The organism is Luteolibacter pohnpeiensis (assembly GCF_016595435.1).
Lineage (GTDB): Bacteria > Verrucomicrobiota > Verrucomicrobiia > Verrucomicrobiales > Akkermansiaceae > Luteolibacter > Luteolibacter pohnpeiensis.
This window is the reverse complement of record NZ_JAENIJ010000009.1, coordinates 115,343-157,077: the sequence shown is the minus strand read 5'-3', so window position 1 is coordinate 157,077 and position 41,735 is coordinate 115,343. Positions and strand designations below refer to the sequence as shown.

The 41,735-nt window shown below is 53.4% G+C and carries 34 protein-coding genes and 1 pseudogene (1 of these 35 cut by a window edge); 18 read left to right on the top strand and 17 right to left on the bottom strand.

Going from position 1 to position 41,735, the window contains the following annotated elements:
* Window positions 1-280, top strand: a pseudogene (locus JIN85_RS07975) (DDE-type integrase/transposase/recombinase); the annotation flags it as partial.
* Window positions 281-579: 299 nt separating this feature from the next.
* On the opposite strand, the gene JIN85_RS07970 reads toward JIN85_RS07975, so the two are convergent.
* From JIN85_RS07970 to JIN85_RS07940, 7 genes are all read right to left on the bottom strand, one after another.
* A complete protein-coding gene (locus JIN85_RS07970) occupies window positions 580-1,512 on the bottom strand; it encodes an alpha/beta fold hydrolase (RefSeq protein ID WP_200269404.1) in 933 nt (310 codons plus the stop codon).
* Window positions 1,513-1,587: 75 nt separating this feature from the next.
* A complete protein-coding gene (locus JIN85_RS07965) occupies window positions 1,588-3,087 on the bottom strand; it encodes a peroxidase family protein (protein ID WP_200269402.1) in 1,500 nt (499 codons plus the stop codon).
* A 168-nt stretch (window positions 3,088-3,255) separates the two neighbouring features.
* Window positions 3,256-4,029, bottom strand: coding sequence for a helix-turn-helix transcriptional regulator (locus tag JIN85_RS07960; protein ID WP_200269400.1), 774 nt, complete (start codon window positions 4,027-4,029; stop codon window positions 3,256-3,258).
* An 8-nt stretch (window positions 4,030-4,037) separates the two neighbouring features.
* On the bottom strand, window positions 4,038-4,610 hold the full coding sequence (locus tag JIN85_RS22290) for a helix-turn-helix transcriptional regulator (protein ID WP_425494628.1): 573 nt from the start codon (window positions 4,608-4,610) through the stop codon (window positions 4,038-4,040).
* Window positions 4,611-4,850: 240 nt separating this feature from the next.
* Entirely contained in the window at window positions 4,851-6,173 is a 1,323-nt protein-coding gene (locus JIN85_RS07950) for a type II secretion system F family protein (protein ID WP_200269396.1), read from the bottom strand.
* 36 nt (window positions 6,174-6,209) lie between these two features.
* On the bottom strand, window positions 6,210-7,925 hold the full coding sequence (locus JIN85_RS07945; RefSeq protein WP_200269394.1) for a GspE/PulE family protein: 1,716 nt from the start codon (window positions 7,923-7,925) through the stop codon (window positions 6,210-6,212).
* A 115-nt stretch (window positions 7,926-8,040) separates the two neighbouring features.
* A complete protein-coding gene (locus JIN85_RS07940; RefSeq protein WP_200269392.1) occupies window positions 8,041-9,882 on the bottom strand; it encodes a glycoside hydrolase family 32 protein in 1,842 nt (613 codons plus the stop codon).
* A gap of 217 nt (window positions 9,883-10,099) precedes the next feature.
* Here JIN85_RS07940 and JIN85_RS07935 point away from each other — a divergent pair, with 217 nt between their 5' ends.
* A complete protein-coding gene (locus JIN85_RS07935; RefSeq protein ID WP_200269390.1) occupies window positions 10,100-10,900 on the top strand; it encodes an ATP-binding cassette domain-containing protein in 801 nt (266 codons plus the stop codon).
* A 61-nt stretch (window positions 10,901-10,961) separates the two neighbouring features.
* On the opposite strand, the gene JIN85_RS07930 is transcribed toward JIN85_RS07935, so the two are convergent.
* The 6 genes from JIN85_RS07930 to JIN85_RS07905 all read right to left on the bottom strand — a co-directional run bounded on the left by JIN85_RS07930 (window position 10,962) and on the right by JIN85_RS07905 (window position 21,400).
* The gene (locus JIN85_RS07930) at window positions 10,962-11,663 is read right to left on the bottom strand and encodes a PEP-CTERM sorting domain-containing protein (RefSeq protein ID WP_200269388.1); all 702 of its coding nucleotides are present in this window, start codon (window positions 11,661-11,663) and stop codon (window positions 10,962-10,964) included.
* A 338-nt stretch (window positions 11,664-12,001) separates the two neighbouring features.
* Window positions 12,002-13,363: an alkaline phosphatase family protein gene (locus JIN85_RS07925; RefSeq protein WP_200269386.1), complete on the bottom strand. Its 1,362-nt coding sequence runs from the start codon at window positions 13,361-13,363 to the stop codon at window positions 12,002-12,004.
* A 128-nt stretch (window positions 13,364-13,491) separates the two neighbouring features.
* On the bottom strand, window positions 13,492-17,649 hold the full coding sequence (locus JIN85_RS07920; RefSeq protein WP_200269384.1) for a PQQ-binding-like beta-propeller repeat protein: 4,158 nt from the start codon (window positions 17,647-17,649) through the stop codon (window positions 13,492-13,494).
* A 388-nt stretch (window positions 17,650-18,037) separates the two neighbouring features.
* Window positions 18,038-19,558 carry a PDZ domain-containing protein gene (locus tag JIN85_RS07915; RefSeq protein WP_200269381.1) on the bottom strand — a complete coding sequence of 507 codons (1,521 nt, stop codon included), beginning with the start codon at window positions 19,556-19,558 and terminating at the stop codon, window positions 18,038-18,040.
* 101 nt (window positions 19,559-19,659) lie between these two features.
* Window positions 19,660-20,217 (bottom strand): plasmid pRiA4b ORF-3 family protein, encoded by a 558-nt coding sequence (locus JIN85_RS07910; protein WP_200269379.1) that lies wholly within the window; start codon window positions 20,215-20,217, stop codon window positions 19,660-19,662.
* A gap of 46 nt (window positions 20,218-20,263) precedes the next feature.
* Window positions 20,264-21,400: a glycosyltransferase family 4 protein gene (locus JIN85_RS07905; protein WP_200269377.1), complete on the bottom strand. Its 1,137-nt coding sequence runs from the start codon at window positions 21,398-21,400 to the stop codon at window positions 20,264-20,266.
* A gap of 108 nt (window positions 21,401-21,508) precedes the next feature.
* On the opposite strand from JIN85_RS07905, the gene JIN85_RS07900 reads away from it, so the two are divergent.
* From JIN85_RS07900 to JIN85_RS07880, 5 genes are read left to right on the top strand one after another with little or no spacing between them, the layout of a single operon-like run.
* A complete protein-coding gene (locus tag JIN85_RS07900; RefSeq protein ID WP_200269375.1) occupies window positions 21,509-22,078 on the top strand; it encodes a DUF1003 domain-containing protein in 570 nt (189 codons plus the stop codon).
* Window positions 22,079-22,096: 18 nt separating this feature from the next.
* The gene (locus JIN85_RS07895) at window positions 22,097-23,698 is read left to right on the top strand and encodes a xylulokinase (RefSeq protein ID WP_200269373.1); all 1,602 of its coding nucleotides are present in this window, start codon (window positions 22,097-22,099) and stop codon (window positions 23,696-23,698) included.
* Window positions 23,698-24,366 (top strand): lysophospholipid acyltransferase family protein, encoded by a 669-nt coding sequence (locus JIN85_RS07890; protein WP_200269371.1) that lies wholly within the window; start codon window positions 23,698-23,700, stop codon window positions 24,364-24,366. The genes JIN85_RS07895 and JIN85_RS07890 overlap by 1 nt, the downstream gene beginning before the upstream one ends.
* Window positions 24,367-24,396: 30 nt before the next feature.
* Window positions 24,397-25,284, top strand: a complete 888-nt coding sequence (gene folD, locus JIN85_RS07885) for a bifunctional methylenetetrahydrofolate dehydrogenase/methenyltetrahydrofolate cyclohydrolase FolD (protein ID WP_200269369.1) — start codon at window positions 24,397-24,399, stop codon at window positions 25,282-25,284.
* Between the two features lie 24 nt (window positions 25,285-25,308).
* Window positions 25,309-26,604, top strand: coding sequence for a hypothetical protein (locus JIN85_RS07880; RefSeq protein WP_200269368.1), 1,296 nt, complete (start codon window positions 25,309-25,311; stop codon window positions 26,602-26,604).
* Window positions 26,605-26,648: 44 nt separating this feature from the next.
* Here the strand turns inward: JIN85_RS07880 and JIN85_RS07875 are convergent, their stop codons facing one another.
* Complete coding sequence (locus JIN85_RS07875; protein WP_200269366.1) at window positions 26,649-27,527, bottom strand: CvfB family protein; 879 nt, start codon at window positions 27,525-27,527, stop codon at window positions 26,649-26,651.
* 67 nt (window positions 27,528-27,594) lie between these two features.
* On the opposite strand from JIN85_RS07875, the gene JIN85_RS07870 reads away from it, so the two are divergent.
* The 3 genes from JIN85_RS07870 to JIN85_RS07860 all read left to right on the top strand — a co-directional run bounded on the left by JIN85_RS07870 (window position 27,595) and on the right by JIN85_RS07860 (window position 30,565).
* Window positions 27,595-28,446, top strand: a complete 852-nt coding sequence (locus tag JIN85_RS07870) for an SMP-30/gluconolactonase/LRE family protein (protein ID WP_200269364.1) — start codon at window positions 27,595-27,597, stop codon at window positions 28,444-28,446.
* 86 nt (window positions 28,447-28,532) lie between these two features.
* Window positions 28,533-29,813, top strand: a complete 1,281-nt coding sequence (locus tag JIN85_RS07865) for a hypothetical protein (RefSeq protein ID WP_200269363.1) — start codon at window positions 28,533-28,535, stop codon at window positions 29,811-29,813.
* Window positions 29,814-29,905: 92 nt separating this feature from the next.
* On the top strand, window positions 29,906-30,565 hold the full coding sequence (locus tag JIN85_RS07860; RefSeq protein WP_200269361.1) for a hypothetical protein: 660 nt from the start codon (window positions 29,906-29,908) through the stop codon (window positions 30,563-30,565).
* A 22-nt stretch (window positions 30,566-30,587) separates the two neighbouring features.
* Here the strand turns inward: JIN85_RS07860 and priA are convergent, their stop codons facing one another.
* Complete coding sequence (gene priA / locus JIN85_RS07855) at window positions 30,588-32,807, bottom strand: replication restart helicase PriA (RefSeq protein ID WP_325108699.1); 2,220 nt, start codon at window positions 32,805-32,807, stop codon at window positions 30,588-30,590.
* 138 nt (window positions 32,808-32,945) lie between these two features.
* Here priA and JIN85_RS07850 point away from each other — a divergent pair, with 138 nt between their 5' ends.
* Window positions 32,946-33,377, top strand: coding sequence for an acyl-CoA thioesterase (locus JIN85_RS07850; RefSeq protein ID WP_200269359.1), 432 nt, complete (start codon window positions 32,946-32,948; stop codon window positions 33,375-33,377).
* Window positions 33,378-33,389: 12 nt separating this feature from the next.
* Here the strand turns inward: JIN85_RS07850 and mnmG are convergent, their stop codons facing one another.
* Together mnmG and JIN85_RS07840 are read right to left on the bottom strand one after the other, a co-directional pair.
* Entirely contained in the window at window positions 33,390-35,267 is a 1,878-nt protein-coding gene (gene mnmG / locus JIN85_RS07845) for a tRNA uridine-5-carboxymethylaminomethyl(34) synthesis enzyme MnmG (protein WP_200269357.1), read from the bottom strand.
* 74 nt (window positions 35,268-35,341) lie between these two features.
* On the bottom strand, window positions 35,342-35,734 hold the full coding sequence (locus tag JIN85_RS07840) for a cytidine deaminase (protein ID WP_200269355.1): 393 nt from the start codon (window positions 35,732-35,734) through the stop codon (window positions 35,342-35,344).
* A 101-nt stretch (window positions 35,735-35,835) separates the two neighbouring features.
* On the opposite strand from JIN85_RS07840, the gene JIN85_RS07835 reads away from it, so the two are divergent.
* From JIN85_RS07835 to JIN85_RS07805, 7 genes are all read left to right on the top strand, one after another.
* The gene (locus JIN85_RS07835) at window positions 35,836-36,405 is read left to right on the top strand and encodes a DUF6580 family putative transport protein (RefSeq protein WP_200269354.1); all 570 of its coding nucleotides are present in this window, start codon (window positions 35,836-35,838) and stop codon (window positions 36,403-36,405) included.
* A 54-nt stretch (window positions 36,406-36,459) separates the two neighbouring features.
* Window positions 36,460-37,536, top strand: coding sequence for a pyruvate dehydrogenase (acetyl-transferring) E1 component subunit alpha (gene pdhA, locus JIN85_RS07830; protein WP_200269352.1), 1,077 nt, complete (start codon window positions 36,460-36,462; stop codon window positions 37,534-37,536).
* 56 nt (window positions 37,537-37,592) lie between these two features.
* Window positions 37,593-38,579, top strand: a complete 987-nt coding sequence (locus JIN85_RS07825; RefSeq protein WP_200269350.1) for an alpha-ketoacid dehydrogenase subunit beta — start codon at window positions 37,593-37,595, stop codon at window positions 38,577-38,579.
* 42 nt (window positions 38,580-38,621) lie between these two features.
* Window positions 38,622-38,978: a hypothetical protein gene (locus tag JIN85_RS07820; RefSeq protein ID WP_200269349.1), complete on the top strand. Its 357-nt coding sequence runs from the start codon at window positions 38,622-38,624 to the stop codon at window positions 38,976-38,978.
* Window positions 38,979-39,168: 190 nt separating this feature from the next.
* Window positions 39,169-39,555 (top strand): hypothetical protein, encoded by a 387-nt coding sequence (locus tag JIN85_RS07815; RefSeq protein ID WP_200269347.1) that lies wholly within the window; start codon window positions 39,169-39,171, stop codon window positions 39,553-39,555.
* 158 nt (window positions 39,556-39,713) lie between these two features.
* Entirely contained in the window at window positions 39,714-41,006 is a 1,293-nt protein-coding gene (locus JIN85_RS07810; protein WP_200269345.1) for a dihydrolipoamide acetyltransferase family protein, read from the top strand.
* A gap of 409 nt (window positions 41,007-41,415) precedes the next feature.
* Window positions 41,416-41,735 carry the 5' portion of an SDR family NAD(P)-dependent oxidoreductase gene (locus JIN85_RS07805; protein ID WP_200269343.1) on the top strand. The gene runs 406 nt beyond the window's last position, so the window shows 320 of its 726 coding nt (coding positions 1-320); the start codon lies at window positions 41,416-41,418; its stop codon lies off the right edge, out of view.

The following is a 41,735-nucleotide window of genomic DNA, read 5'->3' as shown; positions in this document are numbered from 1 at the left end:
CGCATCAAGCGGCTGTTAGACGAGATCTACCTGATCGATCCGTGCCTCGGCAGTCGCCGCCTGGTGACGGTGCTGGAGCGCGATCACGGCGTGAAAGTCAACCGCAAGCGTCTCGACCGGCCCGACCAGGTCTGGTGCGCCGACATCACCTACGTGCCCATGCCACGCGGCCACGCCTACCTGTGCGCCGTGATGGACTGGCACTCGCGCAAAGTTACTCGGCTGGGCGGTCTCCAACACCATGGGCACCGGCCTTTGCCTGGAGGCTTTGGAAATGGCTTAGGGTTCCACCGGCACGGTTCCTGATATCTTTGGTGCGACAAGCTTGTTTTGATTTAAGATAATTATTATTTAGAGCATCGCAACTCATAATTAGTTGTTGGATTTATGATTTTTAGTCGCGTTATGGCAATTTGATTTATTTTCACATAATTAATTTCATGGCTTACTTAATAAGTGTAGGATGCCCTTAAATAATTGTAGCAATATCTCAAAATTCGTCTGCCCATGGCTTCGAAATCAATATCAATTGATAGTTCATTACTGTTTGAGAATCTGGTGCCTTATCATGAATTTTCATTACCCTTCAACCAAACCTAGAACGGGGCTGCGTGTACGCGTTGGTATCACCTCTCGGTCTATATCCCCAGCCAGGGTGTACGCCAAATCTCGATAGAAAATGGTGTCGTCAAAATACCAACCGTGTGAGACCGAGTCCAAAATCGGTTTGGTTACGGGATGTGTTTTGAGGAAACGTGCACCGCAATCCACACCGACTGCTTTTACAGGTGCATCCAGTGGGAGACCAACACGTCCTGTTCGGGGAGCCACACCAACTCGTTTCACATTTGAAAGCTTAAGTACACTGTCATAGGGGTTGTAGTAATTTGTTAGTCTAACACAATGACGGTAAAGGGAATTGGAGTTGGATGATGCATCCGACATATCCTTGGCTGCTACGTCAGCCGCAACGAAGCATATTTGACTGACGCTCCAGTTCACTTTAGCGATCTTATTTCTATCATCTGCATCATCGAATGCCTCTCGAATGATGAAACCGCCAGTTGAATGGGCAAGAAGATGAAGGTTTACCTTGCATCCAGTTTTGACCAAAGCCGCAAACATTGAGATGCAGTCGTCCACTAGCTGAAGTGCTACTCGCCGGGCATCACTTCGGTCCTCAAGGTAATTTGCAGCTGTACCCTTGGCTGGCCAATCAAAACTCAAAACTGCCCCACTATATCCTGCATTACCTAGGTTAGTTCGAATCGTCCTGTGCCGAGCGATCAATTCAGACTGTTTCACATTATAACCATGAATAAACACAACGACATCGTCGCATTTTTGAGCTTTTGGTTTGCCGATCACCTCCTCAATGAATTGAGTTCGTGTGATCTGATGCAATAGGCTGGGGTTTTTATTTGCTGGAACTTTTAAAAATCTAGTTGGACCCGGTTCGATTGAGAAGAGGCCATTACGAATACCCCGTGTGCTGATAATATAGCTATCCATTGTATTCCTATCTAATGATATCTTTACTTCAAGATTTCGGCAATTGGACTATATCCGATTGCCACTTCTCATCCATCAGTCCGCATTCTCGACAAATCGGACAATGTCGGCCAATTCGAATGGGTAGTAATTTTGATCCCCTTCGAGAGCAGCACGATCGAAAGGCGATCCTTCAGAATGACTGTGCATTGGACATGATCTTTGTTGAGAAATCCATGGATCCGGCTGCCAATCTGGAACCTTTAAAAAGCTGGTTTCACAATGAAGTAGCATGCCTCCGAACACTTCCATCAACAAAGCCGATCCTGTCGGGCCGTATTTTTGTCCCTGATGGACGATTTCTGATTCTCGAAGAAGGTAATAAAACAATGGTGTATGATTGATCAGAGATAGATCATTCTTGGCTCGTAGCGATTTCAATTTTTTCCAGCCATTCACTTGATCAAGTCTAAGATCAATGTTTGGCTCAATCGGATAACCCGCTTGGTTCAATGCCCCTGCAACCGCCTGTCCGCTCGGCAATCCCATCACGCTTCCGCGTAGAAGATTACGAAAGGCTAGTGACCGGTCATTCGGATTCTGGCTATTGACGACGGGTAAGGGTAAATTGTGGAGTTCATCCGTGAGCAATTCATCTATAGCCTTGGTCATCACCGGAACCGTACTATCGCTCACCGGCAAGAGCAGACTCCAGTCAACCACCAGCTCCTCTGGCAGTGCACTGAAACCTAGCGTCCCAAATCTCTCATCAAATAATTCAACTCTTCGATTATTTGAGTTAATCGAATAGTGAGAGCGAACGAGCGTGTGGCCTACCCGGTATGCGGCTACAGAAAACTCCACCGGCATGGTAAGTGGCTTGCCATCTGCCTTACTGAATAAGATCGGATAGGGCTCATTTGCAGCATGGTGAATCCGAGCCAGAGCCCATTTATATATTTTAGGATCACACAGTCTTTTCAGAAAATCGTATAGAATAATCCATTGATAATGATAGCGTGTTTCTTCTTGCGCTTGATCAAAGGAGTGAACTCTCCGATCCAGTATTTTATTATGGAACTTCTGCATCAGCAGCTGCATTTGTGACACAAAAATATTTTCATCGTTCCGTGGATCTCCGATCAAGGCGGTGCCAGAGGGAGATCGAGCAAGATCATGCCCGTTTGGATGAATTGCCAATCTGCCTGGAGAGGATCCATCGTAAAGATGGGGACTTCCATCAGGCCCAAAACCATAGACGCAGTCTAGATCAAGCGATGGCGATCTCAGGTTCGGCAATTTCGCTACTTCCACGTTTCCAATGGGTCCCCCGTGGAGAGCCGTGGTGGTATCGAGTGTGATGTCATGATCTACGAATTGTGCAAAGAAAGTATATCCTGACGGAATCGAACTATCTTTCGATGCATCGTTATAATCATGCATCAGCCCGCCCGGGCCTCCGATGATCGCGGCTTCCTCTTCACTAATTTCCAATCCCGGTAGATTCGGGAACAATTTACTAAAATTGGAAACTGCGATATGTTTGCAGCCTATTGCCTTAGTAACACCGTGATGCTTGATGGGACAGCCATTCATGATTTGATGGGATTTGTTTTGGTCGATAAGGATTTCCGAAGCATTTGCAGCTTCGTGATTTATTCGATCCATTACATCCCATCAGATAACGATTAATTCAGGCTACCCCCTAAATTGTGGGGTATTGATTTTTTAGCAAGCTACTTCCGTATCATCAGCCACTTCTATTCACAAGCGTCCGCCACCATGAAACTTGCCGATCAGCTCCGCCTGCGAATGCACTTGGAAATGTTCAAATACGGATTTTACGTAATCATTTGTCGTGTGCGGCGATATTCCCAAATGCTTTGCAATATCTTTCCGCTTATAGCCTTTGATGAGAAAATCCGTGATCATCCGCTTTCTCGTACACAGACCTGTAATCGCTTTGCAAGATGCCGACCAATTGTTGGCATGAAGCCACGGAAAGCCTCCCAGTGCTACATGTGCGATGAGATTTTCCCGTTCGTTGAAAAGTGATGCCGAAAATCGACGATAGATGCCCATGATACTGATAAACCCACCCGGAGTGGGATACATGGAAAGGATCACACCGCGAATATCCGCTTTTTCCCAATAGGGGCCGGCACCATTGGTAAACGCACGGCCATCCGGATCAATTTGTTGCCGGAGTCGTGTTATATGACAGTTGCGGCGCTTCATCTCGGCAACGAGTGGGGTATGAACATCCGTCATATCTGGATGTTGATACGCCCGCGTGAACATTGCTGAAGTCACTTCGGTGAAGCCGCCATGAATCAAACTGAGATGAACGGAGGGTTCTCCCGGTGACACATCCTTAGCAAGGCCCCATGCCCAGCTATCCGCGTCGATGAGTCGACACAGCCCCTTCATCAACGTACTTTTTGCTAGGGATTGATCATTCACGTGGATGGAAACCTCGGCCAAAAGACGGACTATCTTCCGAACATCATGTTCCAAAAGCTTGTGATCCGAAATCATGATGAGTTTTATCTTATTGTTGGATATTTTTTCATGAGTTCGATCTGTGACGAAACGTCCAGGCGGCGATAAATTTCCTTGGTATAATCCGCGATTGTGTATGCCGAAAGCCCCAGAAATTCCGCGATGTTCTTGCGGCAATACCCAGCTCGCAAGTATTCTAAAGTTCGCGCCAATGCGGGTGGCAGAGGTGGGATTTCTTGACGAGCATCCTTTCTGTATTGGTCTCCATAGATCCATGAAACTTCCTCAAATATGATACGCGTTAACCGAGTTTCCCGTTCACTAAAGCCTGGCTGTGAAGCTGAGCGGATTAGCAGAATTCTCGATAAAGACCCGCACGACAGCTGACGTCGACCGTTGATTGAGATAAGCCACGGGCAACTTAAATCAGTAATTGGTTGGCTTTTTAGACGTGCGATGAGCCCATCCCAATCCTCAATCGCTACTCGCAGCCCCCAATGTATCTGCGCTGGTGGAGTAGCCCGGTTCGGCCCGATACCGCGGACCCAGGCATCCGCGTTGACCAACTTGCACAAGGAATCCAGTAAGAGTCTCGCGGGTTCCTTTTGCCCGTGCATTCCAACATGGGACAACAATCCTAGCAGTTCCTCGGCATCTTGCCTGGAAATCGTTTGAGGAGAATCTTCAAACTTAGTCGGATGCGTATTCAAATCCGCGATTCTTTAAAAACGCGGATTCTAACATACAAGAAAATCTTATCAGTCGCTTAAAATATCTAAGCGCACCCCTTAGTAACTTTTGCCGTTCACCCGGTGTTTTGCTGCAAACAGCTACCCCGAGAAAGCGAGAGCGGCAATTTACCCGAGTTTCGAGATGGTATTGAAGATCGCGGTGATCATCAGATAGGCCATAGTCCCGATGAGGCCGGCCATGAGGATGAGCACGCTTGGCATGATCAAGGCCATAATGCGTTGAAGATCCTTGTCCAATTCCTTGTCGAATCGTTCAGCTGATCGGCGCAGCGATTGGTCGATTTTACCGGTTTGCTCACCGACGGAAATCATATCGATCAACAAGGGCGGGAAGGCACCGGAGCGGATCATGGCTTTGGAGAGCGCACGTCCGTCTCCAACCTGATCAATCACGCGGTTTAACTCTGCCCGTAAGGACCGATTCTGGGTCGCATCACGAGATAGCTCAAGGGCTCGTAATAGTGGCAATCCATTGCCGACCAAGTTCGCCATTGTTTCTAGGAACTGGACGTAGAAGCGGCTGGTGATGACTGCTCCAATCAAGGGGAGGCGGAGTTTCATCCGATCCCAAGTCGGCTTGTTTGCCTCGTTATCTTTCCAGGCTTTGAAAAAGATCGTGGCGGCGACGATCACCAGGATCATTACGATCCACCATTTCGCAAGGAAACCCGAGATCCCAATCAAAATGGCAGCAGCAAGCGGAATTTTGCCTCCCGGTGTGCTCTGGATCAACGATGTGAGCTGTGGGATCAGCGTGGTGACGAATACAATGGACACGCCGATACCGGCCAGGACGAGGAAGGCGGGATAGATCAGAGCAAGGATCAGGCGTGCCTGTAGCTCAGCAAGCGTTTTCAGGTAATGGGCCTGGCGCTTCAAGATCGTATCCAGTGCCCCGGAAGCCTCACCAGCGGCTGCCAGCGAGCAATAAAGCGGGCCGAAGCTGGGGCTCACTTTTTTCAGTGCTGTGGAAAAGTTGATACCATCCCGGACAATTTGGCGGATTTTGAATGAAACCACCTTGAGGTTTCCCAGCTCTTGACGGCTTTCCATGGACTTCAGAGCCGGCTCCAGCTGCAAGCCAGCGCTAAGCATGTCTGAAAGCTCTTCGGTGAACAGCACGACTTCGCTGCGCTTCAACTTGACCGGTCCATCCGGGATGCTCTCGTCTTCTTCCACCTTGGCTTTCGCATTCGGCTTTGGTTTGGATGAAGCTGCCGTCTCGGAATTTTTCCCATTCGACTGAGGCTTGCTTTTGCCCTTCCGGGCCACGGTTGCGGCTGCGGAACTGGCCGATTCGCGTAAGCTGACTGGTTGAAGGCCACGTTTATCGAGCGTGCGCAGGGCTTCCGGCCGATCGGCGGCATCAATTTCACCGGTGGTGACGGAACCGTTGGTGGCGAGGGCTTTGTAGGCAAAGACTGGCATGGGAGAGCGTGGCTCAGCGTGAAATGTTCAATGGGATCAGTCTCCGAGGTCGGAGGAGGTGACGGATACCACTTCTTCGATCGTGGTCTCACCTTTCATCACCTTGTGCCAGCCGTAACCGCGCATCGGAATGTAACCGTCTTTGATGGCTTGGGCGCGGATCTGATTGGCAGGTGCGCCGTGGGCGACCAATTCCTGCATCGGCTGGGTAATGAGCACCACTTCGTAAATCGCGAGTCGTCCCGCGAATCCCGTCAAACGGCAGCGATCACATCCGCCGGGCTTGTTCGAGTAAGCCTGACCGGTGACATCCAAGGGAATGCCGAGCTCCAGGTAGTCTTCGTGGGTAACCTCGCGCGGAACCTTGCAATGCGGGCACAGTCGGCGAACCAGGCGCTGGGCGAGGAAGGCCCGAACTGCCGCAGAAACCAAGAACGGTTCCACACCCATATCAACCAAACGGCTGATCCCGCCGATCGCGTCGTTGGTGTGAAGCGTCGAGAACACCAAGTGACCGGTGAGCGACGCACGGATGGCGATTTCCGCCGTTTCAAGGTCCCGGATTTCCCCGATCATCACGATGTTCGGGTCCGCACGGAGAATGGAACGCAGAGCGGTGGCGAAAGTCAGACCGATCTCCGATTTCACGGCGATCTGCATGACGCCGGTGAGTTTGTTTTCCACCGGGTCTTCCACGGTCACAATCCGGCGGTCCGGGCTGTTAACCTCGCTGAGGAATGAGTAAAGGGAGGTGGATTTACCGGAACCGGTAGGACCGGTAATCAGGATGATGCCGTTCGGCAGGTGCAGGATTGATTCAATCTTCTTCCGCACGAAGGATTCCATGCCGAGCTTCTCAAGATTGAACTTCTCTTGGTTCAAGAGACGGAGAGAAACGCTTTCGCCTTCCACCGTGGGAACCGTGGCGACCCGGACGTCGATCGTTGCCCCTTCGAATTGAAGGTTGATCCGGCCGTCCTGAGGAACCCGGCGTTCGGCAATGTCCAGGCGGGACATGATTTTGAGACGGGCAATCACCGAGCTTTGCAGCGCCTTGATGTTTTCAGGCACCGCAATTTCCAGCAATCGACCGTCGATCCGGTAACGAATCCGCAAATTATTCGCAAGTGGCTCAACGTGAATATCCGTCGCGCGTTGATCGAGCGCTTCACGGATGATTTGGTTCACGAATTTCACCACGGATGCCTCTTCATCGTCGTCGTTGTCGATGACGTTGGCCTCGTCCTCACCTTCACCGAGGTGATCGAAATCCAAGTCCCGGCCTTCCAAAATCTGTTCGAACGTATCCGCACCCACCCCGTAGAGGCGGCGGAGCGACTCGTGAATCCGCTTGCGGGATGCCATGCACCACTCGATCGGCAGTTCGATTTCCTGCGCCACTGCTTGGCGGGCTACGAGGTTGAACGGGTCAAAGGTCGCGAGTTTCAGCTTCTGGAAATCCCCTTCGCCCTCGATTGCGACTGGTAAAAGGCGGTGTTTCAGGGCAATCCGGGGACCGCAAGCCTCACGCAACGGGAGAGTCGCTTCTTCGGCAGGAATCACCGCAAGCCATTCCATACCAAGGTCTCCTGCAAGCTCACGCAAATAGGATTCTTCATCAACCACGCCGGAATCCAGCACGTCATCAATGGGCGAGCGTTGTCGCTGTGCAGCGTCCTTAAGGACTTCGGACAATGCGGTCAGGTCGTCGCATCCGGTGCGACGTGCGGGTTCAATCAGAAGCTGGGTCATGAGAAAGCAACGCTCTTGTGCTGTAAAAACACCGCAGAGGCAATCTTGTCTCAGGAATTTCCAAAAATACTGCTCTACGGGTAAATTGGTGGGTAAAATCGATGAAGACCTCCAACTATTCTCCCAAATCTTTAGGGGTTTCGCTGCTCGGCCAGGTGGATTTCAGCGGGTAGACTTCGAGGGATCGAATTTGAACCGATCCGCCTTCTGCGCGGATGGAAATCACGGGTTCGTGAGGGAGAACGAAGCGCGTGCAGGAAATTTGCCCATCATTGACGAATGCTTCCATCGAACCGCGGTCGAGCAGGATTTCGATGTTTTGAACCGGCTCAATCGTTTTGGAGGAAACATTGGCGGATTGAATCCCGTCGTGGGACAGCACCACCGGCACTCCACGCAATTGGAAGGTCAGTGTGGCCCCTTCGGGAATTTCAACTTTGGCTTTGATCTGGAAAAATTCTCCATCGCTGGCAAATTGGAGATCCTGGCCAGCTTTTAGCGCTTTGGATCGAATGACATTTCCTGTTTCACGGATCGACTCGATTTCCGCGATCGGTTTCCGGAAAATCCGCAATCCATCAACGGTCGATCTTAGGGACAGTTCACACGGAAAGCTGATCTGCTGGCTGAATGGCATGTCCGGGAAATCACTACCACGCATCCAAGCAACCTGGATCCGCCGGCCATCACCGGTGTCGTTGTTGTGCCAGGATTGGGTTGCGTAGAATTCAGCTGGATTGATATCGCCAAAATAGCGCGGCGTTTCTTCTTTGAACTTCGTGCCATCGAAATCGCCGATGGAATACTTGCCGTTGCCCTGGATCAGCACCCATTTTTTCTTCGCCGGATTGCCATCAACGGGCAGCTCGAAGAAATCCGGACATTCAAAGCTGTCAGGGATCGGATTGCCCTCGTTTTTCCAATCCAGCAGGTTGGGTGAAGTGAAAATATGATACTGACCGCTGCCATACATCATCATGACCCAGTGTTTCCCCGGGGCATACCAAAAGACTTTTGGATCGCGTTCCGGAAAATCCAGCACCGGGTTCCCTGCATAAAGCTGCCAGTTGCGACCGTGATCAAGGCTGTAGCAAATGCGATGGGTGTGGTTGTCGAACCGACTCCAAAACGCCACCATCGGCGGGTTTTTTGGGTCCGGCGAAAGTTTGGAGGTATTTTCGTAGTCAATCACGCAAGTCCCTGACTGGACTCCACTATCGAGGCTTTCCTCCCAAAACGCGGGTGGCAGCTCGGTCCAATGAACCAGGTCTTTGCTCACGGCATGCAGCCAGCATTTGGCCCATCGTTGGCCGAATAGATGGTATTCGCCGTCGTAAAAAATCAGTCCGTTCAAGTCATTGATCCAGCCTTCCTGGCGTCTGCCGGGATTAAGCCGATCCATCGTCCACTGGCGGGCGGTGAAATGAAAACCCGGCCGAAGTGCCTCTTGATACACAGGCGTGGTCACGACCGGTAGCTGATCTGGTTGATCCGTGAGTTTGATTTCCGCGACGTTCAGGTGGCCCCAACTTTCACTTGCTTGATCGACGATCTCGATCCGCGCTTCCTTTCCCCGCCATTTCCGAACGTCCCAACTCTCCGGGTGCAATGCATCGCTATTTCGTCCGGTTGCACTTCGGACGATTTCCCCATCAACCCAGAGGTTCATGCAGTTATGGCGCTCGTAGTCACCTCCGCCGATCCGGAACGAGAGGTAGGATCGATCAATCTGAAACACCGGCGAGGTCAGCGTCCCCGTCGGCGCGTCGCCCTTGATTTCACTACTGGCCAGGCTACCGGACGGGCAATGGGTGATTTCCAGTTTTTGCAGCAAATCACCCGAGGCCGGCCCGGAATCAAACGCTTCTCCGGTGGCTTTCCAGTCGCCAAAATCCTTGCCAGTAAAATCCCCAATGACTCGGTCCTCAGCACCGGCATGCGCCCCGAAAATCATCATTCCAAAGAATGCAAAACACTGAAATTGAGCTATTCGTAACTTCATAAGCAAGTAGGGAGGCCGATGGCAGACACACCGATACCGGATGTGCCTCGACGACCTTTCAGGACAGTTTGGTGTATTGGAGCTTCTGATTTCAAACTAAGCTGCCGCTGATCTTCCCAGAATGGGGTAAAATTTCCGTGCGATCCGGCAGGCCACGTGCATCCTTCGGGGCGTGTCCTATCTGGAACTTCAAGACCTCCATACCCATTTCTCGCAACGTGGCGGGACGATTTTTTCGCCGCAGCATCACACCATCCGTGCGGTGAATGGGGTGACCTTATCGATCGAAAAAGGTGAGATTCTCGGCCTCGTCGGCGAGTCTGGCTGCGGCAAGTCCACCCTTTCCCGGACCATCATGCAGCTGATCCCGGCGACTTCTGGCGCCGTCGTCTTGGATGGGGAAAATCTCTCAGCACTTCCCAAGTCACTGATTCGCAAGCGTCGGCTCGATTTCCAGATGATCTTCCAAGATCCTTATGCGTCGCTCAATCCGCGGATGACGGTATTTTCGACGCTGTCGGAAGCCATTTGCCAACGCCACCCGAATGTGAAAGGCAACGCTTTGGTGGAGCGGGTGAAAACGTTGATGGCCACGGTAGGACTCGATCCGAAGGTCATGCAGAAATACCCGCACGAATTCTCCGGTGGGCAGCGCCAGCGCATCGCCATCGCACGCGCTTTGGCGCCGGAGCCGAAGCTGATCATCGCGGATGAGCCGGTTTCCGCCTTGGACGTTTCGATCCAATCCCAAATCCTGAACCTGATCAAAAAACTGCAGAAGGATCTGGGGCTGACCATGATTTTCATTTCTCACGATCTGGGTGTGGTGCACTACATCGCGGATCGCATCGCCGTCATGTTTGGTGGCCAGATCGTCGAATCCGGCAGTGCTGACCGCGTGTTTCACGAGCCTGAGGCAGAGTATACGAAGAAGCTCCTAGCTTCGATTCCACAGCTCAAGACCACCGCCTGAAATCAAAAAAAGCCACCCACAGCGTATGCGCCGGGGTGGCTGATGGTTGAGAAAATACGAATTACTTGCGGCGGCGGACAAGCAGACCAAGTCCGGCAAGGCTCACCAACGCCAAGCTGCTTGGCTCAGGCACGGCAACTTGGTTGAAGCTGAGATTATCAATGGCGACACGGCCATCAGCTGGTCCGGTAGCATCCGTGCGGTTAAATGTGAGCGTGTAGGTTTCGCCTGATTCCCCGACGAATCCCGGTGAAATGGTAGTCACCGCTGCCGCAGTGCCGCCCGCGTTGTCCAGGTTGACTGTTTGCTGCCAGACCTCATTGAGCGAGGAATCCGTCAACGTGAGGTTCCAAGTCGAATTGCCCGCAGTTTCAGCGGTTTGACCGAAGTCGAAGGAATTCAGCACCAAGGCATAGCCGACTTCAGAGGTGAAACTGATGGTGTGGTTGCCCGTGTCCAACTGACCGACTTTGATCCCACCTTCATTATCCCAATCACCACCACCCACGGTGTGATTTTCAATGTCGGTGAAATGTGAGGAGGTATGGATGTCCCAGTTAGCATCCCAGCTAAGGGTAATGTTGGGAGTCGTGCCATTAGCCACGGTAAAACCATTGCCATCAGCAGAGGCATTGGAGCCAAGGCTGGCAGGGACGGTGGTGTTGCTGCCACCTAGCTGACCGAAACCGATCACTGTTGCGTTAGATGTCGCAATCGTTGCCAATAAACCGGCAATAGCGATAAATGAGGAATTAGATTTCATTAGATTTGGGCTTTCCATATGGAGAAGACAACGCTCTCAGAAAGGCGAAAAATCGTTACATTTTCGACTCCAAGTCATTGTCCATGTGCATTTAAACGCGGATTGGGTGTCCACGAGTCTTAATGGGTTAATCACCCTAGCGCTTAGCATTTCTGCACCTCACGCCACAATAACTAAATATGGATTTATTGGATTTTTGTGACAATTATTTTCCAAACCATGTTTAGTTAAACGAAAGTTTTCTAACATCATCGCATAACTATTGCCAAATAGCGATAAGTTAGTGCATTGATTCTACGCCTATGACCTCTCATCGGAAGGGATACCGCTTCAACGCTCTATTCTCCTCCAAGAACCGCGCTGAGAATGGCTTGATGGACGTCTTCCGCCGTTTTCACCGCCGTGGCGGAGCCTAATAATACGGGTTGTTCGTCCACGGCAACTTGGTCCCGACCATGCGAGCCTTTGACCAAATCTGCATCCAACGGAATCACATCTAGCAGCCCGCGCAGCCCCAGTTTCTTTTTCAGCAGGAATTTGGCGATTTTCAGCTTCGGCAATTTGATCGCGGGATCGAGGAAGAGCTCACACGGATCATAGCCAGGCTTGCGGTGAATATCGATCGTCCGCGCATAATCCGGTGCCACGGCATCATCTTCCCAAAAGTAATATGTGAACCAGGCATTCTCTTTGGAGATGGCAATCAGATCGCCTGCCCGATCCATTCCCGGACCCGGCTTCCAGGAATCAGATGGATCGCGGACTTCGTCGACCCCCGGTGTGCTGAGAAGAAGCTGGCGAACTTCCTCTTTGATGGATGGATCGTTGAGGTAAATATGGGCAACCTGATGATCCGCGACGGCAAATGCGCGGCACGTTCCGCAGTCCAGCGTTTCAAGGCCGAGTTCGTCTTTCACCTGAATCCAGCCCTTTTTACGAAATAGGCGGTTGAGATGAATCGGCTGATCGACCGCCGAAATGCCGTATTCCGAAAGCACCAGCACTTTGACGTTACGGGATTCGTAGTAGTGGATTAAATCGGTTGCAACCTTGTCGATTTTCCCGAGCTCATCCGGAATGTTAGCGGCCTTCGGGCCGTCTTTTTGCAAGGGGTAATCGAGGTGCGGCAAATAGACCAAACTGAGGGTTGGCTGGTGCTTTTCTTCGACCCATTTTGCGGAAGCGGCGATCCACTCCGAAGAGGCGATCCCAGCAGCTGGCCCCCAGAATGCGGGGAACGGAAACGCGCCGAGATCTGCCTTGAGTTTTTCCCGCATGTCCATCGGCTGGGTGTGGATATCGAACACCTTCCTGCCATCCGCCGGATAAAGCGGCCGCGGGGTGATCGAAAAATCGACATCCGCATACATGTTGTACCACCAGAAAAGCTTTGCGCATGTGAAGCCGGGAACTTCGCGGCGCAGCTTGTGCCAGAGCTTCTCGCCACGGACGATGTGATTGCTTTGCTTCCAGAATTTCACCTCCGCCGCTTCACGGTCATACCACCCGTTTGCTACGGCTCCATGTTCTTCAGGCGTTTTGCCTGTGACCATTGAGGATTGCGCGGTGCAGGTGACAGCCGGAAACGCGGGTCGATACGACTGCAGCCCGTGCTTTTCTGAAAATTGCCGAAGTCCCGGCATGTGCTCACTGAGCAATGAGCGGGATAGGCCTACGAGATTGATGACAGCGACACGCATGCAGATCGAATTTTTCAACTGGTGACCAGATTCACTGGGAATCTGGACAGAGCACTTGTCGATCATATCCGACGGAGGTCAATGCCGGGTTTTATAGCGAGGTGTCTGAGAGCTTTCCCTGCTTGTTGTTAGGGCGCTTCAGGTTGACCAAGACGATAGAAATACTGGCTCTTCCCCGGAGCGACAAACGGAGTCAGGAAGAGCCACGGTGATCCATCGACGGATTTCTGTTCCAGCCCGACGCCTTCGGGCAGGTCACTGCTCCAGCTGGACAAGTCCTCACTTGCTTCCAACGGCGATGTCCACCCGGCAGCTTCTGCCAGCGCGGACCGTGGAAAGCCGATCGTCATTTCTCCGCTATCCGGGTGCGCTCGCATCTCAAATGAAATGGAACTGGAATGCAGGGGATCGGTTCCGTAGTAAAACTCACTGGCGGTATCCAGACCATCACCATCGAAATCTTCCTCGGTGTTGATTTGATACCATTTGGTATAGGAATCATAATCCGTGACCATTTCTTCAGGCACCGCTTCGATCTGGTAATGCGCCAATGGCACGACTGCAGATAATTCCTCAAACGGGAAATAAGTTTCCTCGAGCTCAAGAGTGCTCTCAATAAATCCTAGATCATGAATGCGAGGATTAACAAACGCACCGATCGAACTGGCGGCGTATACACTCGGATAAATCAAATAGGAACCCCGATCGGCACTAGAATCATCCGCATTAGGCTGTTTCATGCCCGATAAATCATGAAATCGAAGCAACCCTTCGTTTGGCAATTTCATGATCAACCGGCCCATGGAGTTGCGAGCTTCATTTCCCCAGGGAAGAACTGAACTTGAGAAGCCAGCAACGAGTACGCCATCTGTCGTAGGATAAATGGCCGCCAATGCGTCGACATTCGTGCCACCAAACATGGCATACCGCGTCACTTCCATTTTGTCAGAGAGCCGCGCGGTAAAGCCATACTGTCCATTGCTCAATGATGGAAGATTTGCTCCAGATCCGATATGTCCGGCAATCCACAGATGCCCCTCTCCCCACGTCATGGCGTCGATGCGATCCAGAATGGTTTCACCATTGTTAGGAATCGGGTTATCGTTGATGCCTCCCATCATGGAAAGTTCCACTAACTTTTCCGAGGTGGCAGAACCCAACATGATATTTCCCAACCACTCTCCATCTGAGGTCATCTTGCCAATCGTAATCGTCGGGATTTTATCGAGAATGTTATTACCCCAGACCCCTCCCAAATACAGTGTGCCCTCTTCATCCTGGGCTACATGGGTAAAGGATCCGCCGCGCGACCAGAGAATCATTTTTGCCCAAATCAAGCTGCCGTCATCTCCATCGACCTTCATCACAAATGGACACGCAAGTGTGGGACCATCAACATCAGCATCCGTGTAACCCACTATGATGACGTCTCCTTCTGGAGTTACGAGAAGATCTTTGGGTTCACCGATACCTCCGGTTTCCGCTTGCTGATAGATTTTCGTCCATAGCAAATTGCCGGAATCGTCATACTTGAGCAGGAAGAAATCATTCGGATTGCTGCCGTCTGCATGCCAGGCCGTGACAAAGTATTCGAGGGTTCCCTCTACAGCTCCAGGTCGGCAGCCTAACGATGGCACACCAGAATCCCCCGGTTTTCTTTTTTGATTGTGCCAGAGACGCTTGCCATCTCCATCGTAGCGGGCCAAATCGATTTCACCGGCTGTGACGGTCACAAATCCGCCATCCGGGTGAGGCAAAGCGCCGGCAATCGCCGCAGCCTGGTGAGATTTTGTCCAAAGGAGCGCACCTTCTGCCGTGTAGCGCGAAACTTCCGTGGCTGCACCTACCAGGAAATCCGTCGAGTTTGCCAACGGGAAAATAAAATGGTTCAGCAACCCACCGCCAGTGTTCGGTACTTCCAGAATCCGCGCCCAGCGGGTGTTCGCCCCGGAAATCGGCCTTATCCCGGGATTGTCCGGTAGAGTGACGCTTTGAGTAGTGCGGGCGACAGAGCGGGACAACTCATCGGTAGAATCCAGATGGAATAAAGATTTGGTATCTATGGTCGTTTCTTCATCGAGCAAGTTGACTAGATCGAGAAGGTCCAGTTCGACTCCCGCCAAATATTCCAATTTTCCATCGAGCGTCCACCAGGGAGAGCCACCTGGCTTGATCTCCAACTCCCCGCCGATTTTGACACCAAAGGTGGGCCCGACACCGATGGAATCCACCCCTAACCTGCAATACAGCTCTGCTTTCGCCCATGCAGAAACATTGGCACCGAGCTGGTTGAAGATGGCTGGAGCCGAGATCGAAGGCGGCTCAACCTCGAAGCTCTGTTCGTAAAACGGTTCTCCATCTACCACTCCTGCCGTACCCGTTAGAGAGATCGTGGATTGGATTGGGACCGTCAATGAGGTCGGCACATTGACCAGCGCTCCAACATCAAGGGACAATACCGGACTGAAAGTCAGTCCGGACGGTAGGACAATGGTGAGGAGCGGAAGGCTGAAGAGTTGCTTTTCCTGATCCACCAGAGCCGCACCCTCATTGTTGGCTGCGGCATCCATCTCGACGATCATAGATGCATCTACGGTTAAATCCGTAGTGACCGTGAACCGGCTGACTTCGCCATCGTCGATGCGGAACTCGATGTCGAACTCGGCGGGTCGAATGAAAATGGAGCCGGAAATTTCGATCCCGCCGGGTATGACTGTTTTGTTGAAATGAATCGGCTTCGCCGTTGGAATAGGTGAACCATCCAAGCCCGCGTTGACAGCGAATCCACTCGGATGAGAGGTATCCACATGATCCTGGACGGTGCCATGCTTTACCATTTCCAGCAAACTCATCGGCCAGCGGTTAGGATCTGTAATCAAACGCCCCCGGCCATAAATAACACCGGCTTCTCCATACGGCATGGGCTTACCCACTAGAAATGGCAAAAAAAGATCAAGACCCTGTTTGTAATCACCAGTGATATTAGTGCTGATCAATCCCGAATCTTTGATTGTATCTGCCAGTAGTGGAAACGGGTATACATCACGATTCACCAGTAAGATGGTGCCGGGTTTCAAGTCACTCGGCCCTCCAAAAGTAAGAGGTGTCGAATCAGGGCCCTCCCACATGGCTAGAATTTCGTGGAGCCTTTGTTCGGTTAATAGATCAACTGGATACAAAAAGACCCATTGCTCCCGACCGTGTGTCGTGAAGCGCGAGCCATCCAAAATCGATGCAATGAACTGATCCACATCCGCATCTGCCACTTGCACGGTGATATGATCGCCCGCTTCCTCAGGAGCCGATGTCTCATCAGTCATGATCTGGCCATATGAGAGCACGCTGTCACTGGTCGAGCTGCCACCATCTACGATCACCACAGCCGGGCCTCCTTCGAAGGTCTCAGGAATCCGAACCGTGATCCCATTCCACGGGTTGACCGAAACATTTTTAAGCGAAGTGGTGACCTGAAGCTCAGTCATTCCATTTCCCAATGAGGTCTGCGAAATCACCGATGGTGATACCATCTGAAGGCTCGGCGAATTGGTGTAGAATGTCCCAATCAATGGGTGGGTGTATTCGCCCTGGGGCGGGATGTACTCGGTTGTTGTATCTTCGCCGATCTGGAGATCGTAGGTAGATTGCCGGATCGTAGAATCAATCCCAATCGGATCAGCATAGTCGGTGGCACTGATCAGGCGGTAGGTTCCTGGCTCCAAGGTATCGGTGAAACTATAACCGAGGAAAGGATCAGGAGTTGTTCCCCGGGTGGAATAGGTAAAAATGGAAGACCATTCTCCATCTTCAGCTTTTTGCAGACTTACCATACCCTGGGCAGGGCTCTTGATTTCACCGCTCAATGAAACCGGCATGGACGATCCAGTGATGCTGAATTCCGTGCTGATTTCTGACGTTCCGGTCGCTACATTCGTCACCTCTGAGGATGCATCCGGCGTCCAGCTTCCCGTCGCATCCGCCTTAATGTTAAGCAACTGACCTCCGATGATTTGGAGAAAATCGATACTGGGGGCATAAACGGTGTGCGCATTCTGAATTCCACTGGTGTAGGTCGTGGTCAGCGTTCCATTTTCGTTGGAAGTGCTCTCCGTTTGAGTATCCAGGGTCGAAGCATTGGTATCTCCATTGAGATTGATCTCGGTATCTACCACCAGTTCGCCGATGGTTGATGTAATATCCATGCTGGATTCCGCATGTGAAGACGCCGGGGCGACATCCGCCAAACAAGCGGTAGGAATCAACAACACACCGATTAAGAGATGCTTCATGAATTTGGGATAGTTTGCGGTTCTTTATCCTTCAATGCATTTGCTGACCAACAAAAAAATTCACTTATCTCTGATAGGTTCATTCCGTGAAAACAATTAACTATTCCACACTTTCAACCATTGAGAGCGAGACATCACATTTAGATAAACTGCCACATTCCTATCTAACGACAGATTTTGATAATTTCCTAAGAATTGCATCATGAATTTATCAAAAATCATGTAATCCCGATCGCAAACCTATCTCGCCGCATCTCCGGTTTTCCAGGCTCACCTTATATCGATTGGCTCGTTACCGATTTTGGGGCATCGGTCTTTAGCCAAACCACCAGTTCTCGCATTCGTGAGTCGGTTATTCCGCGCCTGCCGGCAAGCAAGGCAGAGCGGACTATTTGCCGTCTTTGGCAATGAGCGGTTTGAGCGTCATATCCTTGATATTCAAACCCGTCCCTATTCCTTGGTAAGAGAATGCCAATTCGCCAACATTCGGGTCGATTGGAATATGAAAAATCGAATGATCATCTAACAAAATCTCCACTTCGTCATTAAACCGAACGAGTTGGATTTTGAAAAAGTTCTCCTTCGGGGTAAGGTTATCGCCCATCTTCACACCCGTTTCCACAAAGGGTATCCTGTGATGAACTGAAACCGCTTCCCCAAAACTCGGGCCACCCATCAACTGCACGACCCGGTCACCTGTGAATTCATGATCTAACTGGATCCTGGCGACGACGCGATAGTCCTCGTAAGTTGGGACCTGTTTGGCGCTTTCCGTCTTCCCATCCTTATCGATCAGATTGAACTTCAATAAGGTAAATCCTTCGAATAGGACTCCTGCCCGGAAGGGCGCAGCATCCTGATATGCCACATGAATTTCCCAAATCGCATTTTTCACCGGCTGGGATGACGCGAAGGCATTGAAAACATAGCGGCCTAGCGGTGCACCGCCTTGGAAGCTGCCATTGCGAATCGAATCCGCATCAAAGCCTCCATAGCCTGTGCTCCATGCGACTCTCTCGGTCTTGATCAAGGGCATCAAATTCCCACCTTCTTCTGTATGCGATAGAATCGAAGGATGCGGTCCTGCTTTGGCCCAAGCTTTCCATGATTTGATGGTAGATTCTTGAAACCTCCTTTTGACTCCAGCGAATTCATGCATGCATGAGCCGAATAAATCAAAGTCTTGAAAAGCCAGCGCCTGCGTCCGAAGAAACGGCAAATAGAACCTTGGAATGAGCTGAGGATCCTTCGGTAATTCCTCTAACAACGAGTTCAGCAATTGCTTGGATTGCTCAGCCTTGCCTTGGTCATAAGCCATCAACATCCCGAAGGACTTGGTGAAAGTGGAGGGCTTCATCCCTTTTTTAACCGCGCGGAACAAAGCCGTTTCCGACAAATCCTGATAGCCATTTTGCCATGCCACGCAGGCGACTAACATATCGGCATCCCAGGAACCACGTGTTAGGTTTTGCAGCATGTATTGCTCTGGGCGATACCCATTCATGCTGGTGAATCCAATGCGCCCGGGCTTGAAAGAAAACTCCTGGCGCTTCCCATCCGGGGCAACGACCGAAACCACACGCTGTCCGGATTCGTTTGCTACGATCCCTAGGTCACGGTAGAAATATTCTTCACCGTTCAGCTTGTAAATGATCGAACCCATTTGCAGTCCCTGTTGAGATGCTTGAGTACCATCATCAACTGTCGCCACAATCACTCCCCAGGTGGGGAATGGCGAGTGCTCCACTTTTTCTGGATCAATCCTATCCTTTGGAAGCAGGGAAACTGCTTTTTGATAGGCGGCATCATCAAGCACTTCACGAAATTCGAAGGCTTTTAGATCCGCAGCAGCCAGTTGGCAGATTGAAATCGTAGCAACAATCGGAATGATGGCGGTTCGATAATTCATAACGTCCGAAATAATTCTTCCGTTTGTTGCATAAAACCAACAGTGCTGGAAAGAGGAAATCTAGATCCCTCCCCGCGAACCGCATTCATCGCGTAACCCGTTTAGCGCCGCTTGCGCGGTTTTTTGGGCGTAAAGTCGACCTTTTCCGGCAAGAAAACCTCGGGTTCATAGCCAGGATTCATCCATTCGATCTCACCGTGCAGCGCTTGCATGTACTGGAAATGGCCACCGAAATCCTCCGGCGGACAGGCGCGTTCACCTTCGATGATCTTCGGTCCGCTTTCACTTTCGACCTCCTCTTTGCTCTCGAACACGACTTCATGAATCCATTCGTCGGCAAAATCATAGCGGTAAAGCAGGCGCAGCGGCAGTCGCTTGCGACCAATGTAATCCGCTATCGTAATCTTCAGCTCGTCCTGGAATTCACCAATCGTCTGGTCCTCCAAGCCAACCGGACCAATCACATCCACCAGGCGCTTTCCCTTGCCATGGCGGAATTCATGCGGGCTTTTATTTTCCCAACCCATCGCCGCCTGGATCGCTTCGTGCAGCATGCCGAAGGTCGCCTCTGTGGAAATAGAAAATCGCCTCCAGATCTGCGGCTGAATGCCGTAGAGGAAAACTTTTACCACCACCCGTGAACCGCTCGATTTGGACATGGCAGCATCATGGGGAACTCGCGCGCCAGAATCAAATGGGAATTATCTACCTCAGCTCACGCACCATTTCTGCCACCCGCCCACCGGCGACGTCCCAATTCAGCTGCTCTTCGTACTCGTTGAATGAACTGCGGCAGAGCGATTCATAATTTCTCCGCGATCCCAGCTGGCTACCGATGTATTCGGCATACTCTTCTCCACCCGCTTCGAGTGGGAAAAGCTGACCATTCACAGCATTGCGGACCACACTGGAAACCCCACCCGTATCCGCCGCGAGGGAGGGAAGTCCATACGCACTGGCTTCTGCGTAAACCAATCCATAACACTCTGCTCTAGAAGGCACGATGAGGAAATGAGCAGCCGTCAGGAGTTGCTCAAGCCGGGCTCTTCCTTCTGCGGATTTTTTGGAAATAAAGCCGTGGCGAATGACAAAATCCGGGGTCAATCCAGGCGGCTCACAACCCACCACGTGCAGCTCCGTCCGCAAACCCAGAGCATTCAACGCGCGCGCGGTCTCCAGCGCGATCGATCCACCCTTGCGCTCCCACTCGACGCCGATGAACAGCAATTTGCAACTGCCCCAGTCTTTTTGCTGGAGCATTTTTTCCACCTGCTCAGAGGTCCTTCGGCCAACCAAATTGGCGCCGAAGGGCACAACCTTCACCTTTCTCGGATCCACATCGTACTGCTGGAGCGCCGTGTCCGCTGCCCAACGCGAGGAATAGATCGCCAAAGAACAACGATCCAGCGCCGCCTGCTCCATCCGATTTCCATCCCGTCGGCTCTGTCGGCAAAGCTTCGAAAAAAGTCCGTAATAATCGGTGAGTCCGGCAAATGTCGCATCGGTCCAAAACACAATCGGCCGATCCGTCTCCAAATGCGCCAGAGGCACCGTGCCCGGGCTGAAAATCACATCGGGATCAATCCGGGCCAATCCCGCCTCCACTTGCCGCGCGTAGTGGTCCAGCACCTTCGGCGCGCGATTTCTCACAAATCGTTTCCGCGCCAGATAGCGGTAAGCCAGCTCCTTGATCTTCCCGGCAACCCTGCCGCATTCCTCCAGCCCATCCGTCGTTTCAACCTCGAAATCAGCGTCTTCCAACGCTTTTCTGATATAGAAAACCAGTCCCGACCAGGCGTGGACGTCATTGGAGGCGTAGGGACTAACGTAGGCCAGCTTCATCGCTGATGCGAAAGAACGGAATCCACGCGCGGCATTCAATCCCTAAGTCGAGAAGCTGAACTTCGCTCGCCACTGGACGGCATCCCAAGCCGCCCTTATAACTGCGAAATGCAAACTCAGGAGACGTCTCGGCAACCCGAAGCAAAGGCCTCTGCAACCATCGCAAATTCGCATCGCGAGCACTTCAAATTCCGCCTGCCGGCCCCCCATTTCGCCCGTGTTTTCGGCAACGACTGGTTCGCCCTCCGCGCCGAAGCCTTCGCCCGCTTTTTCGGCACGCCGACCTTTCTGGTCAGCCAAACCGTGGTGGTTGGCGTGTGGATCGGGCTGAACGTCGTCGGCCTGGTGCACTTCGACGTCTATCCCTTCATCCTGCTCAACCTCGCCTTCAGCTTGCAAGCCGCCTACGCGGCTCCTCTGATCCTGCTGGCGCAAACCCGGCAAGCGGATCGTGACAAAGCCCACTCCGACGCCGATGCAGCGCACCGCGAGGCGATTGCCATCATCAACGACGAACGCCTAGCCGAGTCCGCCCGCCAAACCGCACATTTGTTAGAACTGATGCAGAAAAACAACGAGCTCACCGAGCTGACCAAAACGCTCAGCGAGCGCATCGAAACACTCACCGCAGAAGTCCATCGCCACCTGATCCCTGGAAATTCTGATACCCACGCGTGAAGTTTTTAAATCCAGCGGGTGGCCCAGCATTTCCTCAAGCCGGGCTTGTCATCACTGTCCGGGTTGGAGAGACTTGCGCGCACCGTCAGACCCGCTGGCGGGACGATCTCCGCAGCCACTCACATGCATTTCCTTGGGATTGAAATCAGTCACGGCGGCACCCGCGCCGTTGCCATCGATCTCGAAGCGGCCTCGATCTCTGCCGAGGCCTGGGTGCCGCACGCCTGGATCGAAGGCCTGCCCTCCGGCTACCGCGAGCAGGATCCGCTGAAATGGATCGAGGCAGCGGACTCTGCCATCCGCCAATGCCTGGCAATGCTCGGCGAGGAAAAATCGCGAGTCGCGGCGATCGGTGTCGCCGGCCCACAACGCGGCTTGGTGATGCTCGACGCCACCAACCGGATCGTACGGCCATCGAAGTTGCAAGGCGACACCTCGGTGAAAAAACAGGCGGATGAAATCGCGCGCGCTTTTGGTGGAGCACCGGGTTTGGTGGAGCTCACTGGACAAGCTCCCGGCATTGATTCCGCCGCTGCCGAATGCCTTTGGCTCAAACAGCACGAGCCCTACCATTTTCAACGCGCCACCAGCTTGCTCACCGCGCAGGATTTTATTTCCTACTGGCTCAGCGGTGAACGCAGCACCGATGCCGGCAGCGCATCGACGACCGGACTTTTCGACCTGCGCAGCCGCAGTTGGTCGGCGGATTTGATGGAATTCATCGATCCAAAGTTGGCGGAACTTTTGCCGCCGGTGATCGCATCCGATCAGCCACGCGGCAACCTACGGGCAGCGCTTGCACGTGAATGGGGCCTATCGGGCGAAGTGCAGATCGCCCCGGGCAGCGGCGCTCCCATGCTGGCGACGCTTGCCGCCGGTTGCGTGACGCCCGGGACCGTGGCGGTGGAGCTGGGAAACATGGGCGTGGTCGCCGGAATTCGCGACGAACCGGTCATCGATTTCCGCAGCGAGGTCGCCGCGCTTTGCAACGCCGCCGGAGGCTGGATGGGCTTGGGAACGACAGGAAACGTCGCGATTGCCCCGGAAATTCTGCGCCGCCACTATGGGTGGTCGCACGATGAATTCGAGGCCATGGTCGCCAGCGTTTCACCGGGTGCCGATGGTCTACTACTTTTGCCGTACTTTTCCGGTGAAGTCATGCCGCGTTTGCCGGAAGGCTGCGGTGTTCTCCATGGAATTACTCCGGCGAATTTCACTCCGGCGCATCTGGCGCGCGCAGCGGCGGAAGGCGTCGCACTCGGCCTCGGATATGCGATGAGCCGGTTGCTCGATCTCGGATTTGATCCACCGGAAATTCGTTTGTTAGGCCCCGGTTCCAGCCCGATGATGCGGCAGCTTTTGGCCGATGTTTTCGGCGTCCCGGTCGCCCCGGTATCGAGCCATCAGGGCGCGGCGGTTGGCGCGGCGATGCAAGCGGCGGTTGCGTTTTTCAATCACAGCGGCGAGCCTCTGGGCTTCAGCGAGATCGCCAGCTACCTCGTTTCCGGCGATCCAGAACTCCGCTGCCTGCCCGACCCGCAAACTCACGAACTTTACCAGCAATTGATGTCACGCCAGCAATACCTCGTGGACACGCTTCACCCGGCTGGCTTCCTGTAATGGCAAAATCCGGCGAAATCCGCGAAAGTCGAAAAGCCAGCGCACTCGGCGTCCTGGCGGGTTGGATCATGCGCGGGCTTTCCGCGACCCTGCGCTTCGAGGTTAACGACGAGTGCGGCGTCATGAAACGCGGCGGCCCGGTGCCGGCACCCGCGATTTTCGCGCTTTGGCACAATCGCATCGTCGTCATCCCACCGATTTGGCGGAAAACCTTCGGTCGCTTCCGGCCGTGCGTGGTGCTCACCAGCGCCAGCCACGATGGAGCCACGCTTGCGCGCGCGATGTCGGTGTTTGGCCTCGGCGCGGTCCGTGGATCTTCCTCACGTCGAGGTGCGGCTGCACTCATCGGGCTCAAACGCGCTCTGCGCGAGGGTAGTGACGTTTGCATCACGCCAGATGGACCGCGCGGGCCACGTTACGAAGTGCATCCGGGCATGGTAAAGCTGGCCCAATCCTCCGGCGCGCCAATTGTCCTGATCCATGCGACTTTCGAATCCGCCTGGCGCCTGAAATCCTGGGACCGGCTGGTCATTCCCAAACCGTTCAGCCGGGTCCACATTACTTACGGCCCGATGCTCGAAATCCCGTCGAAGCTTGACGAAGCCGCGTTCGAGGCCGAATGCGAACGGGTCCAAACCGCTCTCCGCCAAGGCACCGACGATGCCTGATTTTTCATCATCAACCCATCCCTGAAATCCATGTCCTCTCCTCAAATCCTCGATGGCAAACTGGTTGCCGCCGCCGTGCTCGACGAATGCCGCGCCGAAACCGCAGCCCTCCAAGCACTCGGCGTGACGCCCGGACTCGCCGTCGTTTTGGTCGGGGACGATCCAGCTTCGAAAGTCTACGTCGGCTCGAAAGTCCGCACCTGCGCCGAACTCGGATTTCACTCGCGGAAGATCGAGCTGCCCGCCGAAACCACGCAGGAACAGCTGCTCGAAGTCGTCCGCGACCTCAACGCCGATCCAGCCATCCACGGCATCCTCGTCCAGTCGCCACCGCCGAAGCACATCGATGAAGAAGCCATCGTGCGCGCGCTGGATCCATGCAAGGACGTCGACGGATTTCACCCGGAAAATGTGGCGAAGCTGGTGCTGGAAGACCCGACCGGATTTGTCCCATGCACCCCGGCTGGATGCATGAAATTGCTCGAAACCTCTGGCATCGAAACCTCCGGCGCTGAAGCTGTCGTCATCGGCCGCAGCATGATCGTCGGCAAGCCGATGGCGATGTTGCTGGTCGCGAAAAATTCGAACGCCACCGTCACGATCGCCCACTCACGGTCCAAGGATTTGCCCGCCATTTGCCGCCGCGCGGACATCCTCATCGCTGCCGTCGGCCGTCCGGAAATGGTCAAGGCAGACTGGGTCAAACCCGGCGCAGTGGTGATCGATGTCGGCATCAATCGGGTCACCGACGAGTCAAAAAAATCCGGCTACCGTCTCACCGGCGATGTAGCCTTCGAAGAAGTCGCGCCGAATTGTTCCGCCATCACTCCCGTGCCGGGCGGCGTCGGGCCGATGACGATCGCGATGCTGATGAAAAACACCCTGCAAGCCGCCAGACAGCTTTCCGGGGTGAAGTGAGATCCGCAAACCACCTGTATCGTCATGGCGAGGTTCGAAATTCAGCCACCTGAATATCCGCTTAGCCATGATGCCTTCAAAACTGCCCTGATCACCGGTCACGGCCGGGTGCTCGTCCACGCCAGGAATTTCAAGGATGTCTTTGATCGGGATGAAATTCTCCAAGCTGCATCAAACTGTTTGGTGTATGACACTCAGGTCGAAGGATTTCGGGAATGGTGGCTCGCTCAGCTATGCGAGGCAGCGAGTGTGGTAGAGACAGTCATCGGATGGTCACCTGCAGATTCGACGAAAGATAGGAGTCAACGTGCCGCGCTTTTGAAAGAATTCAGCAAGATGGGATACCAGGCCGCGTTACCAGCCTTGTATGCCATGTGCCGCTTCGAACCATCAATCGAGATGATCGTCGGTTGCGAACAGTTGATCGAACTCGACCGCGAATCGGGACTAATTCATGCGGCAAATCAACAGGGTCAACAGCTGGCACAGGACCCAAGTGCGTGGGTCACATCGCACTTGTTAGATTATTATGATGATCTTTACGGAGAAGGGCGAGCAATAGAGGTCCTGGCGGCGGCCGGAGTCGAACATCCATTGATCCAAGTTTACCTGGAAAAGTTGCATCGGTCTGAAGAGAATACGCAAAATTGTTTTCCGTCTGCGGCAAATCCGATCGAGATCGAAGATATAGCGACCGTACTCGAAATTGTTAGAACCTCGACCAAACTACATCATCGACTGTCCAGATGGGGCAGGCAAACGACACTGGAAAACCGGGAGGAAGTAGCGAAATTGCTCGATTCCTCATATCCGTCGATGGTGCTAGCCAATGCGCTTCTGATTCTGAGCCACACCGGATTGCCATCTTTTGATGCAAAACACCTTGGTTTGGTTTTTCATGAAAACGAGACGGTGCGCGCCTATGCATGTCGTGTCTTTTCCCATCATTCTGCTTCTGAAGTGCGGAAGGCTGGTCTCACCCTGCTCAAACGCCGCGAGGTGGAAGCCGGAATCGAGATGCTTCAACGCAGTGCACGCTGCGAAGATCTCCCGGTGATCCTTTCTGCCCTCACGGATATCCATCCTGACGAAGATCTTCACGGAGTGGGATGCCATTTGGTCGATCTCATCGAAACCAACGAAGCGATCCGCGATCCGCGGATTCCCCATTTCATTTATGAAACCTCTCCGTGCATGCATTGCCGCTTGAAAGCGATCAACGCCTTGATGGCGTGGAAGGCCTGCCCATCGTGGCTTCTGGACGAAGCAAGCTATGATGGCTCAGCAGAGATTCGATCTCTGGTGAAGGATTGTTCCTGAACCCGATCATCATGATGGATTCCCCAGCATTGGCTGGAATGGGTTCAATCCTCCTCCTTCACCAGGCGGATTCCGTTTTCTTCGATGACGATCTGGCCTTTTTTGAAGAGGGCGCCGATGGCCTGCTTGAAGGTCCGCTTGCTGACGCCCAGCTCATCGTTGATCTCCTGGGCCGAACTGCTGTCGCTGATGTTCCAGAACCCTCCGCGTGCCTGGAGCTCGCTGAAGATTTGCTCTTCTAAATTCCCGACCCGTTGGCGTCCCGGAGCGTGCAGGGTCAGGTCAATTTTTCCGTCAGGGCGCACGTCTGCGATGTAACCCTGAAGCTGCTCGCCCGGCTGGAGCGATTGGAATACTTCGTTCGCAAACAACAGGCCACTATGGGTGTGATCAATGATGGCTTTGTAGCCGAGTGGTGTTTTGCCGTAGGGAATGAGACTGACGGCTTCGCCACCACGCCAAGGCGGCGGGGTCTGATCCAGATAGCGGGCGAGCCGGGTGGAAGCGGCGATGCGGCCTGTGTTTTCATCCAGATAGACCCGCACAATATAAAACTTGCCCGGCACCATGCGGACTTTCTGCTCACGGAACGGCACCATCAAATCTTTTGGCAATCCCCAATCCACGAACGCGCCGACATCCGTGACCTCAACCACCTTGAGCCTGGCAAACTGCCCGGGCATGGCAAATGGCTGCTTCAAAGTCGCGACCGGCCGGTCCTCGGAATCGTTGTAGAGGAAAACATCGACCTGCCCGCCGATCTCCCACTTCACCGGCATTTCGCGGCGCGGCAGCAGGATTTCTCCCAAGTCGCCGCCGTCCAGAAACAGACCGAAGTTTTTTTCACGCAGGATGGTTAAAGTGGCGCGTTCGCCGATGTGAGCCATGCGGGTAGATTCGCCCGCCACGAGCCGAACGTCCAACTCCGAATGCCTGGATCGCCTCAGCGATCCTTTTGACATTCCCCGGACCATACCCGAAGAATGAGCCATGGTAAGCATCGAACCAATCGGCAGCGCACGGAGCAAATGGGGTGAAGGACCAATCTGGTGGCAAGGCGCCTTGTATTACGTCGATATCGAAGGGCACCAAATTCATCGCTTCGATCCGGAAAGCGGCGGCGAATCGGTTTGGGACGTCGGTCAACGCGTCGGCACCGTGGTACCTCGGAAAAATGGCGGCCTGGTTTTCGGTGGAGACACCGGACTCTATTTCCTGGATGAAGCCAGCGGAGAAATCACCGCCATCGTCGATCCCGAACCGGGCAAGCCGGACAACCGGATCAACGACGGGAAATGCTCACCCGATGGACGATTTTTTGCCGGAACCATCAGTCTCGCCAAGAAAACCGGCGACGCCCGACTGTATCGGCTCGATCCGGATTTGTCGCTCGAAGAAGCCTTCGGACCGGTCACCAATTCCAACGGCATCGTCTGGAATCCGGATGGCACCACCGTTTACTACATCGATACGCCGCGCCGCGCGGTTCTGGCATTCGACTATCAGGATGGGGTTTTGCGCCACCCGCAAACCGTCGTGGATACCAGCCACATCGATGCCTCACCGGATGGCATGGCGATCGATGAAAACGGTCACTTGTGGATCGCTTTTTGCCACGGTGGCTGCGTCGTTTGCTTTGATCCTGCGACGGGCCAAGAAATGCGCCGGATCGAAATTCCATGCGTCGAGACCACGGCATGTGCCTTCGGCGGTCCCGATCTCAGCGATCTTTTTGTCACCACGGGCCAGCATAAAACCCTCGTCGAAGAACACGCGGGCCGCTTGTTTGTGGTGCGTGGACTTGGGGTCCGCGGTCTTCCCAGCAATGCATTTGCGGGATAATGAATGCGCTTTTCTTAAGCATTTCTTAATTTAAGGAACAATTCCCGGGTGATGCGGCGTTTACCTAGCGTTAGGTTATGAGCACCATGAAACTAAATCCAGCAACCACCATTGCAGCACTCGCCGTCATTGGAACGGGGGGATTTTTTGTCGGACGTCTGACATCGACCTCAGCACCAGCCCCCGGATCTGTTGAAGCGAGGGCGGATCGTTACCTGAACGGCCGTTCTTCATCCAACGATTTCCGCTCAACGGCTGAGCGATCACCCAGCCGGAACAGCGGCGATCGCTCCAGCACTCGGACCATGGGTTCCCAGTCAAAAGAGCAGAAAATGCAGCACCTGGACGAGATTGTTCGCGGTGAAAATGCGCTGGAACGGAATCGAGCGCTGCTTGATTTCATCGACCACCTGGCACCCGGAGAATACGAAGATGCGATCGCTCATTTCCGCGAAATGGGGCTCACCCGTGACCGTCTTGGCGAATATTCACTGCTTTTGACCGCTTGGGCTGAGGCAGATCCAACGGCCGCACTTGCCTACGCAAACGAAAACACCGGTGGGGGCTTCGCTCGTGACACGATCATGTCTTCATGGGCCACGAAAGATCCGGAAGCCGCCATTCGCTGGGCTCAAGCGAATTACACAGGTGATGGTGCGAATCCCTATCTCATCGGTGTGATTCGTGGCATTTCCGGAACGGACACGACGCGTGCGACTGAACTTCTCACCGGCATGCCATTCAGCGGCGAGAGAGGTGCTGCTTTGCAGGCCATGATGCCGCATATTTTGAACCAAGGCTTTGACGCTGCAAGCAGCTGGATCACCAGCATCGATGATCCGAAACTCCGGAATGGTGCGCTGATGAGTGCAGCGAGCCAATTGGCACAAGAAAACCCGGAAGCTACGGCCAAACTGCTCCTGGATAACCCAGGGGATGCCACCGCGCGTCGGCTCGACGATGTGTATGCGGAATATATGGAAAAAGATCCGAGTTCCGCCATGTCCTCATTCCTCAGCCTCCCAAGTGGGGATCAGCGCTCGGACGCTCTGCGCGGCATCGTCAACAACGTCGCAAATAGCGACCCCAAAAAAGCAGAAGCGTTGTTGAACCAATATTCGGGTGATGTGACGGATCGAGTCGTGGAGCAATTTGCCTGGAACACACAAAATTCCGATCCTGCAACGGCGATGAACAACATTTATCGCATCAACGACGAGCGCCAGAGAAACCAGATGTATGACCGGATGCTCGGTCGCTGGATCAACCGTGACCCAGCCAGCGCGCAAGCCTGGATGCAGTCCAACCAACTGCCTGAAAACATCCAGCAGCGCGCTTTACGCCGCCTGTCTGAACGCCAGCAGTAACGGATTAGGGGCGTTTGGAGTTTTCCCGCCCCGTCCGCTCCGCCAGATTGACAACCCGTCTCTGGCCAGACACCTTGCCTCTCATGGACACGATGAAAATTCTCCTCGGGGCGACCATCGCTCTCCTTTTTGCGGCGGTAGTTCTTTCCTGGAATAACATGACCCAGGGAGTCAGAAACGCCCCCGCAGATGAGGTGGCACGCCTGCGCAAGCAAGTAGACGAACTGCGTGAGCAGCAAGACAAACTCCAGATGGAGAAGCTGCGAGCAGACACCGCACCAGCTCCGATCCAACCTGCGGCGCCACAGCCATCCGACGCAGATATTGAGGCCATGAAAGCCGAACTTGCTGCTAAAGATGCGGAGCTCGCCAAAATTCAGGAGGAGAAAGACAAAGCAAAGCGCGATGCGGACACCTTTCGTGATGAAGCCGGTTTCGTCGGACAGCAAGTGCTCGAACAAAACGACAATGAATTGCGCCGCGCACGCATGATTCGCAATGCCCTCCTGATCGGCAAGGTCAAGGAATACGTCGAAAATCCAGAATATGGAACTTTCATCACGGTAGACATCATGATGCCTGACAACGTGCAAGTCGGCAGCATTCTCGCGATCCGCCGTAACACGGGGATTCTTGGCCAAATCAAAATTTCCGATATCACACCTGATGGTGCGATCGCTAACATGATGCCAGGATTTGGTCAGATCAAACCGGAGATCGGTGACGAATTGATCTTCCCGCCTCGATTCTGATTCCGGTAACCGCGCTGTCTTCTCAGGAGAAGTTCAGCGCATCCATGTCAAAGACCACCGTCACGTCATCGGGTAACGTGGTCTTTGCCAGCACCGCTTGCACGTGGCGGGTCAAAGGCCGTGCCCGCATGGATCGCAAGGTGATCTGAAAGCGGAATTGCCCATGCGAGCGGACCAATGGCGAGGGCAGTACTTCGCCCAGAACGATCCCTGCAGGCGTGTTCTCCGCCAGCCGGTGATGAAGGGTCTGCAAGGTGAACTCAGCGCGTCTCTCATGCGTTGAGCGGGCTGTTAGAACCGCACAGTGAGCATAGGGCGGGAACGAGAACTGGCTTCGAAATTCCATTTCCTGCTCAGAATACCCGTCGAAGTCGTGCCTTCTGGCATATTGGATCGATGGCGAGTGGGGTGTGAAGGTTTGCACGATCACTTCCCCAGCCAAGTCACCCCGCCCCGCCCGGCCTGCCACCTGGGTGAGTAGCTGGAACGTCCGCTCCCCTGCCCGGAAATCAGGAACATGCAGCCCCAGATCCGCATTTAAAATGCCGACCAACGTAACGTTCGGAAAATGCAGGCCCTTTGCGATCATCTGGGTTCCAATCAGAACATCGGTTTTATGGGCCTTGAAGGCGTTCAGTGTGTCTCTAAGCGCATTCTTTCGCCGCATCGTATCGGCATCAATTCGCGCAAATTTCGCCTGCGGCAAAACCTTCGACAAAACCTCCTCCACGCGTTGCGTGCCATAGCCTTGCATGGCGATGCCCGGATCTCTGCACTCCGGGCATTTGCGCGGAACGATCGATTGGTAGCCACAGACATGGCATATCAATCGTTCATCGGTGCGATGATAGGTCAATGCAACCGCACAATGCGGGCACTGGCATACGTGCCCACAAGCATGACATTGCAAGGACCTGGCAAACCCGCGGCGATTTAGAAATAAGATCGATTGCTCACCTTTCTCTAACCGCTGCTCCAAGGCGGTTCTCAATTTATCAGATAAAATGGCAGGCGCTCCTTTATGCTTTCCGGACCCCAACCGCATGTCCACGACGCGGACCAATGGCATGGATTGGCCGTCAGCCCGTTGATTGAGGCGGACCAGTTGATATTTGCCTGATTCACAGTTATGCCATGATTCCAGGGACGGAGTCGCTGAACCAAGCACCACGGCACATGGCTCAAATGCAGCGCGCAATACGGCTACATCTCGCCCATGATATCTGGGAACCACGTCCTGCTTGTAGGAGTTTTCGTGCTCCTCATCCACCAGTATCAATCCCAAATCCGGCAATGGCGCGAACACCGCTGAACGAGCTCCAATCACGATCCTCGCAATGCCTTTGCGTATCCGATGCCACTCATCAAACCGCTCTCCTTGTGAAAGATTCGAATGCAAGACAGCCACTTCCTGCTGCATGGCTGCAAACCGGGCCTTGAACCGTCGTACCGTTTGCGGAGTTAATGATATCTCGGGAACTAATACTAATACCGTTTTCCCAAGATCCAGCGCTCGGCGGGCTGCTTGCAAATAAACTTCCGTTTTGCCGGAACCGGTGACTCCTAACAATAATAATGGCTTGGCATGTTCCGGATCCGCCACCGCGGACAAAACCTCATCCAATGCGCGTTGCTGCTCTTCATTCAAATCGAGTGGTTTTGATTCGAGAATCTCTTCCACCCCATCAGCATCAGGATCACGCCGGATTTCCTCGATCTCCAGCCTGATCCAACCGGCTTTTTCTAACGATTTCAATGAGGCTGAGTTTCCCTCACCCAAATCCGCCACCGGTAATTGCTGGTCTGTGGCTGCACCTAACAAAGTCAGAATCGCATGCTGTCTGGGTGCCCGCTTTTCCAACCGCTCCATGGTCACCGGGTCTACTGCTTTGGCGAGTATGGCGATCCTGCGTGTCCTTGCCGAATGCTCCTCGGTCCGGACTGATTCAGGAAGAACGGATCGGATTACGGATTCAATACTACATCCATAGTAGTTTGCAATCCAGTCTGCTGTCTTCAGCAGGACCGGTGTGATCAATGGCTCGGGATCGATCAATGCTTCCAGCTCACGGACGGCAAATTCGAATTGATCTGCAGACACCACCGAAAGAACGGTCCCAATGGACGATTTTTTCCGCAAGGGTACACGAACGCGACAGCCTGGCTTCACATCGAGGCCGACTGGGATTGCGTAATCGAAAACAAGCTCCGATGGGCCGTCGATCAGAACGCGAGCATTCACTCGCAGAGGATTGCCTCGACCCGCTTTACCGGCAAGACGTATCCGGCAGAGAACTTCATCAATCCAACCCCACTCTCGGATTCCACCAAACTTGCATCCACCGATTGCAAACCCAGAAGATTAGTTCGAGAATCGGCCATGCAGACCGAAGCCCATTTTGAGACTCACGAAGAGGTTATGTTTTTCGACACCGATTGCGGCGGAGTCGTCCACAATATTGCCTACCTCCGAATGATCGAGACATGCCGTACGCGTTTGGCAGCAAAGCTCGGGATGGATCTCGCAACCATGGCCTCCACTCAACAATTTCCCGTAGTCGTGCGAACCGAGATCGACTACCGCCGTCCTGCGAAATTGGGCGATTGGCTAACCATCCGAGGCCGCCTGTCTGAAGTCTCAAAAGCTCGATTCTGGTGCGAATTTGAGATGTTGAGAGATCAGGATGGATCGATTTTGGTAACTGCGCGCCAAGCCTTGGCCTTGGTGCAAATGCCTGAAGGGCGACCCATGCGTTTACCGGCGGAATGGGTAAAGGACTGGACCACCTCGCTTGTCACAACAACCTCGTGAGTGAAATCATGCTCAGGCGTCGTGATTTACTTCTCGATCACGACGTTCCAACCAAACCGAGAGAATCGCAATATCCGCAGGGGTAATTCCTGGAATTCTGCCCGCCTGGCCGAGCGTTGACGGGCGTATTTCCGAAAATCGGATCCGAGCTTCCGTTTTCAAGCCCCGAATGGCGGCGAAGTCCGTATCCGCCGGAATTTTCCTACCTTCCTGGCGGGTGAGACGATCGATCTGAGTTTGTTGGCGACTGAGATGGCCTTCGTACTTGTAGTGCGTCTCGATGAGCGGCCAAAGTTCCACGTGGAACTCTTTGGTAATCTCACTCGGTAACTGGGACCATTCGTTATCGTGACGACGCAGCCATTGATCCAATTTCACTCCTTCATAGGTGGTCTTGCGAATCCAAGGGTCTGCTCTTTCGAGTTCAGCCGTTTTTTGTCGAACCCGCTCAACCCGCTCACCCGAAGTCAGACCAAAACTGGCGCCACGTTCGGTGAGACGTAGATCTGCGTTATCCTGCCGCAACAACAAACGATACTCGGCACGACTAGTAAACATCCGATATGGCTCGGTGCAACCACGCGTCACCAAGTCATCAATCATCACCGCGAGATAGGCTTCATCGCGACCTAAGACGAACTCAGGCCGATTCAAAACCTTCAATGCAGCGTTCGCACCAGCTATCAATCCCTGCCCTGCTGCTTCTTCATAGCCGGAGGTGCCGTTGATTTGGCCTGCAAAATAAAGCCCGCTGATGCGTTTTGTTTCGAGGGTCTTCTGCAATTGGGTTGGTGGACAATAGTCGTATTCCACGGCGTAACCCGGACGGAGAATTTGACAGTTTTCCAAACCTGGCACCGTGCGGAGAAAATCGAGCTGCACTTCGTAAGGTAACGAAGTCGAAACCCCGTTCACATAATACTCCAGAGTGTGCCTTCCCTCTGGCTCCAGGAACACCTGATGGCGCTCTTTTTCAGCAAATCGAACGACTTTATCTTCGATGGACGGACAGTAGCGCGGGCCGACGCCTTCAATCACTCCACAATACATGGGCGATTGATCCAAATTGTTCCGGATGATTTCGTGGGTGTGATGATTGGTGTACGTCATCCAACACGCAATTTGTTCCACGTGGAACGAATCATCTCCCCAAGGGTTTAGTGTGAAAATATCATCTTCCTCTTTAACCAGCCGATCCGACATAAAGCTGAACCGTGGAGCCGGGGTATCACCTTCCTGTTTGTCGCATTTCGAAAAGTCGATGGATCTGCCATTGAGTCGGCATGGCGTCCCGGTTTTGAAGCGATCGATTTCAAATCCAAGAGCTTTCAAGGAATCAGAAACCGTAGATGTCGCATCGCCCATTCGCCCGCCCTTTTCATTGCGTAAACCAACATGCATCAACCCTCTCATGAAGGTACCCGCGCTTAGGATCACGGACTTACCGCAGATTTCCATTCCGAGTGACGTCGTGACCCCCGTAACCTGATCATTTTTGGTCAGGATCTCTGCCACGTTTCCTTGATGCAGTTCAATGCCAGGCGTGCCTTCAAGTTCACGCTTCATGCGGAATTGATATGCCTTCTTATCACATTGAGCCCGAGGTGCACGAACCGATGGCCCTTTTGAAGCGTTTAACATCCGAAACTGAATGCCCGTGGCATCAGTGTTCATTCCCATGGCTCCGCCCAAGGCATCGATCTCTCGAACCATGTGCCCTTTCGCCAAGCCACCGATGGCGGGATTGCAGGACATCTGTGCAATTGAATCCAAGTTCTGCGTCAGGACGGCAACCTCACATCCCAATCGTGCAGCAGCCAAGGCGGCTTCAACACCCGCATGACCCGCTCCGATTACAATCACATCATAAGTCTTTGGATACTTGAACATTTCGGCAGACGCGCACCATATCGCAGCTTGCTCCACCCACAAGCACCGAAACTGAAAGTTCCACGTGGAACAACTTACGACTCACGGTCCAAAATACCGGTGCTCGCACGAGGTAGGAGTTGCTCAAGAGTGAACTCCTCGCTGCCATGCTTTCCGATGAGAACGATTCGTTGCACCCCAAACTCAGCCAAAACTTGGCGACATGCGCCACATGGTGAGATCGGCTTTTCGGTGTCCGCGACAACCACGATTTGTTCGAACTCGCGCTGGCCAGAGGCAATGGCATTTCCAATCGCGACACGCTCGGCGCAATTGGTCAGTCCGAACGAAAGATTCTCCACGTTGCACCCGACGAAGATTGCACCGCTTTTCGTCTGCAACGCAGCCCCGACTTTAAATTGCGAATAGGGGGCGTAGGCATGATTTCTTGCCTCCCAAGCATGGTGAGCTAACTCGGTCCAATCCATGTCAAACTACCATCATTGCTACGGATAGAAGTCAATCCAGCTTAGGCAACAGGCGAAATTTTCCCCTCGCCCGCAGGCCGAAAATCACCCACGCTCTGCGCATGCACCGTTGGTTGCCCGCTACTCTCATCGTCGCTTTACTCATTGGGTTTCGAACCCTGGGAAGCTGCTTTCCTGAAGCGCTTCCCAATTTGCAGCCACTGCCTGCCCTACTCTTGTGCAGCCTGGTTTTTCTCCATGGCGTCCAAAAATGGCTGTTGCCTCTCGTCGTTTGGATCATCACCGATCCGGTCACAAGCTTGGTTCAAGGATACTCCCCCTTCGGCCTCCACAACATCAGTCTCGTTCTTGGCATCCTGATCGTTCTGGGTGTATCCACTTGGAACCGTCGCCATCCATCGACTCTAGCCACACTTGGTTCAGCCGCTGTATGCGCCGTTGCCTTTCATGTTTTGACTGGCCTCGTCTCGTTTGCTTTTGATCCGCTTTATGTCAAAAACTGGGATGGCCTGCTGCAGTCGCAGTGGACATCACCTCCCGGTTACGGCCCTACCTGGATGTTCCTGCGTAATCTTTTAGTGGCGAATCTCGCCTTCAGCGGTTTGTTTCTTGCCGCTCGATCCAGCTTGCTCAAACCTTCTCCGGAACCACTTCCAAGCCCTGCCAGATAAGGCTTGCCACGCTTCTCTTTCCTTCACTAAGTCCCTCTTTTCAACCGCCAGTCCATGTCCAGCGCTACTTCGAACCAACTCGATTTCTCTACCGCCGCGATCAACCAATCCCTTAGCAAGGAACGGAAAATCGAACTCTACACTCAAATGGTCCGCATTCGCCGCTTCGAGCAAGCTGCGTTGAAATACTACAATGCAGGCAAGATGGGTGGTTTCCTGCACCTCTACATCGGTCAGGAATCCGTAGCTGTAGCCACCATTTCCCTGGGTGGAGAAAACGATCACTTCATCACCGCTTACCGCGACCACGGTCACGCTCTCGCTGTCGGAATGGGGATGAACGAGTGCATGGCTGAACTCTTCGGCAAACAAACCGGTTGCTCCAAAGGCAAAGGTGGTTCGATGCATTACTTCGCACCGGACAAAAACTACTGGGGTGGTCACGGCATCGTCGGCGGACAAACTCCATTGGGTCTCGGACTCGCGTATGGGGTGAAGTTCCAAGAGAAGGAAGGCTGCTGCCTCTGCTATCTGGGCGACGGCGCTGTGAACCAGGGTGCTTTCCACGAATCTCTGAACCTTGCCTCACTGTTCAACATCCCCGTCATTTACGTGATCGAAAACAACGGTTACTCGATGGGAACCTCCCAAAAACGCTCTTCCGCCTACACCGGCTGCCTCGCTCAACGCGCTGAAGCATACGGGATGGAATGGGACGTCATCAATGGCTCGGACGTTTACGAAGTTCGCGCGAAAACACACATCGCCATGGAGCGCGCGAAGAAGGAATCGAAACCAACTCTCCTTGAGATCGATACCTACCGTTACTACGGACACAGCGTTGCCGACGCTAACGCGAAAAAATACCGGACTCCTGAGGAAATCGAGAACTACAAACAGAACCACGATCCGATCATCTTGTTCCGTCGCAAGCTGATCGCAGAAGGCGTATTCACTGAGGAAGACGCGGATCAAATCAACAAAGCTGCCGCTGATGAAGCTGCCGCCTCGGTAAAGTTTGCTGAAGAATCCCCTGCCCCAACCATCGCGGACATCAGCACCGATGTTTACTGGGAAACGGATAACCAAACCGAAGCCTCCAAAATTGGTCGTCATTTCTTCAATGACTGAACCGACCCTTTGAATTCCTAAATTCCAACTCTCCCACCGACCTAGAATTACCTTCCATGTCCCGCACTCTCTCCTACCGTGAAGCCCTCCGCGAAGGTCTTGATGAAGAACTTGCCCGCGATCCAAACGTCATCCTCATGGGCGAAGAAGTCGCCCAATACAACGGTGCCTACAAGGTAACCGAAGGACTCTGGAAAAAATGGGGCGACAAGCGCGTGGTCGACACTCCGATCTCCGAAGCTGGTTTCATCGGGATGGGCATCGGCGCATCCATGCTTGGCGTTCGCCCTGTCATGGAGCTGATGTTCTGGTCCTTCCACTCGGTAGCTTTCGACCAACTCGTCAACAATGCTGCATGCGTCCGCTACATGTCCGGCGGTCTTTGCCATTGCCCGATCGTCGTCCGCGGCCCAGCAAACGGTGGCACCAACGTAGGCGCAACGCACTCTCACATCCCTGAAGGACTTTTCGCTTCTTTCCCGGGTCTCAAAGTTTGCGCTCCCGCCACTCCGGCTGATGCCAAAGGCCTGATCAAAGCTGCGATCCGCGACAATGACCCGGTCTATTTCATGGAAAACACCCTCCTCTACGGAACCACAGGTGAAGTTCCTGATCCAGCAGATGGTGATTTCGTCATTCCACTCGGGTTGGCCGATCTGAAACGCGAAGGTTCTGACATCTCACTCATCGCCCACGGACGCTCGGTCATCCACGCCTTGGAAGCTGCAGAAACTCTGAAAGCCGAACACGGAATCGATGCTGACGTGCTTGATCTGCGCTCGATCCGCCCTCTCGACCAAGATGCCATCTTGAAATCCGTGATGAAGACCAATCGCGTGGTTCTCATCGACGAGTCCAAGGGCTTCGGTGGCGTTTCGGCCATGGTGTCTCACATCATCCAAGAAAACGCCTTCGACTATTTGGATGCTCCTATCAAGCGCGTGACCACCATCGACGCACCTGCGATTTACTCAAAACACGTTGAAAACGAGCAACTTCCGAATCCTAAACGGATTGTCGAGAAGGTTCTGAGCATTGCTTGATCTCTTCGGCCGATGGTTTTCGTGAATGCATTTTAAAATCCCATGAAAACCCATCGGTATCGAATCACCTTCGCCGCATTGACTGGCAGCTTATGCCTCAATGCGTGCGATCCCAAAGATTCAACTTCAGCTCCGACCCCGGTTCCAGTGGACGAATCTCAAGGGTCGGATCTGAAACCAGCTCCTTCGGACACCGGAGCTGACGCGCCCAGGAGCGGGCCAGAAAGTTATGTGGGCCTTCGCTTAGAAGAAGCCGAGAAAATCGCAGATCAAGCAGGTCTGCGCCATCGAGTGATCAGCATCGATGGCGAAGAGAAAATGGTGACGCAGGATTTTATCCCCGATCGACTGAATTTCACGGTCGAGAACGGCATCGTCACGGCGGTCAAAAACGGTTAGATCGGAGCATCAACTCCGTCTTTTTCGTTGCCATCGGGAAGAACGCCCTTATCTTGGCGGATAGTATGAAAAACATTGCCATCCTCCTATCATTGTCCGCAGTCGCACTCGCACTTTCTTCTTGCTGCTGCATGTTCTAAATGATGTTTATCTGCCTCCATAACCCTCCCTACTCCAAACAAAACACCCCATGAAAAACCTGTTTTATCTCACCACGCTGATCGCGGTTTCCCTCGGTTTCTCTTCCTGCTGCTCCATGTTCAGCCTTCACAAGGCTAGCTATGTGACTGAAACCAAGCAAGTTAAACTCTGCGGCTACGACACCGTTACAGAACAAGTTGCGGTTGGCGATCCAAAGGATGGCATGGTGCAAACCGTCGAGAAGAAAGTTCCACGTTACAAGACCGTGACAAAAAAGGTGAGAGTGAAATGCGGACCTTGCACTCACTTCTACTGCCCAACCACAGGATGCTGCGGCACGACCTCTGAGGAATTCCTCAACATGGTGACCGCTCAACCAGCAACCGGCAGCCCATTCATCGGTTTGGTGCCGACGATGAAGACCCTTGCTCCTTGATTCCTCCGCTCATTTAAACCTCTCTAATTGAGTTTTCTTACCACGCGCGGCGGCCATTCCGGTCACCGCGCGTTTTCATGTCTTGAAATCCATTCGGAAAAAGTCTGGAAAACCCCCGACATTCTCCCATTCTCAGCCCAGTTACTCCTATTGATCCCATGCCAGTGAACATCGAAATGCCCAAGCTCTCGGACACCATGACCGAGGGGACCCTTATCAAATGGCACAAAAAAGTCGGCGATAGCATCGAAATAGGAGACATCCTTGCCGAGGTGGAGACCGACAAGGCCACCATGGAAATGGAAGCCTTCGATGAAGGAACCATCACCTCCATTATGATTCAGGAAGGCGAAAAGGCGCCGATCGGTAGTGTTCTCGCCGTTCTCGATGGCGACGGCAGTTCCGATGCCCCTGCTGAAGAGAAATCCGCAGCAGCACCCGCAGCGCCTGCTACTGCTGAAGCAGCTGCAAGCCCGGCAACCGCTCCACAAGCTGCAGCCTCTGTGACCAGCGCGGACGGTTCACGCGTCAAAGCATCCCCACTCGCACGCAAGATTGCTGCCGACCTCAAAGTTGATCTTTCCAATGTCAAAGGTACCGGCCCAGGCGGACGCATCGTCAAAGCCGACGTCGAATCCGCACCTGCCGGCAAAACCTCATCGGACGCGTCTGCAGCCGCAGGACTCGCAGCAGCGGCCAAAAACAAGGCCACCGCGCCTGCAGCCGCACCAGCCCAAGCCATTCTTCCTACCGCTAAAGAAGGCGACGAGCGGATCGAGCTTTCTTCCATGCGGAAAGTGATCGCCTCACGTTTGCTGACCTCCAAAGTCACCATCCCTCACTTCTACCTGCACCTAGAAGCTGATGCAGCGCCGTTGATGGCGCTCCGCAAGCAAGTGAATGAGCAGGCTGAAAAAACTCACGGCAACAAATACTCCGTCAACGATTTCATCCTGAAAGCAGTCATCACTGCGGCTCAAGTTGTCCCAGACATCAACGCTTCTTTCGCTGGCGATCACATCGTCCGCTTCAAGCATGTCGGTCTTTCGGTCGCCATCGCTGTCGAAGACGGCTTGGTCACCCCTGTCATCAAGGAAGCAGAAAGCCAATCCCTGCTGGCCATTTCCAAAGCGGTTAAAGATTTCGCTGCTCGCGCCAAGGACAAGAAGTTGAAACCAAACGAGTTCGACGGTGGAACCATCACGGTCTCCAACCTTGGTGCCTGGGGTATCGAAAGCTTCGATGCGATCGTAAACCCACCGCAAGCAGCCATCCTTTCTGTGGGAGCAGCCGTCGAGAAGCCTGTCGTCAAAAACGGCCAAGTCGTTCCTGGTTTGCGCATCAATCTCGGCCTGTCTGCTGACCACCGCGTGGTAGACGGTGCTGTAGCCGCTCAGTTCCTGTCCGAAGTGAAGAAGCTGATCGAGCAACCTGCCCTGATGCTCCTGTAAGGCCCCCTGGCCTTCTCTGGACCCTCTGACCTTCCCTGAAGCATCCGAGAAGAGCTCCAGCAACCCCTCAATTCAAGCCCCGCCTTTCCACGCGAAAGAGCGGGGCTTTTTTACGATCAGGCCCCACTTGCGCACCCAGCTCCGGCCCGATCGAAAGTCCGTGCAAGGTCAGAGCAAACGAACGTCTGTTAGGTATTGGCATCCACTTGTGAATCGGCTCTCTGATGAATTCTTCATTTTTTGACACCATAAGATCATCTTCTTCTCCATGTGGATAACTTCAAAAAAAGCCTGTTCCTCAGCGATACCATCAGGGTTCCACGTGAAGAATAACTTGGGGTAAATCCGAAATGTTCTCGTGAGAACCCAATATCGATCCAGGGCAGAGAGTCATTTCCCCACTATTCCCGTGGTTATTCACAGCGTTCTCACAGGTTCTTCCACCGAGCTTGTTCAATCGGATGACGCAACCCACAATGGCTCGGTGAAACACGCTGTGATCAGTGGAGGAACGGGAGGTCTTGGGCAGGCCATTGAACGCGCGTTGTCTAATCCGGGGTCAGATTGGCAGGTCACGGCTTTTGGCCGAAAGGATCTCGATCTTCACCATCTCGAATCCATCCAGCCTTGGTTCCTGCATCGGCGGGTTGATTTGCTGGTATGTGCGGCAGGAATTACCTCAGATGCCCCGCTGGCGCGTTTGAGGGAGAAATCATGGGACGAGACACT

Bases quoted from the DNA above. Each gene is read 5' to 3' on its own strand.
- JIN85_RS07820 (WP_200269349.1), top strand. From the start codon at position 38,622: ATGAAAACCCATCGGTATCGAATCACCTTCGCCGCATTGACTGGCAGC.
- JIN85_RS07900 (WP_200269375.1), top strand. From the start codon at position 21,509: ATGCAAACTCAGGAGACGTCTCGGCAACCCGAAGCAAAGGCCTCTGCA.
- JIN85_RS07930 (WP_200269388.1), bottom strand. From the start codon at position 11,663: ATGAAATCTAATTCCTCATTTATCGCTATTGCCGGTTTATTGGCAACG.
- pdhA (WP_200269352.1), top strand. From the start codon at position 36,460: ATGTCCAGCGCTACTTCGAACCAACTCGATTTCTCTACCGCCGCGATC.
- JIN85_RS07850 (WP_200269359.1), top strand. From the start codon at position 32,946: ATGCAGACCGAAGCCCATTTTGAGACTCACGAAGAGGTTATGTTTTTC.
- JIN85_RS07860 (WP_200269361.1), top strand. From the start codon at position 29,906: ATGAAAATTCTCCTCGGGGCGACCATCGCTCTCCTTTTTGCGGCGGTA.
- JIN85_RS07890 (WP_200269371.1), top strand. From the start codon at position 23,698: ATGGCAAAATCCGGCGAAATCCGCGAAAGTCGAAAAGCCAGCGCACTC.
- JIN85_RS07825 (WP_200269350.1), top strand. From the start codon at position 37,593: ATGTCCCGCACTCTCTCCTACCGTGAAGCCCTCCGCGAAGGTCTTGAT.
- JIN85_RS07965 (WP_200269402.1), bottom strand. From the start codon at position 3,087: ATGAATGGCTGTCCCATCAAGCATCACGGTGTTACTAAGGCAATAGGC.
- JIN85_RS07950 (WP_200269396.1), bottom strand. From the start codon at position 6,173: ATGCCAGTCTTTGCCTACAAAGCCCTCGCCACCAACGGTTCCGTCACC.
- JIN85_RS07920 (WP_200269384.1), bottom strand. From the start codon at position 17,649: ATGAAGCATCTCTTAATCGGTGTGTTGTTGATTCCTACCGCTTGTTTG.
- JIN85_RS07880 (WP_200269368.1), top strand. From the start codon at position 25,309: ATGGCGAGGTTCGAAATTCAGCCACCTGAATATCCGCTTAGCCATGAT.
- folD (WP_200269369.1), top strand. From the start codon at position 24,397: ATGTCCTCTCCTCAAATCCTCGATGGCAAACTGGTTGCCGCCGCCGTG.
- JIN85_RS07810 (WP_200269345.1), top strand. From the start codon at position 39,714: ATGCCAGTGAACATCGAAATGCCCAAGCTCTCGGACACCATGACCGAG.
- JIN85_RS07905 (WP_200269377.1), bottom strand. From the start codon at position 21,400: ATGAAGCTGGCCTACGTTAGTCCCTACGCCTCCAATGACGTCCACGCC.
- JIN85_RS07970 (WP_200269404.1), bottom strand. From the start codon at position 1,512: ATGGATAGCTATATTATCAGCACACGGGGTATTCGTAATGGCCTCTTC.
- JIN85_RS07925 (WP_200269386.1), bottom strand. From the start codon at position 13,363: ATGCGTGTCGCTGTCATCAATCTCGTAGGCCTATCCCGCTCATTGCTC.
- JIN85_RS07815 (WP_200269347.1), top strand. From the start codon at position 39,169: ATGAAAAACCTGTTTTATCTCACCACGCTGATCGCGGTTTCCCTCGGT.
- mnmG (WP_200269357.1), bottom strand. From the start codon at position 35,267: ATGTTCAAGTATCCAAAGACTTATGATGTGATTGTAATCGGAGCGGGT.
- JIN85_RS07910 (WP_200269379.1), bottom strand. From the start codon at position 20,217: ATGTCCAAATCGAGCGGTTCACGGGTGGTGGTAAAAGTTTTCCTCTAC.
- JIN85_RS07915 (WP_200269381.1), bottom strand. From the start codon at position 19,558: ATGAATTATCGAACCGCCATCATTCCGATTGTTGCTACGATTTCAATC.
- JIN85_RS07960 (WP_200269400.1), bottom strand. From the start codon at position 4,029: ATGATTTCGGATCACAAGCTTTTGGAACATGATGTTCGGAAGATAGTC.
- JIN85_RS07865 (WP_200269363.1), top strand. From the start codon at position 28,533: ATGAAACTAAATCCAGCAACCACCATTGCAGCACTCGCCGTCATTGGA.
- JIN85_RS22290 (WP_425494628.1), bottom strand. From the start codon at position 4,610: ATGCACGGGCAAAAGGAACCCGCGAGACTCTTACTGGATTCCTTGTGC.
- JIN85_RS07940 (WP_200269392.1), bottom strand. From the start codon at position 9,882: ATGATGATTTTCGGGGCGCATGCCGGTGCTGAGGACCGAGTCATTGGG.
- JIN85_RS07945 (WP_200269394.1), bottom strand. From the start codon at position 7,925: ATGACCCAGCTTCTGATTGAACCCGCACGTCGCACCGGATGCGACGAC.
- JIN85_RS07835 (WP_200269354.1), top strand. From the start codon at position 35,836: ATGCACCGTTGGTTGCCCGCTACTCTCATCGTCGCTTTACTCATTGGG.
- JIN85_RS07870 (WP_200269364.1), top strand. From the start codon at position 27,595: ATGGTAAGCATCGAACCAATCGGCAGCGCACGGAGCAAATGGGGTGAA.
- JIN85_RS07840 (WP_200269355.1), bottom strand. From the start codon at position 35,734: ATGGATTGGACCGAGTTAGCTCACCATGCTTGGGAGGCAAGAAATCAT.